At 55.9% G+C, this 57,671-nt stretch carries 48 protein-coding genes and 1 pseudogene (2 of these 49 only partly in view); 28 read left to right on the top strand and 21 right to left on the bottom strand.

Features of this window, described 5'->3' with window-relative positions:
• From ispG to ETG88_RS13490, 7 genes are all read left to right on the top strand, one after another.
• Positions 1-998 carry the 3' portion of a flavodoxin-dependent (E)-4-hydroxy-3-methylbut-2-enyl-diphosphate synthase gene (gene ispG, locus ETG88_RS13520; protein ID WP_100779322.1) on the top strand. It extends 121 nt beyond the left edge of the window, so the window shows 998 of its 1,119 coding nt (coding positions 122-1,119); its start codon lies off the left edge, out of view; its stop codon occupies positions 996-998.
• Between the two features lie 80 nt (positions 999-1,078).
• On the top strand, positions 1,079-2,353 hold the full coding sequence (gene hisS, locus ETG88_RS13515; RefSeq protein ID WP_102104975.1) for a histidine--tRNA ligase: 1,275 nt from the start codon (positions 1,079-1,081) through the stop codon (positions 2,351-2,353).
• Between the two features lie 13 nt (positions 2,354-2,366).
• Positions 2,367-2,987 carry a YfgM family protein gene (locus tag ETG88_RS13510; RefSeq protein ID WP_100779324.1) on the top strand — a complete coding sequence of 207 codons (621 nt, stop codon included), beginning with the start codon at positions 2,367-2,369 and terminating at the stop codon, positions 2,985-2,987.
• Positions 2,988-2,997: 10 nt separating this feature from the next.
• Positions 2,998-4,176: an outer membrane protein assembly factor BamB gene (gene bamB / locus ETG88_RS13505; protein ID WP_100779325.1), complete on the top strand. Its 1,179-nt coding sequence runs from the start codon at positions 2,998-3,000 to the stop codon at positions 4,174-4,176.
• A gap of 110 nt (positions 4,177-4,286) precedes the next feature.
• Positions 4,287-5,762: a ribosome biogenesis GTPase Der gene (der, locus tag ETG88_RS13500; RefSeq protein WP_100780837.1), complete on the top strand. Its 1,476-nt coding sequence runs from the start codon at positions 4,287-4,289 to the stop codon at positions 5,760-5,762.
• Between the two features lie 72 nt (positions 5,763-5,834).
• Complete coding sequence (locus tag ETG88_RS13495; RefSeq protein ID WP_129035573.1) at positions 5,835-6,926, top strand: Gfo/Idh/MocA family oxidoreductase; 1,092 nt, start codon at positions 5,835-5,837, stop codon at positions 6,924-6,926.
• Positions 6,927-6,970: 44 nt separating this feature from the next.
• A complete protein-coding gene (locus ETG88_RS13490; RefSeq protein WP_100779327.1) occupies positions 6,971-7,186 on the top strand; it encodes a zinc ribbon domain-containing protein in 216 nt (71 codons plus the stop codon).
• Here the strand turns inward: ETG88_RS13490 and xseA are convergent.
• Positions 7,183-8,556, bottom strand: coding sequence for an exodeoxyribonuclease VII large subunit (gene xseA / locus ETG88_RS13485; RefSeq protein ID WP_129035572.1), 1,374 nt, complete (start codon positions 8,554-8,556; stop codon positions 7,183-7,185). The genes ETG88_RS13490 and xseA overlap by 4 nt on opposite strands.
• A gap of 159 nt (positions 8,557-8,715) precedes the next feature.
• On the opposite strand from xseA, the gene guaB reads away from it, so the two are divergent.
• A complete protein-coding gene (gene guaB / locus ETG88_RS13480; RefSeq protein ID WP_100779329.1) occupies positions 8,716-10,182 on the top strand; it encodes an IMP dehydrogenase in 1,467 nt (488 codons plus the stop codon).
• A 62-nt stretch (positions 10,183-10,244) separates the two neighbouring features.
• Complete coding sequence (gene guaA, locus ETG88_RS13475; protein WP_100779330.1) at positions 10,245-11,822, top strand: glutamine-hydrolyzing GMP synthase; 1,578 nt, start codon at positions 10,245-10,247, stop codon at positions 11,820-11,822.
• A 10-nt stretch (positions 11,823-11,832) separates the two neighbouring features.
• Here the strand turns inward: guaA and ETG88_RS13470 are convergent, their stop codons facing one another.
• Positions 11,833-13,026 (bottom strand): MFS transporter, encoded by a 1,194-nt coding sequence (locus ETG88_RS13470; protein ID WP_129035571.1) that lies wholly within the window; start codon positions 13,024-13,026, stop codon positions 11,833-11,835.
• A 98-nt stretch (positions 13,027-13,124) separates the two neighbouring features.
• Between ETG88_RS13470 and ETG88_RS13465 the strand changes: the two genes are divergently transcribed.
• Positions 13,125-14,015 carry a LysR family transcriptional regulator gene (locus ETG88_RS13465; RefSeq protein WP_129035570.1) on the top strand — a complete coding sequence of 297 codons (891 nt, stop codon included), beginning with the start codon at positions 13,125-13,127 and terminating at the stop codon, positions 14,013-14,015.
• Here the strand turns inward: ETG88_RS13465 and ETG88_RS13460 are convergent.
• Positions 14,005-14,175: a YfgG family protein gene (locus tag ETG88_RS13460; RefSeq protein WP_100780838.1), complete on the bottom strand. Its 171-nt coding sequence runs from the start codon at positions 14,173-14,175 to the stop codon at positions 14,005-14,007. The genes ETG88_RS13465 and ETG88_RS13460 overlap by 11 nt on opposite strands.
• 365 nt (positions 14,176-14,540) lie before the next feature.
• On the opposite strand from ETG88_RS13460, the gene ETG88_RS13455 reads away from it, so the two are divergent.
• Positions 14,541-16,781: a sensor domain-containing phosphodiesterase gene (locus ETG88_RS13455; protein ID WP_129035569.1), complete on the top strand. Its 2,241-nt coding sequence runs from the start codon at positions 14,541-14,543 to the stop codon at positions 16,779-16,781.
• Positions 16,782-16,791: 10 nt separating this feature from the next.
• On the opposite strand, the gene ppx is transcribed toward ETG88_RS13455, so the two are convergent.
• From ppx to purM, 4 genes are all read right to left on the bottom strand, one after another.
• Positions 16,792-18,333, bottom strand: a complete 1,542-nt coding sequence (ppx, locus tag ETG88_RS13450; protein ID WP_129035568.1) for an exopolyphosphatase — start codon at positions 18,331-18,333, stop codon at positions 16,792-16,794.
• Positions 18,334-18,336: 3 nt separating this feature from the next.
• Positions 18,337-20,397, bottom strand: a complete 2,061-nt coding sequence (gene ppk1 / locus ETG88_RS13445; RefSeq protein WP_129035567.1) for a polyphosphate kinase 1 — start codon at positions 20,395-20,397, stop codon at positions 18,337-18,339.
• A gap of 229 nt (positions 20,398-20,626) precedes the next feature.
• Complete coding sequence (gene purN / locus ETG88_RS13440; protein WP_100779336.1) at positions 20,627-21,268, bottom strand: phosphoribosylglycinamide formyltransferase; 642 nt, start codon at positions 21,266-21,268, stop codon at positions 20,627-20,629.
• Complete coding sequence (gene purM, locus ETG88_RS13435) at positions 21,265-22,302, bottom strand: phosphoribosylformylglycinamidine cyclo-ligase (protein WP_100779337.1); 1,038 nt, start codon at positions 22,300-22,302, stop codon at positions 21,265-21,267. The genes purN and purM overlap by 4 nt, the downstream gene beginning before the upstream one ends.
• Before the next feature lie 276 nt (positions 22,303-22,578).
• Here purM and ETG88_RS13430 point away from each other — a divergent pair, with 276 nt between their 5' ends.
• The 4 genes from ETG88_RS13430 (at position 22,579) to ETG88_RS13415 (ending at position 27,007) form a co-directional block, all read left to right on the top strand.
• Complete coding sequence (locus ETG88_RS13430; protein WP_107703138.1) at positions 22,579-24,009, top strand: 6-phospho-beta-glucosidase; 1,431 nt, start codon at positions 22,579-22,581, stop codon at positions 24,007-24,009.
• Positions 24,010-24,205: 196 nt separating this feature from the next.
• A complete protein-coding gene (gene upp, locus ETG88_RS13425) occupies positions 24,206-24,832 on the top strand; it encodes a uracil phosphoribosyltransferase (RefSeq protein ID WP_023308769.1) in 627 nt (208 codons plus the stop codon).
• 87 nt (positions 24,833-24,919) lie between these two features.
• Positions 24,920-26,209, top strand: coding sequence for a uracil permease (gene uraA, locus ETG88_RS13420; protein ID WP_100779339.1), 1,290 nt, complete (start codon positions 24,920-24,922; stop codon positions 26,207-26,209).
• A gap of 96 nt (positions 26,210-26,305) precedes the next feature.
• Complete coding sequence (locus ETG88_RS13415; protein WP_213015986.1) at positions 26,306-27,007, top strand: DnaA inactivator Hda; 702 nt, start codon at positions 26,306-26,308, stop codon at positions 27,005-27,007.
• Positions 27,008-27,053: 46 nt separating this feature from the next.
• Here the strand turns inward: ETG88_RS13415 and ETG88_RS13410 are convergent, their stop codons facing one another.
• The 3 genes from ETG88_RS13410 to celB are packed head-to-tail and all read right to left on the bottom strand — an operon-like array spanning position 27,054 to position 30,760.
• Positions 27,054-28,481 (bottom strand): leucyl aminopeptidase family protein, encoded by a 1,428-nt coding sequence (locus ETG88_RS13410; RefSeq protein WP_129035566.1) that lies wholly within the window; start codon positions 28,479-28,481, stop codon positions 27,054-27,056.
• Positions 28,478-29,437, bottom strand: coding sequence for a glycosylasparaginase (locus ETG88_RS13405; RefSeq protein WP_129035565.1), 960 nt, complete (start codon positions 29,435-29,437; stop codon positions 28,478-28,480). The genes ETG88_RS13410 and ETG88_RS13405 overlap by 4 nt, the downstream gene beginning before the upstream one ends.
• Positions 29,438-29,440: 3 nt before the next feature.
• Positions 29,441-30,760 carry a PTS cellobiose transporter subunit IIC gene (gene celB / locus ETG88_RS13400; RefSeq protein WP_129035564.1) on the bottom strand — a complete coding sequence of 440 codons (1,320 nt, stop codon included), beginning with the start codon at positions 30,758-30,760 and terminating at the stop codon, positions 29,441-29,443.
• 158 nt (positions 30,761-30,918) lie between these two features.
• On the opposite strand from celB, the gene ETG88_RS13395 reads away from it, so the two are divergent.
• Positions 30,919-31,743: an XRE family transcriptional regulator gene (locus tag ETG88_RS13395; RefSeq protein WP_129035563.1), complete on the top strand. Its 825-nt coding sequence runs from the start codon at positions 30,919-30,921 to the stop codon at positions 31,741-31,743.
• Here the strand turns inward: ETG88_RS13395 and arsC are convergent.
• Entirely contained in the window at positions 31,740-32,099 is a 360-nt protein-coding gene (gene arsC, locus ETG88_RS13390; RefSeq protein WP_129035562.1) for an arsenate reductase (glutaredoxin), read from the bottom strand. The two genes, ETG88_RS13395 and arsC, sit on opposite strands and share 4 nt — an antisense overlap.
• Before the next feature lie 12 nt (positions 32,100-32,111).
• On the bottom strand, positions 32,112-33,575 hold the full coding sequence (gene bepA, locus ETG88_RS13385) for a beta-barrel assembly-enhancing protease (protein ID WP_100779345.1): 1,464 nt from the start codon (positions 33,573-33,575) through the stop codon (positions 32,112-32,114).
• 221 nt (positions 33,576-33,796) lie between these two features.
• Here bepA and ETG88_RS13380 point away from each other — a divergent pair, with 221 nt between their 5' ends.
• Positions 33,797-34,858, top strand: coding sequence for an AI-2E family transporter (locus tag ETG88_RS13380; RefSeq protein WP_100779346.1), 1,062 nt, complete (start codon positions 33,797-33,799; stop codon positions 34,856-34,858).
• 38 nt (positions 34,859-34,896) lie between these two features.
• Here ETG88_RS13380 and bcp read toward each other — a convergent pair whose 3' ends face one another.
• A complete protein-coding gene (gene bcp, locus ETG88_RS13375) occupies positions 34,897-35,367 on the bottom strand; it encodes a thioredoxin-dependent thiol peroxidase (RefSeq protein WP_129035561.1) in 471 nt (156 codons plus the stop codon).
• A complete protein-coding gene (locus tag ETG88_RS13370) occupies positions 35,367-35,927 on the bottom strand; it encodes a glycine cleavage system transcriptional repressor (RefSeq protein ID WP_100779348.1) in 561 nt (186 codons plus the stop codon). The genes bcp and ETG88_RS13370 overlap by 1 nt, the downstream gene beginning before the upstream one ends.
• Positions 35,928-36,072: 145 nt before the next feature.
• Between ETG88_RS13370 and dapA the strand changes: the two genes are divergently transcribed.
• The 6 genes from dapA (at position 36,073) to ypfH (ending at position 42,611) form a co-directional block, all read left to right on the top strand.
• A complete protein-coding gene (dapA, locus tag ETG88_RS13365; protein ID WP_100779349.1) occupies positions 36,073-36,951 on the top strand; it encodes a 4-hydroxy-tetrahydrodipicolinate synthase in 879 nt (292 codons plus the stop codon).
• 16 nt (positions 36,952-36,967) lie between these two features.
• Complete coding sequence (gene bamC / locus ETG88_RS13360) at positions 36,968-38,002, top strand: outer membrane protein assembly factor BamC (RefSeq protein WP_100779350.1); 1,035 nt, start codon at positions 36,968-36,970, stop codon at positions 38,000-38,002.
• Between the two features lie 109 nt (positions 38,003-38,111).
• Positions 38,112-38,825, top strand: a complete 714-nt coding sequence (gene purC / locus ETG88_RS13355; protein ID WP_095282862.1) for a phosphoribosylaminoimidazolesuccinocarboxamide synthase — start codon at positions 38,112-38,114, stop codon at positions 38,823-38,825.
• A 120-nt stretch (positions 38,826-38,945) separates the two neighbouring features.
• Positions 38,946-39,815, top strand: coding sequence for a KPN_02809 family neutral zinc metallopeptidase (ypfJ, locus tag ETG88_RS13350; RefSeq protein ID WP_100779351.1), 870 nt, complete (start codon positions 38,946-38,948; stop codon positions 39,813-39,815).
• Complete coding sequence (locus ETG88_RS13345) at positions 39,815-41,842, top strand: tRNA(Met) cytidine acetyltransferase TmcA (RefSeq protein WP_129035560.1); 2,028 nt, start codon at positions 39,815-39,817, stop codon at positions 41,840-41,842. The genes ypfJ and ETG88_RS13345 overlap by 1 nt, the downstream gene beginning before the upstream one ends.
• Positions 41,843-41,915: 73 nt before the next feature.
• Positions 41,916-42,611, top strand: coding sequence for an esterase (ypfH, locus tag ETG88_RS13340; RefSeq protein ID WP_129035559.1), 696 nt, complete (start codon positions 41,916-41,918; stop codon positions 42,609-42,611).
• Positions 42,612-42,649: 38 nt separating this feature from the next.
• Here ypfH and ETG88_RS13335 read toward each other — a convergent pair whose 3' ends face one another.
• The 3 genes from ETG88_RS13335 to ETG88_RS13325 are packed head-to-tail and all read right to left on the bottom strand — an operon-like array spanning position 42,650 to position 44,358.
• The gene (locus tag ETG88_RS13335) at positions 42,650-42,847 is read right to left on the bottom strand and encodes a YpfN family protein (RefSeq protein ID WP_059179411.1); all 198 of its coding nucleotides are present in this window, start codon (positions 42,845-42,847) and stop codon (positions 42,650-42,652) included.
• 25 nt (positions 42,848-42,872) lie between these two features.
• Entirely contained in the window at positions 42,873-44,000 is a 1,128-nt protein-coding gene (gene dapE, locus ETG88_RS13330; protein ID WP_129035558.1) for a succinyl-diaminopimelate desuccinylase, read from the bottom strand.
• A gap of 10 nt (positions 44,001-44,010) precedes the next feature.
• The gene (locus ETG88_RS13325) at positions 44,011-44,358 is read right to left on the bottom strand and encodes an ArsC family reductase (protein ID WP_129035557.1); all 348 of its coding nucleotides are present in this window, start codon (positions 44,356-44,358) and stop codon (positions 44,011-44,013) included.
• A 389-nt stretch (positions 44,359-44,747) separates the two neighbouring features.
• On the opposite strand from ETG88_RS13325, the gene ypfM reads away from it, so the two are divergent.
• Positions 44,748-44,840, top strand: coding sequence for a protein YpfM (gene ypfM, locus ETG88_RS22695; protein ID WP_164971800.1), 93 nt, complete (start codon positions 44,748-44,750; stop codon positions 44,838-44,840).
• Between the two features lie 80 nt (positions 44,841-44,920).
• On the opposite strand, the gene acrD is transcribed toward ypfM, so the two are convergent.
• Together acrD and narQ are read right to left on the bottom strand one after the other, a co-directional pair.
• A complete protein-coding gene (acrD, locus tag ETG88_RS13320; protein WP_100779356.1) occupies positions 44,921-48,034 on the bottom strand; it encodes a multidrug efflux RND transporter permease AcrD in 3,114 nt (1,037 codons plus the stop codon).
• Between the two features lie 199 nt (positions 48,035-48,233).
• The gene (gene narQ, locus ETG88_RS13315; protein ID WP_129035556.1) at positions 48,234-49,925 is read right to left on the bottom strand and encodes a nitrate/nitrite two-component system sensor histidine kinase NarQ; all 1,692 of its coding nucleotides are present in this window, start codon (positions 49,923-49,925) and stop codon (positions 48,234-48,236) included.
• A 178-nt stretch (positions 49,926-50,103) separates the two neighbouring features.
• Between narQ and aegA the strand changes: the two genes are divergently transcribed.
• From aegA to ETG88_RS13300, 3 genes are all read left to right on the top strand, one after another.
• Positions 50,104-52,080, top strand: a complete 1,977-nt coding sequence (aegA, locus tag ETG88_RS13310; protein ID WP_129035555.1) for a formate-dependent uric acid utilization protein AegA — start codon at positions 50,104-50,106, stop codon at positions 52,078-52,080.
• Between the two features lie 65 nt (positions 52,081-52,145).
• Entirely contained in the window at positions 52,146-52,718 is a 573-nt protein-coding gene (gene nudK, locus ETG88_RS13305) for a GDP-mannose pyrophosphatase NudK (RefSeq protein WP_129035554.1), read from the top strand.
• A gap of 124 nt (positions 52,719-52,842) precedes the next feature.
• Positions 52,843-53,886: a DUF1176 domain-containing protein gene (locus ETG88_RS13300; protein ID WP_102104953.1), complete on the top strand. Its 1,044-nt coding sequence runs from the start codon at positions 52,843-52,845 to the stop codon at positions 53,884-53,886.
• Between the two features lie 33 nt (positions 53,887-53,919).
• Here the strand turns inward: ETG88_RS13300 and tkt are convergent.
• A pseudogene (gene tkt / locus ETG88_RS13295) lies at positions 53,920-55,907 on the bottom strand (transketolase).
• A gap of 19 nt (positions 55,908-55,926) precedes the next feature.
• A complete protein-coding gene (tal, locus tag ETG88_RS13290) occupies positions 55,927-56,877 on the bottom strand; it encodes a transaldolase (protein WP_100779362.1) in 951 nt (316 codons plus the stop codon).
• A 292-nt stretch (positions 56,878-57,169) separates the two neighbouring features.
• On the opposite strand from tal, the gene maeB reads away from it, so the two are divergent.
• Positions 57,170-57,671 carry the beginning of an NADP-dependent oxaloacetate-decarboxylating malate dehydrogenase gene (gene maeB / locus ETG88_RS13280; RefSeq protein ID WP_102104951.1) on the top strand. 1,778 nt of this gene lie beyond the right edge of the window, so the window shows 502 of its 2,280 coding nt (coding positions 1-502); it begins with the start codon at positions 57,170-57,172; its stop codon lies beyond the right edge, outside the window.

Below are 57,671 nucleotides of genomic sequence, written 5' to 3'. Positions count from 1 at the left end.
TTGAGGCGACGGTCAATCAAATCAAAGCATTAGAGCGCGTAGGAGCGGATATTGTCCGCGTCTCCGTGCCGACCATGGATGCCGCCGAGGCATTCAAACTCATCAAGCAGCAGGTCAATGTTCCGCTGGTTGCCGATATCCACTTCGATTACCGAATCGCGCTTAAAGTCGCGGAATATGGTGTGGATTGTCTGCGTATCAACCCAGGTAACATCGGCAGCGAAGAGCGTATTCGTTCGGTCGTTGACTGCGCCCGCGATAAAAATATTCCTATCCGCATCGGCGTTAACGCCGGATCGCTGGAAAAAGATCTGCAGGAAAAATACGGCGAACCGACGCCGCAAGCGCTGCTGGAATCAGCCATGCGCCATGTGGATCATCTCGATCGCCTCAACTTCGATCAGTTCAAAGTCAGTGTGAAAGCGTCTGACGTTTTCCTGGCCGTTGAATCCTATCGCCTGCTGGCGAAGCAAATCGATCAGCCGCTGCACCTTGGGATCACCGAAGCCGGTGGCTTACGCAGTGGTTCTGTGAAATCCGCGATCGGCCTTGGGCTGCTGCTTTCCGAAGGGATCGGCGACACGCTGCGTGTATCGCTGGCAGCCGATCCGGTGGAAGAGATCAAAGTCGGTTTCGACATTCTGAAATCCCTGCGTATTCGTGCTCGCGGGATCAACTTCATTGCGTGCCCAACCTGTTCGCGTCAGGAATTTGACGTTATCGGTACGGTCAACGCGCTGGAGCAGCGTCTGGAAGATCTGATTACGCCGATGGATGTCTCTATTATCGGCTGCGTGGTGAACGGTCCTGGTGAAGCGCTGGTGTCAACGCTTGGCGTGACCGGCGGCAACAAGAAAAGCGGCCTCTATGAAGATGGGATCCGTAAAGACCGTCTGGACAACAACGACATGATCGATCAGCTGGAAGCCCGCATCCGCGCAAAAGCGACGATGCTGGACGAAGCCCAGCGCATCAGCATTCAGCAAGTTGAAAAATAACGTGATGGGAAGCGTCAGGCTTCCCATGTATGATTGAACCCATTCTTTGGGTTTTTTTTGTATATAGAAAGAGAATAAACGTGGCAAAAAACATTCAAGCCATCCGCGGCATGAACGATTATCTGCCTGGCGAAACCGCCATCTGGCAGCGCATTGAAGGCACTCTGAAACAGGTGCTCGGCAGCTACGGTTACAGCGAAATCCGTTTGCCGATTGTAGAGCAGACCCCGTTATTTAAACGCGCGATCGGCGAAGTGACCGACGTCGTTGAAAAAGAGATGTATACCTTTGAAGACCGCAACGGCGATAGCCTGACGCTGCGTCCGGAAGGTACGGCAGGTTGTGTACGCGCCGGCATCGAACATGGTCTCCTGTACAATCAGGAGCAGCGTCTGTGGTATATCGGCCCGATGTTCCGCCACGAACGCCCGCAAAAAGGCCGTTATCGTCAGTTTAATCAGCTGGGTGTGGAAGTCTTTGGCCTGCAAGGTCCGGATATCGACGCTGAGCTGATCATGCTGACGGCACGCTGGTGGCGTGAGCTGGGGATTTCTCAGCACGTTGCGCTGGAGCTGAACTCCATTGGCTCCCTGGAAGCGCGCGCGAACTACCGTGATGCGTTAGTTGCATTCCTGGAACAGCACAAAGATAAGCTGGATGAAGACTGCCAGCGTCGCATGTACAGCAATCCGCTGCGCGTTCTGGATTCCAAGAACCCGGAAGTGCAGGCGCTGCTGAACGATGCCCCGGCGCTGGGTGACTATCTGGACGACGATTCTCGCGAGCACTTCGCTGGCCTGTGCAAACTGCTAGAAGCGGCCGGTATTGCTTATACCGTGAACCAGCGTCTGGTGCGCGGTCTGGATTACTATAACCGCACGGTGTTTGAGTGGGTCACCACCAGCCTGGGTTCTCAGGGTACCGTGTGTGCAGGCGGTCGTTATGACGGTCTGGTGGAACAGCTGGGTGGCCGTGCTGCACCTGCAGTTGGTTTCGCAATGGGTCTTGAACGACTTGTTTTGCTGGTTCAGGCAGTTAATCCGGAATTTAAAGCAGATTCCGTTGTCGATATATACCTGGTGGCCTCAGGTGCGGATACGCAGTCTGCGGCAATGCAGTTTGCCGAACGTCTGCGCGATGCGCTGCCGGGCGTTAAGCTGATGACTAACCATGGTGGTGGCAACTTCAAAAAGCAGTTTGCCCGTGCCGATAAATGGGGCGCAAGTATCGCACTGGTGCTGGGCGAGTCCGAAGTGGCTGCTGGCGAAGTGGTGGTAAAAGACCTGCGCTCTGGTGAGCAAACAACCGTAACGCAGGATAGCGTTGCCGCGCACTTGCGCACTTTACTGGGCTAAGGGGAAGAACAGCGTGGAAATGTACGAGAACGAAAACGACCAGGTTGATGCGATTAAACGCTTCTTTGCCGAAAATGGCAAAGCCCTGGCCGTTGGGGTGATTTTGGGTGTGGGCGCGCTGATGGGTTGGCGTTACTGGAATAGCCATCAGGCTGATTCCGCGCGTGATGCTTCCCTGTCCTATGAAAATACCGTGAGCGCAATTCGTGCCGATCAGCCGCAAACGTTGGCTGCTGCGGAGAAATTTGCTGCTGACAACAAAAATACTTACGGTGCACTGGCATCGCTTGAAGTGGCTCAGCAGTTCGTTGATAAAAATGAACTGGATAAAGCCGCCGCGCAGCTGACTCAGGGTCTCGCAGCAGCCAGCGATGACAATCTGAAAGCGGTGATTAATCTGCGCCTGGCGCGTATTCAGGTACAGCAGAACAAAGCCGACGACGCGCTGAAAACCCTCGACACTGTCAAAGGTGAAGGTTTTGCAGCCATCGTTGCTGACCTGCGTGGTGAAGCTCTGCTGAGCAAAGGCGACAAACAAGGCGCGCGCAGCGCGTGGGAAGCGGGCGTGAAAAGTAACGCCTCACCTGCGCTGAGCGAAATGATGCAGATGAAAATAAATAATTTGTCCGTCTGAGAGGGACCCGATGCAATTGCGTAAATTACTTCTGCCAGGACTGCTTTCTGTTACGTTATTGAGTGGCTGTTCACTGTTCAGTGGCGAAGAAGATGTTGTAAAAATGTCCCCGCTGCCGACGGTTGAAAATCAGTTTACCCCGTCAACCGCGTGGAGCTCTTCCGTGGGTGATGGAATCGGTGATTTCTATTCCAACCTGCATCCGGCGTATGCCGATAGCGTTGTCTATGCGGCTGATCGCAAAGGCACCGTGCGCGCGTTCAACGCCGATGACGGGAAAGAAGTCTGGTCGGTCAATCTGGCCGAAAAAGACGGTTGGTTCTCCCGTACGCCGGCACTGCTCTCGGGCGGCGTGACCGTTTCCGGCGGTCATGTCTATATCGGTAGCGAAAAAGCGCAGGTCTATGCGCTGAACGCCAGCGACGGTTCTATTGCATGGCAAACTCGCGTAGCGGGTGAAGCCCTGTCTCGTCCGGTTGTGAGCGACGGCCTGGTGCTGATTCATACCAGCAACGGCCAGCTGCAGGCGCTGAACGAAGCTGACGGTGCCGTGAAATGGACTGTGAACCTGGACATGCCAGCCCTGTCTCTGCGCGGTGAATCTGCCCCTGCGACCGCGTTTGGTGCGGCTATCGTGGGCGGTGATAACGGTCGCGTCAGCGCCGTGCTGATGCAGCAGGGTCAGATGATCTGGCAGCAGCGTATCTCCCAGGCAACCGGTCCGACTGAAATTGACCGTTTGAGCGACGTCGATACCACGCCCGTTATCGTGGACAACGTGGTTTATGCGCTGGCTTACAACGGCAACCTGACGGCGCTGGATCTGCGCAGCGGCCAGGTTATGTGGAAACGTGAGCTGGGTTCAGTGAACGATTTCGTGGTCGAGGGCAACCGCATCTACCTGGTGGATCAGAACGACCGTCTGCTGGCGCTGAACACCGACGGCGGTGTCACGCTGTGGACGCAGAGCGATCTGCTGCACCGTCTGCTGACCGCACCTGCGCTGTACAATGGCAGCCTGGTCGTAGGCGATAGCGAAGGTTATATGCACTGGATTGATCCGGAAACGGGTCGCTTCGTGGCGCAGGAAAAAGTCGACAGCTCTGGTTTCCTGACCGATCCGGTTGTGGCTGACGGCAAACTGCTGATCCAGGCAAAAGACGGTACGCTCTACGCGATCACGCGTTAATCGTCTCGTTTGTAGTATAATAAACGGCTCCTGTTAACTCAGGGGCCGTTTTGACTTTTATAAAAACGCCGCAACTGCGACGTTTATTTGAATTTTATGAGGCTTCAAACATGGTACCTGTGGTCGCGCTTGTCGGGCGCCCGAACGTTGGAAAATCCACTCTTTTTAACCGTTTAACACGCACCCGTGATGCGCTGGTGGCGGATTTCCCGGGGCTGACTCGTGACCGTAAGTACGGTCGTGCTGAAGTGGAAGGTCGCGAGTTTATCTGTATCGATACGGGTGGTATCGACGGTACAGAAGACGGTGTGGAAACGCGCATGGCAGAGCAATCTCTGCTGGCGATTGAAGAAGCGGACATTGTTCTGTTCATGGTAGACGCACGTGCGGGCCTGATGCCTGCCGATACGGCTATCGCCAAACACCTGCGCTCTCGCGAAAAGCCAACCTTCCTGGTGGCGAACAAAACTGACGGTATTGATGCCGATCAGGCGGTAGCGGATTTCTGGGCCCTGGGCCTCGGTGAAATCTACCCGATTGCCGCGTCTCATGGCCGCGGTGTCACCAGCCTGCTCGAAACCGTTCTGCTGCCGTGGGTTGACGAAGTAAACCCGCCGGAAGAAGTGGACGAAGACGCTGAATACTGGGCGCAGTTCGAAGCCGATCAAGAGGGCGCAGAAGAAGAACCTGAGGATGATTTTAATCCGCAGGATCTGCCGATCAAACTCGCTATCGTCGGTCGTCCGAACGTAGGTAAGTCCACACTGACCAACCGTATTCTCGGCGAAGACCGCGTGGTGGTCTACGACATGCCGGGCACGACGCGTGACAGTATTTACATCCCGATGGAACGTGACGAGCGCGAATATGTGCTGATCGACACGGCGGGCGTGCGTAAGCGCGGGAAAATCACCGATGTAGTGGAAAAATTCTCCGTTATCAAAACGCTGCAGGCGATTGAAGATGCGAACGTGGTGATGCTGGTCATCGACGCGCGCGAAGGCATCTCCGATCAGGACCTGTCGCTGCTGGGCTTTATCCTCAATAGTGGGCGCTCACTTGTTATCGTCGTCAACAAATGGGACGGCCTGAGCAACGAAGTGCGTGAGCAAGTCAAAGAGATGCTGGACTTCCGTCTGGGCTTCATCGACTTTGCCCGTGTGCACTTCATCTCTGCGCTGCACGGCAGCGGCGTGGGCAACCTGTTCGAATCCGTTCGCGAAGCCTACGACAGTTCCACCCGTCGTGTAAGCACCGCCATGTTGACGCGCATCATGACCATGGCAGCGGAAGACCATCAGCCGCCGCTGGTGCGTGGCCGTCGCGTGAAGCTGAAATACGCCCACGCCGGTGGTTACAACCCGCCAATCGTGGTGATTCACGGTAATCAGGTGAAAGATCTGCCGGATTCCTACAAGCGTTATTTGATGAACTACTTCCGTAAATCGCTGGATGTGATGGGTACGCCTATCCGTATTCAGTTCAAGGAAGGGGATAACCCGTTTGCGAACAAACGCAACACGCTGACGCCGAACCAGATGCGTAAGCGTAAGCGCTTGATTAAACACATCAAGAAAGGCAAATAATTGCACACTAAAAACCCGACTGAGTCGGGTTTTTTGCCTTTTGTTCTCCACAATTCATGAACGGAGTGGAACATGCGGTTAGGGTTTATTGGGCTTGGCGCCGTGGTTGAGACGGCCTATTTACCGGCGTTGCGACAGATTTTCGATACTCCCTTACATTGCGTCGGTTTCGATCTTCGCCCCGAGCGCGAGCTTGCAGGCGTGGTGCGCTGCACGTCCCTGGAGCAACTGCTGGCCAGTCCGATAGACACCCTGTTTGTCACCACCTCTTCATTGCATCACCTCGATGCGCTTGAGCTGGCCTTATCCTCACCGATTCCGCGTATCGTGGTGGAAAAACCGGTTGTCGCGACGCTTTCCCAAATCGAAAGACTCAAAACGCTGCTCGCAAAAACTGAAGCCGCTGCTCGCGTGCTGGCGCTCGATCACTGGATGGCGCGAAGCGGTGCCATGCAACTCGCGTTGGGCATTCTGAACCCGGCCTGGCAGCCGGAACGGGAAAATCAGACCGCAGGCCGGGTGGTCAATTCACTTGATGAGATCGTCAAAATCGAAGGATTTCTTCAGGAGCCTAGCGGCTTCAACGTCGCGGGAGAACCTGTTGCGCTGAATTTTGCCACCGGTGAGCCTGATACCCGCCAGCTTCGCCACCCGGACGGTGTCATCATTGATATCGGTACCCATGTGCTGGCGATGATGCGAGAAACCGTGCGCGCGCTCGGCGGAAATCACGCACTGTCTTTGCAGGTGATAACCGCGACAGATCGTCTCGGCCGCCCGATTGCCACAGGTGATCTGCTCACCGCCGAAGGCGAAGCTCATCTTCAGGGTCATGTGAGCGGTATTCCGGTGGATATCTGGCTGAACAAATATGCCGGGCCTGCGGGTGGGCAAAAAGGGCTTCGGCTGCATCTACGCGACGGGCGCATTATCAGCCACGACCGACGCGGCACCGAGGATGTTCTCGAACTGGTTGACGGCGAAAACGTGGAGCGCTGGACGCTTCCGGGGGCCATCTACGCGCACTGTCTGGCAGAGCATATTCTTGGGGAAAAAAGCCTGTACGAGAGGGCGCCAGAAGAGGTGTCATTCACCACGCAGCGGCGGCTGGAAGAGGTCGAACTCCTGCTGAAATTACAGCAACAGCTGCGTGGCCCACACTGATCGCGGCGTGGTAAAATACCTCAAAACCTTTTTAAGGAGTCACGATGTCTATCATCTGTCCGGATTGCCATGCAGAGCTGGAACCCGTAAACGGAATGGCGCACTGCGAGAGCTGCGATAAAGATATCGCGCTTGAAGCGCTATGCCCTGATTGCCATCAGCCGCTTCAGGTGTTGAAAGCCTGCGGTGCGGTCGATTATTTTTGCCAGAACGGTCACGGCCTGATTTCGAAGAAACGCGTTGAATTCAAGCCGGTTTAAACCGGCTTTTTCTTGCGCGTCTTTTTCGCGGGAGTGATACCTTTCACTTCACTTTCTACCCAGCCGTCGGCCAGGCGGGTTGTCAGCACGTCACCGGCTTTCACCTGTTTGGTCAGTTTCAGTACCGTGCCGTCTGTCGCCGTGGTTACACTGTAGCCGCGCGCCAGCGTTGAAAGCGGGCTAACGGCTTCCAGATGCGTCACCGCATTACCAAAACGCTCACGGGTACTGCTCAGGCGTGCGCGGATGTTCTCACCCAGACGATATTCAAGCTGCTGCATGCGTGTCTGCGCGCGATAGATGCGCGGCTGCGGGTTTTGCTGATTCAGGCGCTGGGTTATCCGCTGCTGGCGCGAAACCGCGCGCTTGAGTTGATTATCCAGAGCAAAATTCATCCGCTGGCGCAGACGCTCAAGCACCGTTTGCTGACGTGCCAGACGCAGCTGCGGGTGCTGCTGCTGTAGCCGATGCTGCAACTGGGTAAAACGCCTGTTACGGTTGGCGAGGAAATAGTCCATCGCCATTTCCAGACGCTGCTGGCTGTTCTGCAACTGGCGCAATAGTTCCAGCTGGTTGCGGCTCACGATTTCGGCGGCGGCAGATGGCGTCGGCGCGCGCATGTCCGCGACAAAATCAGCGATCGTGACGTCAGTTTCGTGTCCGACCGCGCTGACAATGGGAATAACGCTGTCGAAAATCGCCCGCGCCACGCGCTCGTCGTTGAAACTCCACAGATCTTCCAGAGAGCCACCGCCGCGCCCGACGATTAACACGTCACACTCCTGGCGCGCGTTTGCCAGCGCAATGGCACGCACAATCTGGCCCGGGGCATCGTCACCCTGCACGGCAGTCGGATAAATCACAACGGGCAGCGACGGATCGCGACGCTTCAGCACGTGTAAAATATCGTGCAGCGCCGCACCGGTTTTAGAGGTAATCACCCCGACGCAATGGGCGGGAGAGGGCAGGGATTTCTTGAACTGCTGATCGAACAGGCCTTCCGCTGACAGTTTTGCTTTCAGCTGCTCGTATTTCTGTTGCAGTAAGCCTTCACCCGCCGGCTGCATGCTCTCGACGATGATCTGATAATCACCGCGCGGTTCATACAGCGTGATATTGGCGCGAACCAAAACCTGCTGGCCGTGCTGAGGGCGGAACGTCACCCGACGATTGCTGTTGCGGAACATGGCACAGCGCACCTGAGCGGTGTCGTCTTTCAGCGTAAAGTACCAGTGCCCGGATGACGGCTGCGTGAAATTAGAGATCTCTCCGCTGATCCAGACCTGTCCCATTTCCTGCTCAAGCAGCAAACGAACCGATTGATTAAGGCGGCTAACGGTAAAAATTGAGGGGCTTTGGGAGGATAACATGTGAGCGGGATCAAATTCTAAATCAGCAAGTTATTCAGTCGATAGTAACCTGCCCGGAGGCAATCGCAAGCATTTTTTATAAAAAAGTGTAGATGCAATCGGTTACGCTCTGTATAATGCCACGGCAATATTTAACCACCCAGGTCAGAGATATTGCCCATGCTACGTATCGCAAAAGAAGCACTGACGTTTGACGACGTCCTCCTCGTTCCCGCTCACTCCACCGTTCTGCCGAATACTGCCGATCTCAGCACGCAGTTGACCAAAACCATTCGCCTGAACATTCCTATGCTCTCTGCGGCTATGGACACCGTGACTGAAGCGCGCCTGGCAATTGCCCTGGCACAGGAAGGTGGCATCGGCTTTATTCACAAAAACATGTCTATCGAGCGTCAGGCGGATGAAGTTCGCCGCGTGAAAAAACATGAATCCGGCATTGTTTCCGATCCCCAAACCGTTCTGCCAACCACTACCCTGCACGAAGTGAAAGCGCTGACCGAGCGTAATGGCTTTGCGGGCTATCCGGTTGTGACTGAAGACAACGAACTGGTGGGTATCATTACTGGCCGTGACGTGCGCTTCGTGACCGACCTGAACCAGCCTGTCAGCGTCTACATGACGCCGAAAGAGCGTCTGGTGACCGTGCGTGAAGGCGAAACCCGTGAAGTCGTGCTGGCTAAAATGCACGAAAAACGCGTTGAAAAAGCGCTGGTTGTGGATAACAGCTTCCACCTGCGTGGCATGATCACCGTAAAAGATTTCCAGAAAGCAGAACGTAAACCCAACGCCTGTAAAGACGAGCGTGGCCGTCTGCGCGTAGGCGCTGCGGTGGGTGCAGGCGCTGGCAACGAAGAGCGCGTTGATGCGCTGGTCGCTGCGGGCGTTGACATTCTGCTGATCGACTCCTCTCACGGTCATTCCGAAGGCGTTCTGCAACGTATTCGCGATACCCGTGCAAAATACCCTGATCTGCAGATCATCGGCGGTAACGTCGCAACCGGCGCAGGTGCCCGTGCTCTGGCAGATGCCGGTTGCAGCGCTGTCAAAGTGGGTATCGGCCCTGGCTCCATCTGTACGACGCGTATCGTAACTGGCGTGGGCGTTCCGCAGATCACCGCCGTTTCTGACGCGGTAGAAGCGCTGGAAGGCACCGGTATCCCGGTTATCGCGGACGGCGGCATCCGCTTCTCTGGCGATATCGCGAAAGCCATCGCGGCAGGTGCAGCGGCGGTCATGGTTGGCTCTATGCTGGCCGGTACCGAAGAGTCTCCGGGCGAGATCGAACTGTTCCAGGGCCGTTCTTATAAATCTTACCGTGGTATGGGTTCCCTGGGCGCGATGTCCAAAGGTTCTTCAGACCGTTACTTCCAGACGGATAACGCAGCCGACAAACTGGTACCGGAAGGTATCGAAGGTCGCGTAGCCTATAAAGGCCGTCTGAAAGAGATTATCCACCAGCAGATGGGCGGCCTGCGTTCCTGTATGGGTCTGACCGGCTGTGGTACTATCGACCTGCTGCGTACTAAAGCGGAATTTGTACGTATCAGCGGTGCGGGTATCCAGGAAAGCCACGTTCACGACGTGACGATCACCAAAGAGTCCCCGAACTACCGTCTGGGCTCCTGATAAGTTTCCGCGCCCGGCTCAATGCCGGGCGCTTTGTTTCACTTGCCTCGGAATTAGCGTCAATGACGGAAAACATTCATAAACATCGCATTCTTATCCTGGATTTCGGTTCTCAGTACACTCAGCTGGTGGCACGTCGCGTGCGTGAACTTGGCGTTTACTGTGAGCTGTGGGCGTGGGATGTCACGGAAGCACAAATCCGTGAATTCAATCCAAGCGGCATCATCCTTTCCGGCGGCCCGGAAAGCACCACCGAACATAACAGCCCGCGCGCCCCGCAATACGTCTTTGAAGCCGGTGTTCCTGTCTTCGGCGTCTGCTACGGCATGCAGACCATGGCAATGCAACTGGGCGGCCACGTTGAATCTTCTAACGAGCGTGAGTTTGGCTACGCGCAGGTCGAAGTGCTGACCGACAGCGCCCTGGTTCGCGGTATCGAAGATTCCCTGACCGCTGAAGGCAAACCGCTGCTCGACGTCTGGATGAGCCACGGCGATAAAGTGACCGCGATTCCTTCCGATTTCGTAACCGTTGCCAGTACCGAAAGCTGTCCGTTTGCCATTATGGCGAACGAAGAAAAACGCTTCTACGGCGTGCAGTTCCACCCGGAAGTGACCCACACCCGTCAGGGGATGCGTATGCTGGACCGCTTCGTTCGCGATATCTGCCAGTGTGAAGCTCTCTGGACCCCAGCGAAAATCATCGACGACGCCGTTGAGCGTATCCGCAAACAGGTTGGCGACGATAAAGTGATCCTTGGCCTGTCCGGTGGCGTTGACTCGTCCGTGACCGCGATGCTGCTGCACCGTGCTATCGGCAAAAACCTGACCTGCGTCTTCGTGGACAATGGTCTGCTGCGCCTGAACGAAGCCCAGCAGGTGATGGACATGTTCGGCGACCATTTCGGTCTGAACATCGTTCACGTTGAAGGCGAAGAGCGCTTCCTGTCCGCACTGGCGGGCGAAAACGATCCGGAAGCCAAACGTAAAATCATTGGCCGCGTGTTTGTTGAAGTGTTCGACGAACAGGCGCTGCGTCTGGAAGACGTGAAATGGCTGGCGCAAGGCACCATCTACCCGGACGTGATCGAATCCGCTGCTTCCGCAACGGGTAAAGCACACGTCATCAAATCTCACCACAACGTGGGCGGCCTGCCGAAAGAGATGAAGATGGGTCTGGTTGAACCGCTGCGTGAGCTGTTCAAAGACGAAGTGCGTAAAATTGGTCTGGAGCTGGGCCTGCCGTACGACATGCTTTACCGTCACCCGTTCCCGGGCCCAGGTCTGGGCGTGCGCGTGCTGGGCGAAGTGAAGAAAGAGTACTGCGACCTGCTGCGTCGTGCGGATGCAATCTTCATCGAAGAGCTGCATAAAGCCGACCTGTACAACAAAGTGAGCCAGGCGTTCACCGTATTCCTGCCAGTACGCTCCGTCGGCGTCATGGGTGATGGCCGTAAGTACGACTGGGTTGTCTCCCTGCGTGCCGTCGAAACCATCGATTTCATGACCGCTCATTGGGCACACCTGCCGTATGACTTCCTTGGCCGTGTCTCTAACCGCATCATCAACGAAGTGAACGGGATTTCCCGTGTCGTTTATGACATCAGCGGTAAGCCACCGGCGACGATTGAGTGGGAGTAATTTTCCCCCTCTAGTCAAACAAAACCCTCTGCCTCGCCAGAGGGTTTTTATTGTGGCGCTGCACAACCACAAGCCCTACAGCCAGCCCCCCAATTATCACCGTCAATCCACATGACACCCACATTGCCCCTAACACACCCAGTTCCCTATTCAGCCATGCGTAAGCAAAGGGCGATACCGCTGCCATGACCTGCGCCGGAATGAGCAAGACGCCTGTGCGTCGCGCGTAATCCTCAGCAGGAAAAAGCAGTAACGGCAGCGAGGCTTTTACGATGGTCACTAGCCCGTTGATGGCACCATAGCCCAGCACAAATCCGGCAGCCGCCCAGATAAGGGTGCTGGCGCTGAGTCCGGTCAAAAAACAGAGGGGCATGGCGAGGGCAGTGATGAGCGTCAGTCGCAGCGGCGAGAGATGCGCCCCGGCGACCACCTCTGTAAATCGTGCGCCCGTCTGGCCAATGCCCCAGAGCATCCCCACGGTCGCCGGAAGCCCTACGCTTGCGATAAATTCCGGTAAGTGCGTGGATGTGCCGTTCGAAACAAAGGTTATGAGCGCAATGAAGGCGGCGTAGAGCAGGCCGTTGCGGCGATCCTGATGATTGGCGGGCGCTGTCGCTTTCCATGGAGTGGCGACCGGCACCCTGTGGCCTGGAAGTACGCGGATAAGCGCCGCACTCAGTAGGCCGGCCAGGGCGTAAATCAGCAGTGCTTCACGCCAGCTCATAAATGTAAGCAGTTTCGCGCCTAGCGGCCAGAACACGGCAGAGGCCAACCCGCCCGCCAGCGTGACGTGTGAAATCGTCCGTCGGGCACTCTGACCGTAGAGATTCACCAGCGAGGCGAACAGGGCATCGTACAGGGACAGGCGCATGCCGACCCCTGCCAGCAGCCACGCCGCGTACCAGCCAGGCAACGCGTGCACGCAGGCCATGACGGCACAACTCACGGCGATCATCAGCGTGCCGCTCATCACCACGAGCTGCCCGCCAAATCGGGCCAGCAGCCTGGCGACAAAAGGCGACACCGTCGCCATCACCAGCATGGCGAGGGTCAGGCCAAGAAAGATCTGTGGTGACGACCAGCGCATATCCGCTGCGATCGCATGGGCAAAGGTTCCTGGCATGTAAAAGGTAATTCCCCAGTTGATCAGCTGATTGCCTCCGGCAGCAACAGGAAGCAGGCGGGGGAGGGCAGGTGTTTTCATTATTTTTCATTCCGTCAGGCAGTTGTGATCACCATACTGCGCACGGTAAGGTGCTGGCAGGCCTCTGTGTTTATGACTCCTATAAGAGAAACTTTGCGATGACGACGCTGAATCTGGGCAATCTGGCGACCTTCCGGCTGGTGATCCAGCGCGGCAGCTTTTCGGCTGCGGCGGATATATTGGGCCTTTCTCAACCAGCGGTGAGCCTGCAGGTGCGCCAGCTTGAGCAATTTCTGCGAACGCGTCTGGTCGAACGTACCGGGCGTGGCATCAAAGCCACCGCTGCGGGGCTGGCGCTACTGGAGCATGGCAATCGTATTGAGCAGGTAGTGGAAGAGGCGATCCGGTCGGTGAGCGAGTTTAGCCATGAGATCAGTGGTACTATTACACTGGGCACGGGGGCCACGGCCTGTATTCACCTTTTGCCGCCGTTGCTACAGCAACTGCGTGAGGAGCATCCGCTATTACGCGTCGGCGTGACGACGGGAAACACGCTGGATGTGGTGCGCGCCGTGGAGGAGAACCGTCTGGATATCGGGCTGGTCACACTCCCGGCAAGCGGTCGTGCGCTGGAGGTTATGCCCATACTTGATGAAGAGTTTGTCCTGATAATTTCCCAGGCGCAGGACGAGGAGATAGCGCAGTTTACCCCGCAAATATTGCACGCACTGCCGCTGATAGCCTTCGAATCGGGGAGTGGTACGCGGGATTTAATCGATGGCTGGTTTAAGGCATGCGATCTGGAGGTCTGCCCTGTGATGCAGCTGGGCAGTATCGAAGCCATTAAGCGCATGGTTCGCGCAGGATTGGGATACAGCATTGTCTCGCGTATGGCGGTCGAAAACGTAGTGGATCGCGAAGGGCTGAGCGTGCGGTCGCTGAACCCGATTTTGCATCGTCAGTTAGGTATCGTCATGCGGCAAGACAAAATTCTCAGTAAGGGAATTTCCGAAGTGATTCGTTTATTGCGCGAGAAGACTAATGGTTAACGGAGTCCAGCGGCTGGCTGACTTGCTGAGACTGGATTTTGTCCTGATGGTGATACCAGGCGCCAATGGAGGAGTACACGAAGCGGCCGAAGAAAAACAGAAAGCTGATAAGCAAGATAATGCGGGTCATTCGAGTGTTAAATCGATGTCGTTTCTGCATACGCGTTGCCTGGCTCACTGTGTTTTCCTGGGTATACCCTTTTGGGCGATGGGACTATTAAGTCACAGCGGGAAGCAAGGGTCAATTCGGAGTGTGTAAAAAATCGTCAATGTAATGATTCGTTGATGTTATCGATATTAATTCAATAATTTAGCGGGCTGATAGAAAACAGAAAACCACCCGAGAAAATTGTAATAATTGGTTTTTTGAATTCATATTCTTGCGTTAGGTCAATTCTTGCGCGGCATTGATCACTAAAATCCTCCCTCCACGGTGTTTTCTCATGAAAATACTGTGCGTCAAAATGTCAGGTTGGATGCCTGTCTGAAATTACCCTATGGATGAAGGGGCTTAACCAGGCGCCTATGAACATTCTCTCTTATTTACAGCAAAACAAAGATCGCTGGTGGGCGCTCCCCCTTCTTTTGCCTGTTATTTTTCTGCCTCTGCTGAACGTTGCGAGCACCTATACCCAGTTAAACGGCGGAAGCATCGTACTCTATTACATGCCATTGTCGTTTCTGCTCTCCGCAATGCTATTTTTCGGCCTCGCAGCACTGCCTGGCATCATTCTGGCGCTGTTTTTACGTTACTACGACACGGTCAGCCTCTATGAAACCGTGGCGCTCATCTGCCATTTTATCGTTCCGCTCACCCTGAGCTGGGGCGGATATCGGGTATTTGCGCCCCGGCGAAATATGGTGGCATACGGCAATACAAAGCTGATGGCGCAACGTATTTTCTGGCAGGTTTTGTGCCCGTCGACGCTATTTTTAGTGCTGTTCCAGTTTGCCGTTTACCTCGGCGTCTATGAAACCCGACAGAGCGTGGCTGGGCTAAATCCGCTGACCATTCGCACCCTGATCAATTTTCAGGGGCTGCTGGTCGGCGGATTGACGGGAGTGCCGTTCAGCTATCTGGTGATTCGCGTGTTCCGACATCCGCGTTATCTCAAAGCGCTCATTTCACAAATCCGAACGCAGATTGATAAGAAAGTCACTGCGGCGGAGTTTGTTCTCTGGCTTGCCGCGCTGGCAGGCCTGCTTTCACTGCTGCTGGTGCCCATGAGCGATAACAGCTCAATTTTTAGCACTAACTACACGCTGTCGCTGATGATGCCGGTGATGCTGTGGGGCTCAATGCGGTTTGGCTATAAGCTGATGTCGATCATCTGGACGCCGGTGCTGATGGTCTCAATTCACTATTTTTACCACTATATTCCGCTCGGCCAGGGCTACGACATTCACCTGGCGATCACGTCGTCGAGTTATCTGGTCTTCTCTTTTGTGGTGATTTACATGGCGATGCTGGCTACGCGCCAGCGGGTGATCACGCGCCATGCCAGACGCCTGGCTTTTCTCGATCCGGTTGTGCACATGCCGAATCTGCGGGCGTTATCGCGTGCGTTGTCTAAATCACCCTGGTCAACGCTTTGTATGCTGCGCGTACCGGAACTTGAAGTTCTGAGCCGCAACTACGGTGTGCTGCTTCGAATTCAGTACAAACAGAAGCTGGCGGAGTGGCTTAAGAGTTTCCTGCAGCCCAATGAGTGCGTTTATCAGCTTTCCGGATGCGATCTGGCGATACGGCTGAACACTGAGTCACACGTGGCGCGCATTGAAGCGCTCGACGAACTCATTAAACAGTTCCGTTTTATCTGGGACGGGGTGCCGCTGCAACCGCAGGTGGGTATCAGCTATTGTTGTGTCCGTTCGCCGGTGACCCATCTCTATTTGCTGCTGGGCGAGCTGAGCATCATTGCGGATTTCTCGCTCTTCACCAACCATCCTGAGAACCTAAAACAGCGCGGCGCGGCTAATCTACAGCGTAGCCTGCGGGATAAAGTGGCGATGATGAACCGACTGCAGCGGGCGCTTGAGCACAATGAATTCCAGCTCATGGCGCAACGGGTGCAGGGCGTTCGCGGCGATCACTACCACGAAATCCTGTTACGCATGACCGATGAAAATGGCGTACTCATTACGCCGGATAAATTCCTGCCCGTGGCGCAGGAGTTTGGCTTGTCATCGCGCGTGGATCTCTGGGTGCTGGAAAGTACGCTGAAGTTTATGTCGGCGCATCGCGGCAGGCTACCCGGCAAGCGTTTCGCCATTAATCTCATGTCCTCAACCATCTGCCGATCGCAATTCCCCATTGAGGTTCACCGTTTGCTGGAGAAATACGGCATCGAAGCCTGGCAGCTGATCTTTGAAATTACCGAGTGCAGCGGATTTGGCAATGCGGATCTGGCGGATCAGATGGTCAAACAGCTGCAGAAGTTAGGGTGTCTGATTGCCATCGACGATTTTGGAACGGGCTACGCCAGCTATGCCCGGTTGAAAAGTGTTGATGCCGATATCCTGAAAATAGACGGCAGCTTTATTCGTAACATCGCTGACAACAGCCTGGACTATCAGATTGTGGCGTCGATTTGCCATCTGGCGCGGATGAAGAAAATGCTGGTGGTGGCCGAATATGTAGAAAGTGAAGCGATTCGCAGCGCACTGAGTGCGCTGGGGATAGATTTTCTGCAGGGATATTTAATCGGTAAACCTGAGCCGCTGGAACAGCTGCTTGATTCTCAGGCGTCACCACTGGACGCCTGAGAACACAGGGTTAGGCCGCCACGTCTGGCGACTGCTCTTCTTCGATTTTAAGCAACCAGCCAGTCACACCTTCCCAGTACTGCTGCTCTTTTTCCAGATCTAAAAGCACCAGCGCATTCTGGCTAAACCAGTCGTGCGGGAAACTCAGCGTCCAGTGATGGTCGTCGGTTTTCAGGGTTAGCGTTGGCGGCGTCGTCGTCGCCTGACGCTGGTTATTCAGCAAAACGCCTAAACGCAAAAGCTGAATGAGCGGAAGGAACTGCTTTTTCTTGAACAGCGTAAATCGCGGCAGATCGTCCAGTTTGATTGCCTTACGGTGATAGCGCACCAGCGTCGCCATCATCGTTTGTTGCTCCTGATTGAAGCCCGGCAGATCGCTGTTTTGCAGAATATAGGCCGAGTGGCGATGCATGCCGCTGTGGTTAATATTCAGCCCCACTTCGTGCAGCATCGTCGCCCATTTCAGCAGGGCAGCCAGCTGCGGATGCGCCAGCTTCGGGTTCTGCGCTTCCCACTGTTCGTAAATGTGGGTGGTGGTTTCCAGAACGCGCTTCGCCTGTTCACGGTCGATATTGTACTGATTCGCCAGACTTTGCGCGGTACGGCTGCGAATATCCTGATGACGGAAGCGACCTTCCATTTCGTAAAGCACGCCTTCACGCAACGCCCCGTCGGACAGGCGCAGCTCGCGGATCGCCAGCGCATCGAAGACACCGCACAGAATCGCCAGCCCAGGCACGAAGACCGCCTTACGTTCGTCGGACAAGCCCGGCAGGCTCAGGGAGTCAAAACTTTTGTGCTTGAGCACTTCTTCCCGGAGTTTTTCCAGCCGTTCCGGAGTGATAATCCCGTCTTTTTCACCCATCGCCAGCAGCACTTCGTGTGCCGCTTTGATGCTACCGGACGCGCCGAGGGCTACATTCCAGCCCTGAATACGATACTGCCAGGCAAGCGATTCCAGTTTCTGAACGGCCGCCATGCGCGCGCGCTGGAAATTTTCACGGCTAATAGCGCCGCCAGGGAAGTACATCTGCGCAAAGCTGACGCAGCCCATACGGCGGCTTTCAACCAGTTTGGGTTCGAAGTCTTCGCCGATGACCAGCTCAGTCGACCCGCCGCCGATATCGATTACCAGCTTGCGGCCTTTTTCCGGCTGGGTATGTTCCACGCCCATAAAAATCAGACGCGCTTCCTCGTTACCCGAAATGATTTCAATCGGGTAGGGGATCACTTTTTCCGCGCGTTTGAGAAACTCTGGCGCATTCAGCGCCTGGCGCAGCGTGTGCGTTCCTACAATACACACGCTCGATGCGGAAAACCCTTGCAGGCGTTCGGCGAACAGCGACAGGCAGGCTAAACCGCGCTCCATCGCCTCTTCGCTGAGCATGTTTTTGTCATCAAGACCATCGGCGAGATGGACGCGCTGCTTAAGGCGCCCGATGATCTGCATGGCGCCGTCGACCTCGCGGGCGATGACCATATGAAAGCTGTTAGAACCTAAATCGACCGCAGCAAATTCCTGCGGGCGTGGGGTCTTATCATTTATCGGCATAGGTTAATCAGGTTGCTCGAGTGATTTGATATAGTCGTAAATCGCCAGCTGTGAGCGCACTTTACGGCGATTGCCGCGCTGCACGTAGCGGTTACTCAGTTCTTTATCGATATAGCGAGCCTTAACGGTGTCACTCAGTTGCAGCTCAATAATATCGAGGATCCGCTGCTTCAGACGTGGGTCCAGCAGCGGCGTCGCGACTTCAATTCGGTAATCAATATTACGCGTCATCCAGTCCGCGGAAGAGAGATACACCTGTTTGTCGCCACCATTTTCAAAAATATAGATGCGATCATGTTCCAGATAACGGTCAACGATGCTGGTCACGCGAATATTTTCGCTGATGCCTTCCAGTTCTGGAATCAGCGAGCACATGCCGCGAATCAGTAGATTCACCGGTACACCGGTGCTGGAGGCCGCATACAGTCGATCCACCAGGCCTTTGTCGACCAGGTTATTGAGTTTGAGGGTAATGCCCGACGGCTCGCCTTTTTGCGCGGCGGCAATCTCTTTGTCGATCATCGCGTAGAGCAGGCGGCGCGAGTTCTGCGGGGAGACCAGCAGATAGTCGAAGCTCACCGGACGATACGGGTTCTCGATAAAGTTAAACACCCGGCGCACTTCGTTGGTGATGCGCGCGTCGGCGGTCAGCAGCGAGTAGTCCGTATACAGTCGCGCGGTTTTCTCGTTGAAGTTACCGGTCCCGATGTGGGCGTAGCGCACCACGTCATCACCTTCTTTACGGGAGATCAGGAACAGTTTGGCGTGAATTTTCAGCCCCGGCGCCGAGAAGATAACGTGCACACCGGCTTCCGTCAGACGACGCGCCCAGTGAATGTTTGCCTCTTCGTCGAAACGCGCCTGCAGCTCAACCACCACCGTCACTTTTTTACCGTTGTGCGCGGCGTGAATCATCGCATCGATAATGCGCGAGTCTTTTGCCACACGGTAGATGTTGATTTTAATCGCCAGCACGTTCGGATCGAACGATGCCTGACGCAGCAGTTCAAGTACGTGCTCAAAGGTGTGGTACTGATAGTAAAGCAGCACGTCGCGCTCGCGAATGGCGTCGAATCCGTTACGGAACTTATCGAACCAGAGATGGCGCAGGCGCGGCAGCGGTTTGTTGACCAGATTGGCTTTGCCGACGTTCGGGAAGCTAATAAAGTCTTTAAAGTTGTGATAGCGTCCGCCCGGTACGATGGAGTCGTAACGGGAGATAGTCAGCTTGTCGCGCAGCATTTCCACCATGGCGTCCGGCATGTCGCGCTGATAAACAAAGCGCACCGGCTCGGCCGTCAAACGTTGCTTCAGACTGGAGGACATCAGCTCCATGAGGCTGGCTTCCATCTCATGCACCAGATCGTACTCGGCATCACGGGTCATTTTCATGGAATAGGCGTTCAGCGCATCGTAATCGAAGAAGCCTTTGAAAATGTCGTCGAGGCAGTAGCGCAGGATGTTATCCAGCAGGATCATCGGCTTGCGTCTGCGCGGGGTTTCCGGCGGCAGGTTCACAAAGCGCGGCACTTTATCCGAGGGGATCTCCAGCAGCGCGTAGCGAATGGAGTCGCCGCGAATAATCTCAACCGCCAGATAGGTGTAATCATCCTTCAGGAACTGCACCAGATCCGTTTCGCGATTGATAAGAATAGGGGTGATGTGCTGGCGCAGATAATGTTTGAAGTAGTGGCGCAGCCAGGTCTGTTGGTTGGCGGAGAGCTGACGTTCGTTAATCAGGAAGATTTGGTTACGCGCCATCTCCAGCAGCAGCTCGTTATACAAGCCGTCAAATTCCTGGTCGGCTTTCAGAACACGAGCCTGGATTTTACCCAGCAGATGGCGTGAATGGGAGTTCAGGCCTTGCTCTTCGCTGATGATGATCCGCCGCTTCAGTTCGGCAAAACGGACCTTATAAAATTCATCCAGGTTATTGGAATAAATACCCAGAAAACGCATCCGCTCAATCAGCGGATTACTTTTATCAGCCGCTTCCTGAAGCACGCGTTCGTTGAATGCTAACCAGCTTAGTTCTTTTTCGATGTATAACTTTTCCTGACCCATTACAACTTACACTCCGTTTCAATCACGGGACGCAGCAAATCCGTCTCGATTCTATTATGGCGAGCTTTGACACGAGATGTCCAACTGTGCCAGAAAAGTATGACAGTTAATTTTTTTTCTGGGGGATTTTAAGGGGTTGGTGCGGATGAAGATGTGTCGGGCGGCGCGGCGCGTACCCGACTGGCAAAATCGTCGGCTCTGCAAGCGCAGCGCCGCCGGGAAAAACAGATTACTCGTCGGCCGCATAGCCCTGAGCGGGCAGCTTAACGCCATCCAGCCAGGCGGCGTTGTCGCGCATCTCAAGACGCCCATCGACAAACCAGCTCACCACTAACGGGTAAATGGCGTGCTCCTGCGACTGAACGCGTTCGGTGATGTCGTCTTCATCGTCGCCGTCAAACACCGGGATTTTTGCCTGCAGAATGACCGGCCCGCCGTCCAGCTCGTCGGTGACGAAATGCACGGAAGTCCCATGCTCCTCATCGCCATTTTCCAGCACCTGACGGTGGGTATGCAGGCCCGGATATTTCGGCAGAAGAGAAGGGTGGATGTTCAGCAGACGGCCGGAATAGTGGGAAACAAACCCCGGGCTGAGGATACGCATATAGCCGGCCAGCACCACGACATCCGGCGCGTAGGCGTCGATCTCCTGCACCAGCTCCCGGTCGAAGGCTTCTCGACTGGCAAACTGAGAGGCTTCCAGCGCGTGCGCCGGGATATGGGCATCCCGCGCACGCTCAAGGCCGAACGCATCGGCCTTGTTGCTGAATACTGCGCGAATGGTGCCATTGATCTGTTTCTGTTTGCAGGCGTCGATAATGGCCTGCAAATTACTTCCGTTACCGGAAATGAGCACCACAATATTTTTCATTCAATGACCACGCGCTGTTCGGAATCAGAAGCTTTGATGATACCGATTTTCCACGCGTTTTCACCTTTCGCCTTCATCAGCTCAATGGCTTTGTCTGCTTCGCTGGCTGGCAGAGCAATCAGCATGCCGACGCCGCAGTTGAAGGTGCGATACATTTCGTGCTGGCTGACGTTACCTGCAGTTTGCAGCCAGTTGAACACGGCTGGCCACTGCCAGGAGGACGCGTCGATCACCGCCTGAGTATTGTCAGGCAGAACGCGTGGGATGTTTTCCCAGAAGCCGCCGCCGGTCAGGTGTGCAATGGCGTGCACGTCAACGTTCTCAATCAGCTCAAGAATGTTTTTCACGTAGATGCGGGTCGGTGCCAGCAGGTGATCGGCCAGCGGTTTGCCGTCGAGTTCCGTTGTTTCTGGATCGCAGCCGCTCACTTCGAGGATCTTACGCACCAGGGAATAACCGTTGGAGTGCGGGCCGCTGGAGCCAAGTGCAATCAGCACATCGCCATCGGTCACTTTGCTGCCGTCGATAATTTCTGATTTTTCTACCACGCCGACGCAGAAGCCTGCGACATCGTAATCTTCACCGTGATACATCCCCGGCATTTCTGCCGTTTCGCCGCCGACCAGCGCACAGCCGGACTGCAGACAGCCTTCAGCGATACCGGTAATCACGCTGGATGCGGTATCCACGTCCAGTTTGCCGGTCGCGTAATAATCGAGGAAGAAGAGGGGTTCAGCACCCTGCACCACAAGGTCGTTCACGCACATGGCCACCAGGTCGATGCCGATGGTGTCGTGGCGTTTGAGATCCATCGCCAGACGCAGTTTTGTTCCCACGCCGTCAGTGCCAGAAACCAGAACAGGCTCACGATATTTTTGCGGCAGTGCGCACAGTGCGCCAAATCCACCCAGACCACCCATCACTTCAGGGCGGCGAGTCTTTTTGACCACACCTTTGATTCGGTCAACCAGCGCATTACCTGCGTCAATATCAACACCGGCATCTTTATAGCTGAGAGAAGTTTTGTTGGTCACGGCTTAAGTCCCCACGCGATTGCATTGCATAGTAAGAAAAATCGGCGCAATTCTAACAGTCCAGGCAAACGTTTGCGAGCCTATTCTGCGGTCATAAAAAGTCGCTGAAAATTTACACATTTATACATCGGGTCGCGACAAACTTGATACCGTTCACGAAAATGAAACCGGTTTCGGTAATGTGCTTGCAACCGCCAGGAGCATTGCACATGATTTCACTGAAACCGGTTTCTGTAATTGTTTTTGCAGAAAATAACGCAGAATGAGGGAAAAGGCATGCCAGGATTCAAAGAAGGTTTTCTGTGGGGCGGCGCGGTGGCGGCGCATCAGCTGGAAGGTGGCTGGAAAGAGGGCGGTAAAGGAATCAGCGTTGCGGACGTAATGACGGTCGGCGCGCACGGCGTCCCGCGTGAAATCACCCAGGGCGTCATTCAGGGTAAAAACTATCCGAACCACGAAGCCATCGACTTCTACCATCGCTACAAAGAAGACATCAAACTTTTCGCCGAACTGGGCTTTAAATGCTTCCGCACGTCGATTGCCTGGACGCGTATTTTCCCTAAAGGCGATGAGCTGGAGCCGAACGAAGCCGGTCTGAAATTCTACGACGACCTGTTCGACGAGTGCCTGAAATACGGCATTGAGCCGGTGATTACTCTTTCGCACTTCGAAATGCCTTTCCATCTGGTGACCGAATACGGCGGCTGGCGCAATCGCAAGCTGATCGACATGTTTGTGCGTTTCGCGACCGTGGTATTCAAGCGTTACCAGCACAAAGTGAAGTACTGGATGACCTTCAACGAGATCAACAACCAGGCTAACTTCCACGAAGATTTTGCGCCATTTACCAACTCCGGCCTGAAGTACGAGCCGGGCGAAGATCGCGAGCCGGTGATGTTCCAGGCCGCGCACTATGAGCTGGTGGCCAGCGCCCTGGCGGTGAAAGCCGGGCGTGAGATCAATCCGTCCCTGCAAATTGGCTGCATGATTGCCATGTGCCCAATCTATCCGCTGAGCTGCGCGCCAAACGACATCATGATGGCGATGAACGCCATGCATCGTCGCTACTGGTTCACCGACGTGCACGTGCGCGGGAAATATCCGCAGCATCTGCTCAACTACTTTGAGCGTCGCGGTTTTGAACTGGATATTACCGAAGAAGATATTGCGGCACTGAAGCAGGGCTGTGTTGATTACATCGGTTTCAGCTATTACATGTCTTTCGCCACCAAAGCGACGCCGGACAACCCGCAGCTGGATTATGACGAAAGTAAAAGCCTGGTCTCCAACCCGTACGTTCAGAAATCCGACTGGGGCTGGCAGATTGACCCGGTGGGCCTGCGTTACTCCCTGAACTGGTTCTGGGATCACTATCAGCTGCCACTGTTTATCGTCGAGAACGGCTTTGGCGCCATCGACGTGCAGGAGAGCGACGGCACGGTGAACGACCAGTACCGCATCGATTATCTCGACGCGCACATCCGCGAGATGAAAAAAGCGGTCGTTGAAGATGGCGTGGATCTGATGGGTTACACCCCGTGGGGCTGTATCGATCTGGTGTCGGCGGGCACGGGCGAAATGAAAAAACGCTACGGGTTTATCTTTGTCGATAAAGATAACGAAGGTAATGGCACCCTGAACCGCAGCAAGAAAAAATCATTCGACTGGTATCAGAAGGTTATCGCCACTAACGGCGCAGACCTGTAAGCGCAGCACCGCACGTCAACTATCCCCCGAAAAAGCCGGACTCCCCTCCGGCTTTTTTTTCCTGTTTTATACTCTCTAACGCTCCCTAATCCACTTTGATTGATCAACGTCAAGCAAGATGGGTATGGCGAACCTGGAAAAAAGCGGTATAATCCGGCGATTTTTTTTGCGGTAGCCACCTCAGAGGAGAATGAGAATGAAGATTGTGGAAGTGAAACACCCACTCGTTAAACACAAGCTGGGCCTGATGCGTGAGCATGACATCAGCACGAAGCGTTTTCGCGAACTGGCCTCTGAAGTTGGAAGCTTACTGACTTACGAAGCAACGTCTGACCTGGAAACTGAAAAAGTGACCATCGAAGGCTGGAACGGCCCGGTCCAGGTTGAGCAGATCAAAGGCAAAAAAATTACCGTGGTGCCAATCCTGCGCGCAGGTCTGGGCATGATGGAAGGCGTGCTGGAGCACGTACCGAGCGCGCGTATCAGCGTTGTCGGTATCTACCGTAATGAAGAGACTCTCGAGCCGGTTCCGTATTTCCAGAAGCTGGTTTCCAATATCGACGAACGTATGGCGCTGGTCGTTGACCCGATGCTCGCCACCGGCGGTTCGATGATCGCCACTATCGACCTGCTGAAAAACGCCGGCTGTAACAGCATTAAAGTGCTGGTGCTGGTTGCGGCACCGGAAGGTATCGCGGCGCTGGAAAAAGCGCATCCGGACGTTGAGCTGTATACCGCATCCATCGACCAGGGGCTGAACGAGCACGGGTACATCATCCCGGGGCTGGGCGATGCCGGCGATAAGATTTTTGGTACGAAATAATCGAATAACGAAAAAGAAGCCGACTTTGATAGTCGGCTTTTTTTTGAATAAAACACAAACAACTCACAATACTTAGAGGAAAACACTATGACGCGCCGTACTATCGGGGTGAGTGAAAGACCGCCGCTTTTGCAGACGATCCCGCTTAGTTTGCAGCATCTGTTTGCCATGTTTGGTGCGACCGTGCTGGTGCCAATCCTGTTTCACATTAACCCGGCTACCGTGCTGCTGTTCAACGGTGTCGGTACGCTGCTTTACCTTTTCATCTGTAAAGGCAAAATCCCGGCGTATCTGGGTTCCAGCTTTGCGTTTATCTCCCCGGTCCTGTTGCTGCTGCCATTAGGCTACGAAGTGGCTCTGGGCGGTTTTATTATGTGCGGTGCGCTGTTCTGCCTGGTGGCCTTCATTGTGAAGAAAGCCGGGACAGGCTGGCTGGATGTGATGTTCCCGCCTGCGGCAATGGGCGCAATCGTTGCCGTCATCGGTCTGGAGCTGGCGGGTGTGGCGGCCAATATGGCCGGGCTGCTGCCTGCGGACGGACAATCGCCTGAGTCCAAAACCATTATTATTTCGCTGGTAACCCTGGGCGTGACGGTGTTCGGCTCGGTGCTGTTCCGTGGTTTCCTGGCGATTATCCCGATTCTGATCGGGGTGCTGGCGGGCTATGCGCTCTCCTTCGCGATGGGTGTGGTGGATACCACTCCGATTGCCCAGGCGCACTGGTTTGCACTGCCAACCTTCTACACGCCGCGCTTTGAGTGGTTTGCGATCTTCACCATTTTGCCAGCGGCGCTGGTGGTGATTGCCGAGCACGTTGGGCACCTGGTGGTAACGGCGAATATCGTCAAAAAAGATCTGATCCGCGACCCAGGTCTGCACCGTTCGATGTTTGCTAACGGCCTGTCGACCATGATTTCCGGCTTTTTCGGCTCCACGCCAAACACCACTTACGGCGAGAACATCGGCGTAATGGCGATTACTCGCGTCTACAGCACCTGGGTGATCGGCGGGGCGGCGATCTTTGCAATTCTGCTCTCCTGCGTGGGTAAACTGGCGGCGGCGATCCAGATTATCCCGGTCCCGGTCATCGGCGGTGTCTCATTGCTGCTCTACGGCGTGATCGGCGCATCCGGTATTCGCGTGCTGATTGAATCCAAAGTGGATTACAACAAAACGCAGAATCTGATCCTGACCTCGGTGATCCTGATTATCGGTGTGAGCGGCGCGAAAGTGCACATCGGTGCCGCTGAGCTGAAAGGCATGGCGCTGGCCACCATCGTCGGCGTAGGCCTGAGCCTGATCTTCAAACTGATCTCTGTACTGCGCCCGGAAGAAGAAGTTCTCGACGCTGCTGATAGCGAAAAAGCGTCACATTGATCGTTAAACCGGGCGGACGATCCGCCCGGTTCTCTCATTGCAGGTTCCGTGATAAACTCCCTCCCGATTTTATGTGAGACCTTGATCGAGGTATTTCTGAACGGACCGGCACAGCTCTCTCTGCCACTTTATCTTCCTGACGACGAAACTTTCGCGAGTTTCTGGCCGGGTGATAACCCCTCTTTACTGGCTGCACTGCAAAACGTGTTGCGCCAGGAGCACAGCGGATACATTTATATCTGGTCACGCGAAGGCGCGGGACGCAGCCATCTGCTGCACGCCGCCTGTGCGGAGCTTTCCCAGCGTGGTGACGCGGTAGGCTACGTGCCGCTGGATAAACGCACCTGGTTTGTCCCGGAAGTGCTCGACGGCATGGAACATCTTTCACTGGTTTGCATCGACAATATTGAATGCATTGCCGGAGATGAGCCGTGGGAAATGGCGATGTTTAATCTCTACAACCGCATTCTGGAATCGGGGAAAACCCGGTTGCTGATCACCGGCGATCGTCCTCCTCGCCAGCTGAATCTGGGGTTGCCGGATCTGGCGTCTCGTCTCGACTGGGGACAAATCTACAAGCTGCAACCCTTGTCTGATGAAGACAAACTTCAGGCGCTGCAGTTACGCTCGCGGTTACGTGGGTTTGAGCTGCCGGAAGACGTGGGTCGTTTCCTGTTAAAGCGACTGGATCGGGAAATGCGCACTCTGTTTGATACGCTGGATCAGCTCGATCATGCGTCCATAACTGCCCAGCGCAAACTGACCATTCCGTTTGTGAAAGAGACGCTGAAACTCTAATTCGCCACCAGGCCTTCTGGCCCGGCGGCGCGCCGCGTGTATGGGCTTACAGTTCTATATCTGCTAATAAATGCTCCACCAATAACGGAATCGGTCTTCCCGACGCCACGCTCCTTCCGCCTTCACGCCATAACGCCGTTCCGCTGATATCCAGATGCGCCCACGGAATCATTGGCGGGCAAAAATGGTGTAATAGCCATGCGGCTGACGCACTGATCGCCGCGTTATTGGTCGGCGTATTGCACAGATCGGCAATCGTGCTTTCGGTCTGTTTTTTCAGCCGCGCATCCAGCGGCAGAGACCACACCTCATCGCCGCTCCTGATCCCGGCGCGGGTCAACTGCTCCCGCAGCGTTTCGTTTTGCGTCATCAATCCGCTCAGCTCATACCCCAGCGCTTTAACCACCGCACCCGTCAGCGTCGCCATATCGATAATATAATGCGCCTGCGGATGACGCTGACTCGCCCAGGCGATAGCATCGGCCAGCACCAGACGTCCTTCGGCGTCGGTATTATTGATCTCCACCGCCAGGCCGTTACAGGCCCGCGCTACCGTCCCCGGCTGCATTGCGTCCGGGCCGATGGCGTTTTCCGCCAGCGCCAGCACGCCCATGATCCGCACGGGCAGGTTCAGCTCAGCCACCGTTAGCATCAGGCCCAGCACGTTGGCCGCGCCGCACATGTCGTACTTCATGGTGTACATGCCCGCGCCTTCCTTCAGCCACAGACCGCCCGTGTCAAAGGTAATGCCTTTGCCCACATAGCAGCGAACCGGACCGTCGCTGATGCCGTCGTAATGAATCGCCAGCAGGCGTGGCGGGCAGGTGGCGCCTTTTCCTACGGCATGGAGCAGCCCAAGACCTTGCCCGACGATCTGTTGTTCATCAAGCACCTCGCAGCGCAGGGCAGGGAAGGCGGCACACAGGGTCTGCGCCTCGTCGACCACGTACTGTGGCGTGCAGCGGTCGGATGGCGTGTCTGCCAGACGCCGTGCAGCGATCATCCCGTTGGCAACCGCCTGCTGTTGTTCGATGATGCTGGCTAACCGCTCTCGTTGCTCGGGCAGGCACAGGGCGGCAATGTGGCGAATCCGCACGGCGGAGCCGTCCGTTTTCTTGAGCTGCAAATCACTAAGGTTATGCGCCTGATTGAACAGGAAACGCAGCAACTGGCCCAGAACGGTGTCGTGAATATCGCAGAGATCAATCACCAGGCTTTCGCTGACGGGCGCGGCAAAAAGCGGGCGTAGCGCGGTCACTAAACCGTCGGTCAGGGAATCCTGCCACAGCGCTTCTGGCAGCAGAGTGATACGGGCAAAAGGGGCACAGCCGAAGCGTGTGTCCGCTACGCCTGTCTGTGCACGCATCTCATTGATAAGCGCCGTCTCCGGCAACTGCGCGCAGGCGTGGCGCGCCAGAAGATGGCTGTGTGGGCGGGCTTCGGCAAGGGAGGTAATCAGCTGGCAGTTAATCATGGTTGTTCCTCAATCGGCGCGCGAATGCGGGTGGCATAGGCCTGCATCCAGTCGTCATCCACGGCCTGATAGTGGGTTTTCTCTCGCAGGCGTTCGGTGCGAAAAACGGTCAGGGGCTGCCGGGCGGTGGCGACCACAAAAGAGAACGTCTTGATGTTGGTCGCCGCGCCAAATTCGCCTCGGTTATTCATGCACACCACGGAAAGATCGCCCACGCGGCCAAAGCGTGACATCAGCTTGTCTTCGAGTTCAAAGACGACGGAATCTGCCGCCTGCTGGGGCGTCATGCCCAGCGCCATGCGGCGCACGATTTCGTAGCTGGTGCAGCCTTTCATCAGGTCCTCGCCCACGCCCGTGGCGGTGGCGGCCCCCGTTTCGCTGTCGCAATAAAAACCGGAACCGATAATCGGCGAATCCCCGATGCGCCCGCGTTTTTTCATAAACAGGCCGCTGGTGGAGGTCGCGACGCTCATGGAGCCTTGCTTATCTAGCCCGATAATGCCGACAGTATCGTGGCCGTTGTACGGGCTGAGCCCCTTATCCAGCGTTTCACGACAGCGCTTGCGGTAATGTTGCATTGCCCGGTCGGTGAGCATGGTTTTGTCACTAAAGCCCTGACTTAACGCCCACTCGCGCGCCCCCTGACCGACCAGCAGGCTGTTATAGCGCTGACGGCTCAAGGCCTGAGCCACCCGCACCGGGTTGGCGATATCCACCAGATTGCCCACTGCGCCAAAGGCCAGCGTGTCGCCGTCCATATAGGCGGCGTCGAGTTCCACTTCGCCATTCTCCGTGGGCAGCCCGCCGTAGCCGACAGACTTGTAATACGGAAAGTCTTCAACGGCTGCAACGGCATCCACGACTGCCGATGCGACAGGTTTCCCCGCAGCCAGCGCAGACGCAGACTCCGTCACACCTTCCAGCGCCATTCGCCAGGTTGCGATAATTCCCCACATGGTTTACTCCTGTTTTGCCAGCGTGGTTTCGGTTGGCGTCGCGGTAGCGATTTCCGCAGCGCGGTACTGTTTGTCCAGAATGCGCATAAACGGCAGATAGAGCATCGCGCCGATCAGCAGGTTGAGCAGCTGCATCACGCTGCCGCTAAGATGCCCGGTGACGATAAAGCCGCTGATGACCGGCGGCAGCGTCCAGGGAATAAACACCCCGGTGGTCACGGCGACCGCGCCGATTTTCATGGCCGCGTACTGCACGGTGACTAACACCAGCGGCACCAGGTTGAAGGGAATCAGCATGATCGGGTTCATGATCACCGGCAGTCCGAACAGAATCGGTTCGTTGATGTTGAACACCGACGCGCCCGCGCCGAGCCGCGCCACTTCCCGCATATTTTTACTGCGGGCAAAAATCAGCATCGCGATGACCAGCGACAGCGTGGCACCCGCGCCGCCCATCCAGATCATGTCGAAAAACTGCTCGGTAATAATGTGCGGCGGCGTCACGCCCGCCTGAATGGCGGCGATATTGTCGGTCTGATTCTCCATCCACAGCGGACGGATAATGCCGTTAATCATCGAACCGGAGTTAATGCCCACTGACCACAAAATGGTGATACTGAACACCGTCATCAGCGCGCCGAAATAGGAGGTGCCGTAGTGACGCACCGGCGTTGCGACCACGTCATAGATGAACTGATGGATGGTGTGATAGTGCGTGTTTTCAAACCCAATGCGGATCACCAGCACCAGAATCATCACCACCAGGGCGGGGATCAGCGCGGCGAACGACTCCTGCACTGCAGGCGGAACGCCCTCCGGCATTTTGATCACCAGATTTTTACGCTTCAGCCAGCAGAACAGCTCCGTCCATAACAGCGAGCCAATCATCGCCACGAACAGCCCTTTACTGCCAATCCACTCCACCGGTATCACGGTAATTCCGCCGTTTTCCGCCACTTTGATAAACGGCGTGAGGATCAGGAAACTGACCAGCGCCAGGATCCCACACGAGATGCGGTCCTCGTCGTAGTGCTCCGCCAGACGGAAGGCGACCAGGAAGCTGATAAACAGAGACATCGTCGAGAAAACAGCGTTAAACGGGATCTCGATAATCGCGCTCCAGCTTTCGCCAAAGGCCGACGACATAAACTGCTGATAGGTTTGATTCGGGAACGAGGAGATAACCAGCAGGATCGAGCCGACGATAATAAACGGCATGAATGAAACGTATGCACCACGAATGGCACCCAGATGACGCTGCTGAGCCGTTTTGGCTGCCAGCGGCATCAATTTTGCTTCCATAAATCCCAGAACATTGTTCATTGTGAACTCCGTACAAGATCGCGTGACGTTGTTTATGCTATGTCTGAGGATTATCAGTGAAGCGTTGCGACCGAAAGGTGAATCAGGTCACAATGTAATCGCTTTGTTAACATAAATCTCACAAGATTGGTTATAAGAAATTTGACTGAGGCCTCGCGATGGAAATCAAACTGCACGCCAATGCCACCACGACACCGCGCACCCGTCGCTATCTTCAGCAGTCGGATAAGAGCGACAGAGAGCTGGCCCTGGAGCTGGGAATTTCAGTCACCACCGTCCGGCGCTGGCGCAAGCGTGAGCAGATATCCGACAACCACACGACGCCTACAGTGATACACAAAGCGATGAGACAAGAGCAGGTTTCATTGATTAACGCCCTGCGTGACGCCACCGGTGCGCCGCTGGACGAACTGTTGCTGCTGGTGAATGAAGGGCTGGGGATTAGCGTTTCGCGGGCGACGCTGAATCGCTATCTGAAACCTGCTGCATCCTCGCGTCAGGGCGCGCCACTGCAGGGCAAAAAAGCGCTGAAAGCCGGTCTCTTACCGCAGCGGCTTGAACTGCACCATCTGCCGCTCTCATTGCATATGGACGACGGTGGGGAACAGCATCTGCTGTGGGCGCGGGAGCCGGTCAGCGGCTGGTGTTTTGCCAGGCTTTATGCGGGGATTTCACCGCAGCTGGTGGCAAACTGGGCAAGAGAGCTGCTGGAAGCCTGTCCGGCTGATATTCAATCTGTTGAGACTTTCGGGTTTTCTGCGTCGTTGAGCCTTGAGGGGATGGCAATAAAACACAGCCCGGCACAGCACTGCGCCGTACAGGTGGCGATCCCGCTGGGTGAAATCATTCCCAGAGTGAATGTGGAACCGGCAGGGGAGTTATTGATGCGAATCTGTGAATTCTATAATCAGGGCAAAGCGCAGAAAAAGCTGGGGGACAGTACGCCGCAGGCCTTTCTTGAAGCACTGCGGCGCACCCTTTAGTTGAGGATTTCGAGCACATCTTCCGGTGGGCGACCAATGCGCGCTTCACCGTTAGCGACCACAATCGGGCGCTCAATCAGCTTTGGATTTTCAACCATCGCCTGAATCAGCGCATCTTCCGTGAGGTGGCTATCGTCCAGGTTTAAGGATTTATAGAGATCTTCTTTCCGGCGCATCAACTCACGTGCGCTCGCCATGCCCAGCATGCTCAGAAGCTGGTGAAGAGTGGCGGCGTCCGGCGGCGTCTCCAGATAGAGCACCACGTCGGGATCAATGCCGTTCGCTTTCAGCAGGCTCAGCGTGTCGCGACTCTTGGAGCAGCGAGGGTTGTGATAAATTTTAACCTTGTCTGACATGACTTCTCCTTATTACATCTTTTCGTACGGCTTGAACCGTTGCTGCAGCGCGCGCAGCTGATCGATTCGGGCGTCGTAACGCGCCTGCTGCAGACTGCCCAGTTTGACCTGCGAACTGGCGCTGCTTAACAGGGAAATCGACTGGTCCAGGCGCCCAACCAGGGCAAAGCCCTCGGCGCGCGCGGCTAACTCCTGGTCGCGGTTACCAAGCTGTCCCTCGGTTTGCGCCAGTAAATCCCAGCCGTTTTGATCGTCTTTATGGTCAAAGGTATAGCGATTCAGAATCGTTGCCGCCTCTTTCGGCTGACCGCCCTGTAAGTAAGCATTCGCCAGGTTGAGCTGCAACACCGGATTGGTGCGCAAATCTTTGGCGTTTTTCAGGCGATTAATCGCATCGGCAGTTTTCTTCTGGCCTAAATCGATGTCGGTTGAGAGATCCAGATACCACGCATTGTTAGGATCGGCGGCCAGCAGCGGCTGGAGCGCTTTGCGCGCCTCATCGTATTTGCTGGCCTCCATCGCCTGCAGCGCACGACCGTACTGGGCTGCATTCTGCTCACGCACATTGCCTTTCGTCAGCGTATCGAGCAGGTCGCTCGTCAGCTGGTTGCGGCCAGAATTATACATGCCGAGGGTTCTGACCTTCGCCATGTAGAAATCCTGCGACGACTGAACGACGACCGGACGCATCTGATTGGCACGGTTACGCGCATCTGAAAGACGGCTTTCTGGCAGGGGGTGAGTCAGCAAAATTTCCGGCGGGCGAGTGGAGTAGCGCGCCTGATCGAGCAATTTTTCGAGGAAGGTCGGCATCGCCTGCGGATCAAAACCAGAGCGCTGGAGCACCTGAATGCCGATGCGGTCTGCTTCCTGTTCGTTCTGCTGGGTAAAGCTGATCATCCCCTGACGCGTCCCGGCGAGCGTCCCGGTCAGGGCGGCCATCCCGGCCTGCGGGCTGGCCATCGCCAGCAGGATCGAACCTAACGCGCCGACCCAGGTCAGCGGCGCATTTTTTTTCTGATCTTCCATGGCACGCGCCAGATGGCGCTGAGTGACGTGGGAGATTTCGTGCGCCATTACCGACGCAAGCTGGCTTTCGTTGTCGGAATAACGGAATAACGCCGAATGCAGCACCACGTTACCGCCAAAGAAGGCGAAGGCGTTGATTTCGTCGTTATTAATTAAATAGAAGTGGAAGGGGGTTTTGACGGAGTCGGCGTGGGCCACAAGGCGCATGCCGAGACCGTTGATATATTGCACCAGCAGCGGGTCATTAATCAGCGGCGCGCTGCCGCGAAGCTGACGCACGTAGTAATCACCCATCTGCATTTCTTGTCCGATGGAGAGCGTGCTTCCTGCTGAGGTACCCATATCCGGCAATGTATCGGACGTGTCAGCGAAAGCTGGCACCATTTGACCGACAGTCAGCGCGGCAATAAGCGTTGCAACCAGAGTTTTTTTCAACTGCCTGAACATAACCTCTGCCCTGTATTTTGGATGTACCCATTTGACCGAAGAACGTGCATATCGTTCACCTTCTGCTGCTCTGCGAGTGTAGCCGTGTTACGGCCTGAAGAAAATCCCAAACGCCCGCCTTTTGCGTTTCGTGACGCAGCGTCAGAAATGGAAAGTCTTTTGTGTGACAGTTAGATACAATTCGCCTCTCGCTCCAGCCATCAGATTCAGGGAAGGGTTGTATGCTCGAAATGTTAATGCAGTGGTATCGGCGCCGTTTCAGCGACCCCGAAGCTATTGCTTTGCTGGTTATTCTGGTCGCCGGGTTCGGTATTTTGTTCTTCTTCAGCGGCCTGCTGGCGCCGCTGCTCGTTGCCCTGGTACTGGCCTATCTTCTCGAATGGCCGACAGTGCGCCTTGAAAAAATTGGCTGCTCCCGCCGCTGGGCAACCAGCATTGTGCTGATCCTGTTCGTCGGCATTCTGTTGCTGATGTCGTTTGTGGTGATGCCGGTTGCCTGGCAGCAGGGGATCTACCTGATCCGCGATATGCCGGGGATGCTCAATAAACTTTCCGATTTTGCCGCCACGCTGCCACGCCGTTATCCGGCGCTGATGGATGCGGGCATTATTGATGCGATGGCGGAAAATATGCGCGCCCGCATCATGACGATGGGCGATTCGGTGGTTAAATATTCCCTCGCCTCGCTGGTGGGCCTGCTGACGCTGGCGGTCTATCTGGTGCTGGTGCCGCTGATGGTCTTCTTCCTCGTGAAGGACAAAGAGCAGATGCTCAACGCCGTGCGCCGTATTTTGCCGCGCAATCGCGGGCTGGCGGGGCAGGTGTGGAAAGAGATGAACCAGCAGATCACCAACTACATCCGCGGCAAAGTGCTGGAGATGATTGTAGTCGGCGTCGCAACCTGGATTGGGTTTGTGATCTTTGGTCTGAATTATTCGCTGCTGCTGGCGGTGCTGGTGGGCTTCTCGGTGCTGATTCCCTATATCGGCGCATTCGTGGTGACGATTCCGGTGGTCGGTGTGGCCCTGTTCCAGTTTGGTCTGGGTACAGAATTCTGGAGCTGTTTCGCAGTCTACCTGATTATTCAGGGGCTGGACGGCAACCTGCTGGTGCCGGTGTTGTTCTCGGAGGCGGTGAATTTGCACCCGCTGGTGATCATCCTGTCGGTAGTGATTTTTGGGGGGCTGTGGGGCTTCTGGGGGGTGTTCTTTGCCATCCCGCTGGCGACGCTGATTAAAGCGGTCGTGCATGCGTGGCCGGATGTGCCTGCGGTGGAAGAATAAAAAAATCCCGGTTCAATGAACCGGGATTTTTCGTTTAATCAGGCGTTCGCTTTCAGCCAGTCGAGCACCACGTCGTGGTGGTTGCTGGTTTTGAAATCATCAAACACATGTTCAACTTTGCCATCGGCATCAATCAGGAAGCTGATGCGATGAATGCCGTCGTAGGTTTTGCCCATAAAGGTCTTTTCACCCCAGACGCCAAATTGCTCGCAAACATGATGGTCTTCATCGGAGAGCAGCGTAAAGTTCAGCAGCTCTTTTTCAGCGAAGCGTGACAGTTTTTCTGACTTATCGGTGCTGATTCCCAGCACGTCTACGCCGGCCTTTTTCAAATCATCCATGTTATCGCGTAAACCGCACGCCTGTACGGTACACCCTGGCGTCATGGCTTTCGGGTAGAAATAGACCAGAACACGCTGTCCCTGGAAGTCGGTCAAATTTACTTGCTCGCCGTCTTGATCGGGCAGGCTAAATTTCGGTGCGATGTCACCGGCTTTCAGTGGATTCATTACTCAACTCCATCCTGTTCGTGCTGCGAATAATTGACGACGTTTATACTGCCTTGTGCATTGAGTTCTGTACAGAGTGCTTTGAACGCTTGCTCAATATTTGACGCATCGTGCGAGGCAGGGCTGTGTGCCGTAATCTGAATAAATAATTTTGGCAGCGGTCCGGGCTGTGTGCGGGACACAAGCTCAGCGATGTTCATCTGGTGGCTGTCAAACAGTGCGGTGAAACGTTCGATTAAGTGCGGGGAATCGGTGACTTCAACCTGCACCCAGACGGTCGCCGGCATGGCCGGGCGCGGGCGCGCAGTTGTGCGTTTCATCACGATCAGCAAATCCAGCTCCGCGCCTTTCAGCGGCAACGTGGATTCAATGAGCGTAATCGCGTTCCATGTCCCGGACAACAGCATGATAAACGTGAACTCGTCACCCAGCATCGCAAGGCGGCTGTCTTCGATATTACAGCCGCAACTGCTGACGTGGCGGGTGATGGTGTTCACAATACCGGCTCTGTCGGCACCTAGCGCAGTGATAACCAGGTAATGTTGTGATGAGGTTGTCAAACCTGTTCTTCCTTTGCGTGGTTAAGTCATCCTAAGGAAAGCATAAAAAAAACATGCATACAACAGCCTGGACGCCTTACGTCGCTTGCTTTTATTACAGTTCCAAACGTACCATTGAGAATCTTGTTTGCACAGAGGATGGCCCATGTTCACGGGAAGTATTGTTGCGCTTGTTACGCCGATGGATGAGAAAGGTAATGTCTGCCGGTCAAGCCTGAAAAAACTGATTGATTACCATGTCGCCAACGGGACGTCGGCGATCGTTTCCGTAGGGACTACCGGTGAATCTGCCACCCTGAGCCATGAAGAACACGGCGATGTGGTGATGATGACCGTCGAACTGGCTGACGGGCGTATCCCGGTTATCGCCGGAACGGGTGCAAATGCAACCGCCGAGGCCATCAGCCTGACCCAGCGTTTTAACAACAGCGGCATTGTCGGCTGCCTGACGGTGACCCCGTACTACAACCGCCCAACGCAGGAAGGTCTGTTCCAGCATTTCAAAGCCATCGCTGAACATACTGACTTGCCACAAATTCTGTATAATGTGCCGTCGCGTACTGGCTGCGATATGCTGCCGGAAACCGTAGGCCGTCTCTCGAAAGTTAAAAATATTATCGCAATTAAAGAGGCGACCGGGAACTTAAGCCGCGTTCACCAGATCAAAGAGCTGGTTTCAGACGACTTTATCCTGCTCAGTGGTGATGACGCGACCGCGCTGGACTTCATGCAGCTCGGTGGTCATGGCGTGATTTCCGTGACGTCTAACGTAGCCGCGCGCGATATGGCCGAAATGTGCAAACTGGCTGCGGCGGGTCATTTCGACGAAGCTCGCTTGATTAACCAGCGTCTGATGCCGCTGCACACAAAATTATTTGTCGAACCCAATCCGATCCCAGTGAAATGGGCATGTAAGGAGTTGGGACTTGTAGCGACCGACACGCTGCGTCTGCCGATGACCCCCATTACCGACCACGGTCGCGAAGTGGTCACCGGGGCGCTGAAGCATGCCGGTTTGCTGTAGAGTTTAGGGAGATTTGATGGCTTACTCAGTACAGAAGTCGCGCCTGGCGAAGGTTGCGGGTGTTTCGCTTGTTATGCTCCTCGCAGCCTGTAGTTCAGACTCGCGTTACAAGCGCCAGGTGAGCGGTGATGAATCCTATCTGGATGCAACGCCGCTTGCTGAACTTCATGCGCCAGCGGGTATGATCCTGCCGATTCAAAACGGCGATTACAACATTCCTGTCACTAACAGCAGTGGCGCAGTAGGCAAAGCGCTGGACATTCGTCCACCGGCACAGCCACTGGCGCTGGTGAGCGGTGCCCGCACCCAGTTTACGGGTGACACAGCTACGCTTCTGGTCGAAAACGGTCGTGGCAACACCCTGTGGCCGCAGGTGGTCAGCGTGATTCAGTCGAAGAACTACGCGATTGATAAGCGTGACGACGCCAGTCAGAGTCTGACGACCGACTGGATCGAATGGAACCGTCTGGATGAAGATCAGCAGTACCGTGGTCGTTATCAAGTCTCTGTCAAACCGCAGGGTTATCAGCAGGCCGTCACGGTCAAACTGCTGAACCTGGAGCAGGCTGGCAAGCCAGTGGCGGATGCGGCCTCGCTGCAGCGCTACAGCACTGAAATGCTGAACGTGATTGCTTCTGGTCTCGATAAAAACGCGACCGATGCAGCGAACTCCGCGCAGAGCCGCAATGGCGTGACCTTCGATGTGCAGAGCGCAGCGGATGACACCGGTCTGCCAATGCTGGTAGTGCGTGCACCGTTCCAGCAAACCTGGCAGCGTCTGCCAGCCGTGCTTGAAAAAGCCGGTATGAAAGTGACCGACAGCACCCGTTCAACGGGCAGCATCACGGCCACTTACAAACCGCTTTCCGATAGCGCATGGCAGGAACTGGGTGCCAGCGATCCTGGCCTCGCGTCCGGCGATTACAAAATTCAGGTCGGTGACCTCGATAACCGCAGCAGCTTGCAGTTCATCGATCCGAAAGGTCACACGCTGACCCAGTCGCAGAACGATGCGCTGGTCGCGGTCTTCCAGGCTGCATTCAGCAAATAAAAAACAGGGCTGGTTAATCCAGCCCTTTTAATTTTCGTGCTACGCAAACGTGTGCGTGGCATAATATCCCGAGATTTTTGTACATATCATCACACCAGGAGTAATGAAGATGCAGAAGCAAGCTGAGTTGTATCGTGGCAAAGCGAAGACCGTATACAGCACCGAAAACCCGGATCTGTTGGTGCTCGAGTTCCGCAATGATACGTCAGCAGGGGATGGCGCACGCATTGAGCAGTTCGATCGTAAGGGCATGGTAAACAACAAGTTCAACCATTTCATTATGAGCAAACTCGCCGAAGCCGGTATCCCGACTCAGATGGAAGCGTTGCTGTCCGATACGGAGTGTCTGGTGAAAAAACTGGATATGGTCCCGGTCGAATGTGTGGTGCGTAACCGCGCGGCAGGCTCCCTGGTGAAACGTCTGGGTATTGAAGAAGGCATCGAACTGAACCCGCCGTTGTTCGACCTGTTCCTGAAAAATGACGAAATGCACGATCCCATGGTCAACGAATCCTACTGCGAAACCTTCGGTTGGGTGAGCAAAGAGAACCTGGCGCGCATGCAGGAGCTGACCTACAAAGCGAACGACGTGCTGAAAAAGCTGTTTGATGACGCGGGCCTGATCCTGGTCGACTTCAAACTGGAGTTCGGTCTGTACAAAGGTGAAGTGGTGCTGGGTGATGAGTTCTCCCCGGACGGCAGCCGTCTGTGGGACAAAGAGACCCTGGATAAAATGGACAAAGACCGTTTCCGTCAGAGCCTGGGTGGCCTGATTGAAGCGTACGAAGCCGTCGCGCATCGTCTGGGCGTTAAACTCGATTAATTCCCTTGCGGGCCAAAGGGTGGAAACATCCTTTGGCTTGTTACCATTGTTTCCTATGGTAATCCGTCCGTTAACCGCCTACGATCACTCTATTCATATTGAGAAAGTTTCGAGGTGGTTATGCGCTGGCAAGGGCGTCGTGAAAGTGACAATGTAGAAGACAGGCGCAGCAGTGGCGGCATGGGGCCGTCGATGGGCGGTGGCGGGATGCGACTTCCCGGCGGTAAAGGTGGCATTGTTCTGCTGATTATCGTGCTGGTGGCGGGCTACTACGGTGTCGATTTGACCGGTTTAATGACCGGAGAACCGGTTCCACAACAACAGCAATCTCAGCGCTCCATCAGTCCGAACGAAGATGAAGCCGCAAAATTCACCTCTGTCATTCTGGCGACCACTGAAGATACGTGGAGCCAGCAGTTTGAAAAAATGGGCCGCACCTACCAGCAGCCAAAACTGGTGATGTACCGTGGCGCGACGCGCACGGGATGCGGCACCGGGCAGTCTGTAATGGGGCCGTTCTATTGCCCGGCAGACAGCACCGTCTATATCGATCTCTCCTTCTATGACGACATGAAACGCAAACTTGGCGCTGACGGCGATTTTGCCCAGGGCTACGTGATTGCGCATGAAGTCGGTCACCACGTACAAAAACTGCTCGGCATCGAACCGAAAGTGCGTCAGCTGCAGCAAAACGCCTCCCAGACTGAAATCAACCGCTTGTCCGTGCGTATGGAACTGCAGGCCGACTGCTTCGCAGGCGTCTGGGGCCATAGCATGCAGCAGCAGGGCGTGCTGGAGTCGGGCGATCTGGAAGAGGCACTCAACGCCGCACAGGCTATCGGCGACGACCGTCTGCAACAGCAAAGTCAGGGGCGCGTGGTGCCAGACAGCTTCACCCACGGCACTTCCGAAGAGCGCTACACCTGGTTTAAACGTGGTTTTGCGAGTGGCGATCCGGCTCAGTGCAATACCTTTGGTAAAGCCATGTGATGTCGCGCGGCAGGGAAGAGGCGGTCTCCTGGTTTGAACCACTGGCCGCACAGTTACAGCAGGAAGGTCATCGCCGGTTGCTGGTGCTCAGCGGTAGCGACACGTGGTCGCAGACACACGCATTGACGCTTCGCGACGCGCTTTCCGGCGACTGGCTGTGGGTCGGAAACGACGCGCCCGTTGAGCCGCACTGCGCGCCGCAGGCGCTAAAAAATCTGCTCGGACGCGAGTATCGTCACGCGATTTTCGATGCCCGTTGCGGTTTTGATGTCGCAGCCTTTGCGGCGCTAAGCGGCACATTACGCGCGGGCAGCCTGCTGGTGTTACTCACGCCTCCTTTTGCCGTCTGGCCCGGTCAAACCGACAGTGATTCGCTTCGCTGGAGCGACAGCGATACCCCCATCGCGACGCCGCATTTTGTTCACCATTTTTGTCGGGTGGTGAGCGCCGATCCCGATGCGTTGATCTGGCAAGAACACCAGCCCTTACCTGATTTTCCCTTGCCTTCGGCACCCGACTGGCAGCCTGCCAGCGGCGAGCCGCAGCGCGAACAGGCTGATATTCTGGCGGCACTAACTGAGATGGAAACCGGCGTAGCGGTGGTGACGGCACCGCGCGGGCGGGGGAAATCCGCGCTCGCAGGGATGCTGTTACGCCGCATTTCGGGGCGGGCTATCGTCACTGCGCCTGCGAAAGGGGCGACAGACGTCATCGCCCGCTTCGCGGAAAATCACTATCACTTTATGGCCCCGGATGCGTTGCTCGCCTCGGACCAGCAGGCCGACTGGCTGGTGGTTGATGAAGCCGCCGCCATTCCCGGGCCGCTGCTGGAACAGTTGGTGTCGCGTTTCCCGCGTGTATTACTCACGACGACCGTGCAGGGTTACGAAGGTACGGGGCGCGGCTTTTTACTCAAATTCTGCGCGCGTTTCAGTGGCCTGCACTCTTTCACGCTCTCGGCCCCTATTCGCTGGGCGGCTGGCTGCCCCCTTGAGCGCGTGATAGCGGATGCGTTGTTATTTGATGACGACGTTGTGGGCGCGATACCCGGCGGCGCACCCGAGATCATCTCCCTTGAACAAAACGCCTGGGAGAGCCAGCCGCAGCTTGCCGCTGATATCTACCGGCTCTTGTGCTCAGCGCACTACCGCACCTCACCTCTGGATTTGCGCCGGATGATGGACGCACCGGGCCAGCATTTTGCCGTCGCCCGCGCCGGGAAAGCGCTGGCAGGGGCGCTGTGGCTGGTAGACGAGGGTGGGTTAACGCCGGCGTTGAGCCAGGCGGTGTGGGCAGGCTACCGACGTCCGCGCGGCAATCTGGTGGCGCAATCTCTTGCCGCACACGGCGGATCACCTCTGGCGGCGACACTTCTCGGGCGGCGCGTCACCCGCGTAGCGGTGCATCCTGCGCGTCAGCGCGAGGGCGTCGGCCAGGCGCTAACGGGCAGCGCAGGTGCGCACCGACAGCAGGATTATCTCTCCGTCAGCTTTGGCTATACCGAGGAGCTGTGGCGCTTCTGGCAGCGCTGCGGCTTTGTGCTGGTGCGTATGGGCAGTCATCGCGAGGCCAGCAGCGGCTGCTACACGGCGATGGCGCTGCGGCCCATCAGCGAGGCGGGGCAGGCGCTGTGCGCACAGGAACATCAGCGCCTGTGCCGCGATGCGCGGATTATTGAACGCTGGAACGGCGAAAAGATCCCGGTAGACGATCGCTGGGAGGCTACCCTTAATGATGATGACTGGCTGGAGTTAAGTGGTTTCGCCTTTGCCCATCGTCCTCTCTCGACGTCTGCAGCAGCGCTCACGCGCCTGTTGCTGGCGGTATCTTTACCGCTGGAGGCCCTGCGAGGCAGGCTGGAAGAGGGCAAAGAGGACGCGCAGCTGTGCACCGACCTGGCACTTCACGGACGTAAGTCGTTACTCATACGACAGCGTCAGGAGGCCGCGCAGGCCCTTGAATTACTTGATCGCTGCCGCTGCGAGCGGCTCAAAAGTGACGTTTTGCAATGGCAATTTTTTCAATGACTTCTTCAATGAAGTGGCATGGTCATTACCCCGCAGAGGCGTAAAATCCTGACTATCAATTAAGGAGACTGCCATGAAACATGACCATTTTGTTGTCCAAAGCCCTTCTGCCCCAGCGCAACAACTGCTGCTGCTGTTTCATGGCGTCGGTGATAATGCAGTGAATATGGGGCAAATCGGCAGCTGGTTTGCGCCGGTTTTCCCCGACGCACTCATCGTCAGCATTGGCGGCGTAGAGCCTTGCGGCCCACAGGGGCGTCAGTGGTTTTCCGTGCAGGGCGTGACGGAAGAGAACCGTCAGGCACGCATCGATGCCATTATGCCGACCTTTATCGACACCGTACGCTACTGGCAACAGCAGAGCGGTGTAAGTGCCGGAGCAACCGCGCTGATTGGGTTCTCGCAGGGGGCGATTATGTCGCTGGAGAGCGTGAAAGCACAGCCGGGGCTGGTCTCGCGTGTGATTGCCTTTAACGGCCGCTTTGCGACTCTGCCACAGAGTGCCACGACAGCAACCACCATCCACCTGATTCACGGCGGTGAAGACCGCGTGATTGAGTTATCCCATGCGGTGGCCGCTCAGGAAGCGCTGATTCGTGAAGGGGGAGATGTGACGCTGGATATTGTTGATGAACTGGGTCACGCCATTGACGATCGCAGCATGCAGTTCGCGCTGGATCACCTGCGCTTTACCGTGCCGAAGCACTATTTCGACGAAGCGTTAAGCGGCAGCAAGCCAAACGACGACGATATTGTCGAGTTTATGTAAGTTCAAACCCCTCTCCCGTGGGAGAGGGGTTTTTGAAACTATTTCTTCTGGTCTTTCTTCGGCCAGTTGTCGTCATCGTCCCACTTATCGTTAAAATCACGATGCGGGGGAAGCTCAGGTTTGTTGGCGAGGAACTTCTTATGGTCTACGCGCTTCAGATCTTTGATCACGTTCAGCAGCACGCCTACCAGAAACACCAACACCAGAATCCACCAATATTTAGCCAGCCAGTCCATTCGCTATTCCTTCTCAGAGCAGTCGTCAGGCGACGAGTTGCTCCATAATACGTTGATACATACGAGCCAGTAGCTGCAAATCAGCCGCGTTCACGCATTCATTGATTTTATGAATGGTGGCGTTTACTGGGCCCAGTTCGACAACCTGCGCACCCATGCGGGCGATAAAGCGTCCGTCTGAAGTGCCACCGGTCGTCAGGAGCTGCGGTTTGATCTCATTATAGTGCGCGATAGCGTTTACCACCGCATCCACCAGCTTGCCGCGCTGGGTCAGGAACGGCTGGCCGGAAAGCCACCAGTCCAGGGTGTAGCGCAGTTCGTATTTATCCAGCAGAGCAATCACGCGGGATTTGATCATCTCGTCGGTCAGTTCCGTGCTAAAGCGGAAGTTGAACTGCACGAAAAGATCGCCCGGAATAACGTTGTTGCTGCCGGTGCCCGCCTGAACGTTGGCGATCTGCATGCTGGTCGGCGGGAAGAATTCATTGCCTTTATCCCACTCGATCCCCACCAGCTCGCTCAGCATTGGCGCCGCGCGATGTACCGGGTTATCAGCGAGATGCGGATAGGCCACGTGGCCCTGCACGCCGTGGATGGTCAGGTTGCAGGTCAGTGAGCCGCGACGGCCATTTTTCACCACGTCACCGACCACTTCCGTGCTCGACGGCTCGCCCACCAGGCAATAATCCAGGCGTTCGCGGCGTTCCATCAGCGCTTCGACCACTTTCACCGTGCCATTTTTGGCGCTGGCTTCTTCGTCGGAGGTGATCAAAAACGCGATGCGATTTTTGTGGTTCGGGTGCTGGGCGACAAAGCGTTCGGCGGCCACCACCATCGCAGCCAGCGAGCCTTTCATGTCAGCAGCACCGCGGCCAAACAGCATGCCATCGCGGATGGTGGGTTCGAAAGGAGGATTGATCCAGCGATCGGCGTCACCCGCAGGGACGATATCGGTGTGTCCGGCAAAAGCCAGCGTTTCGCCCTGGCCGCGCCATGCCCAGAAGTTCTGGGTGTCGCCAAAATCCATACGCTCAACGGTAAAACCAATGGCACGCAGGCGCTCAATCATTAATGCCTGACAACCTGCATCGTCCGGGCTAAGGGAGGGACGGCGAATAAGCTGCTGAGTCAGCTCAATGACCGGGCATGACATAGACTACACCTCAAATATAAGTCTGATAACTGGATTCACTAAAACCCAGCAGCATAGGCTGCCCAGGCGCACAGAGCAATGGGCGTTTGATGATCGCAGGCATTTCGAGCATTAATTTCGCTGCGCTGTCGGCGTCAGTGATGGTATTGCGTACTGATTCATCGAGTTTTCGCCAGGTGGTCCCGCGGGTATTCAGCAGCGCTTCCCAGCCCAGTTCTGCGATGGCGCTATGCAGAAATTCCGCATCCAGGCCATCTGCGCGATAGTCATGAAAGCGATAATCAACGTGGTTTGTCTCAAGGAAGCGGCGTGCTTTTTTGATGGTGTCGCAATTTTTAATGCCGTACATCACAATCATCGTGAATCCTTTTGTCTTTATTAATAACAAACGTTCAATTTTTTCGACTTTAAATTGTTCAGAGAAATATAACACATTCAGCTTATCGTTAATTCTGCTATGCCGATTAATTCAACGTACAACTGTTCGCTGAATAGTGTTTCATTTTTTACGCATAAAAGTCCAGCCGCGTAAAATTTCTTTTAAAGTCAGTCCAGAATAAGATTATCACCCGCTCGTATGGTTGTTTCTAAATATTGCTATTGGTCACATAAAATTAAAGGTAATCGCGCCATATTTGTCTCAGGGCCAGCACAGGAGCGGGGGACACAATCGTAACCATTGATTAAATTATCTTCACAATGACGATATATTCTCATAGAATACGCATAATAATAAGAGAGGTTGTTATGATTGAACGTGAACTGGGGAACTGGAAAGATTTTATCGAAGACATGCTTCGTAATGATCTTCAGGAAGAACTGCAAGAGCACTTAATTTAGTTATAAAAATGATGTGATAGGTACCAAACAAATCACACGTTAAAAAGGCGGCTATCAAAGCCGCCTTTTTTATTGCCTGATTATTCCGGCTTTTCTTTTAATGGGAAGCGCTGGCGCACCAGCACAAAGAACAGCGGTACGAAGTAAATGGCGAGAATGGTCGCGGAGATCATGCCCCCCATTACGCCGGTCCCGACCGCGTGCTGGCTGCTCGAACCTGCGCCAGAACTGGTGGCCATCGGCAGGACGCCAAACACGAACGCCAGCGAGGTCATCAGGATTGGGCGCAGACGCTGACGGCAGGCGTGCAGCGTGGACGACAGCAGATCGTGGCCCTTCGAATTCATCTCATTGGCAAACTCAACGATCAGAATGGCGTTCTTCGCCGACAACCCGATCACCGTCAACAGCCCCACCTGGAAGTAGACATCGTTCTCAAGTCCTCGCATCCAGGTGGCGAGCAGCGCGCCAATCACACCCAGCGGTACCACCAGCATCACCGAGAACGGCACCGACCAGCTCTCATACAGGGCGGCCAGACACAGGAAGACGACCAGCAGTGAGACGGCATACAGGGCAGGGGCCTGTGCGCCAGACAGCCGTTCCTGATAGGACATGGCCGTCCACTCCAGGCCAAAACCGGCCGGTAGCTGCTGCACCAGTTTTTCCATGGTGTCCATGGCGGTACCGGTACTGACGCCCGGCGCGGCTTCGCCGACGATTTCGAGCGCCGAATAGCCGTTGTAACGCTCCAGTCGTGGAGAGCCGCTCTCCCAGTGGGAGGTGGCAAAGGCGGAGAAGGGCACCATGCCGCCGGAATTGTTACGCACGTACCAGAGATTAATATCGTCCGGCAGCATACGATAGGGCGCGGCGGCCTGAACGTAGACCTTCTTCACGCGGCCCCGGTCCATAAAGTCGTTCACATAGCTGGAGCCCCACGCGGTTTGCAGCGTGTCGTTGATATCATCAATAGACACGCCCAGCGCCTGCGCCTTGCGCTGATCGATATCAATCTGCAGCTGCGGGCTGTCATCCAGACCGTTGTGACGCACGCGGGTAAGCGATTTATCTTTCCCCGCCAGTTCGAGCAGCTGGTCGCGCGCGGCCATCAGCGCATCGTGTCCGACTCCGGCATGATCCTGTAATTCCATATCAAAGCCAGCCGAACTGCCGAGGCCGCTGATCGCCGCCGGGCTGCTGGCGAAAACGCGCGCCTCTTTGATGTGGCTAAAGGCTTTGGTGGCACGCTCGATAATGGCGAAAGAGGAGCCGGTCGTGCTGTCGCGCTCATCCCAGTTTTTCAGGCGCACGAACATACGGGCGACGTTCTGCCCGTTCCCGCCGGGGCCGGAACCGACCGTGGAGAACACCGACACAATATTGTCTTTCTCTTTGGTGAAGAAATAGGATTCGACGTTCTCAACCACCTTCAGCGTCTGCTGCTGGGTGGCCCCGCTTGGGAGCTGCACGGAGGTGATAAACATTCCCCGATCTTCCAGCGGCAGGAACGAAGTTGGGAGGCGCAGGAATAAGAAGACCATCCCGCCGAGCAGCAGAACGTAAATCAGCATCCAGCGCAGGCTGCGGTGCAGGATTTTCCCCACGCCCGCTTCGTATCGCGCTGCATTGCGGTTGAACATCCGGTTAAACCAGCCGAAGAACCCTTTTTGCCCATGCTGTTCCCCCTTGTGTAACGGCTTGAGCAAGGTTGCGCAGAGGGCAGGGGTCAGGATCATCGCCACCAGAACCGACAGCACCATCGCCGAGACGATTGTTATCGAGAACTGGCGGTAAATTGCGCCGGTGGTGCCGCCAAAGAAGGCCATCGGCACAAACACAGCGGAGAGCACCATCGCGATGCCGACCAGTGCCCCCTGAATTTGTCCCATCGATTTGCGCGTCGCTTCCCGCGGCGACAGCCCCTCTTCGCTCATGATGCGCTCGACGTTCTCCACCACCACGATGGCATCGTCCACCAGCAGGCCGATCGCCAGCACCATCGCAAACATGGTCAGGGTGTTGATGCTGTAGCCAAAGGCATAGAGCACGGCAAAGGTGCCGAGCAGTACGACGGGAACGGCGATGGTCGGAATGAGCGTGGCGCGGAAGTTTTGCAGGAACAGGTACATCACGAGGAACACCAGCGCGATGGCCTCGAGCAGCGTTTTCACCACGTCCTCAATCGAGGCTTTAACGAAGGAGGTGGTTTCATAGGCAACTTTGTATTCCAGCCCATGCGGGAAATACTGGGACAGCTCATCCAGACGGTCGATGACCAGCTTCGCGGTCGCCATTTCGTTCGCGCCGGAGGCCAGTTTCACCCCGATACCCGACGCCTGATTGCCGTTAAACCGGCTCAGGTAGTCGTACTTTTCGGCACCCATTTCGACGGTGGCGACGTCGCCGAGCCGCACTTCGGAACCGTCCTGATTCACGCGCAGGGTGATATCGCGGAACTGCTGCGGCGTCTGGAGCAGAGATTGCGAGTTGATGGTGGCGTTCAGCGCCTGTTTATCCACCGACGGTGTACCGCCCAGTTGCCCGACGGCGATTTGCGCGTTCTGGGATTTGATGGCGTTAGTCACATCGGTGGCGGTCATCTGCACGCTGTTCAGCTTGGCCGGGTCCAGCCAGATGCGCATGGAATACTGTGAGCCATAGGCGTCGATATCGCCGACGCCGTTAATACGGCTTAAGGGGTCCTGAATATTACTGGCAACGTAGTCCGAGATATCCTGCTTATCCATCGAGCCGTCGGTCGAGACGAAGGCGATGGTCAGGATGTTGGAATCCCCGGTTTTACGCACCGTCACGCCCTGGTTCTGCACCGCCTGCGGCAGCTTACGCATCGCCGACTGCAGCTGGTTTTGCACCTGCTGCACCGCTTCATCGGGATCGGAACCGGCGGTAAAGCTTAACGTCACCGTCGCCTGGCCAGTCGCGCTGCTCTGGGACGACATGTACATCAGGTTATCCAGCCCGGTCATGTTCTGTTCAATCACCTGAGTGACCGTATTTTCCAGCGTTTGCGCCGATGCGCCCGGGTAGTTCGCGGTAATACGCACGTTCGGCGGTGCCAGGTCGGGGTATTGCTCCACAGGTAAAGACAAAATAGCGAGAGTGCCCGTCAGACATAAAATAATTGCCAGCACCCAGGCAAAAATGGGGCGATCAATGAAAAAATTCGCCATTAAAGTAAGACCTCGTAAGCTTGCATCGTTATTGTTTATTGCCCGCTTAACTCTAGCGGCAAGGCGGATGCCAAACGTGGAGAAAAAAAGGAGATAGTGTAAATTATCATGCGCATTTACAGCGCCTTGTTAACTTTCCGCCCTGTCGATTATTACCTGGTGGCGTCGCATCGGCATGACGGTTTCCGGCAATTTACCGTTATTTACCCGCTTCAGGTTCCGGCGTGCGAAAACGAATGCACACCTGCGTCCCGCCGTTTTGCGGCTGCGAAAAGCCGAGCGTGCCGCCCAGTCGCTCCGCACGTTCGCGCATAATGTTCAGACCGTAGTGTCCTGGCGGTTCGCTGGCGTCGCCGATCCCAATGCCATTATCCCGAATATAGACCGTGTGCTCGCCATCCGGTGCGGTCACGCAACTGACCGTTATCACCGTCGCGTTGGCGTGTTTAATGGCGTTCAGTACCGCTTCACGCACGATCTGCAGCAGATGAACCTGCTTTTGCGCATCCAGCGCCAGGGACGAGAGACGACAGTCCAGCTCCAGTTTCGCACTGGTCTGGCTTTGTAGCCCTTCGAGTGCCTCCTGCAAAGCCGCGGGAAGATTGGAGTGGTTCAGCGTCAGGCGGAAAGTGGTCAACAGCTCGCGGAGCTGGCGCCAGGCGTTGTTCAGCTCGCGTGAGAAGTCGGTGATGATGGTCTGCGCCGGGACGTTATCGTCCGGTACCGCACGCTTGAGCAGCGCCAGCTGAATGCGCAGGTAGGAGAGCACCTGCGCCAGTGAGTCGTGCAGTTCGCGGGCAATGGTGGCGCGCTCTTCCATCAGCAGCAACTGCTGGAAATGCTTTTGCGCCTGATTGAAATAGAGCCCGCGCCCAAGCATCGTCGCCACGTTTTTCATCAGCGGCTCCGGCACGATGTTCTCGCTCTGCCAGCGCAGCTCACCGAAGCGCGTCTCCTGCATAACCACCGGCAGGGTGAAGGTCTGCTGTTCCGCTTTTTTCACCCCTTCACACAGCTGCCAGTTGTCGCTGGCCTGCAGTTCCAGATAGCTCATTCCCGTATATTCCTGAACCATCTGGATGATATGGCGGAAACTATGGGGGTCTATCTGGCTGGTATTCAGCGCCTGAGAGCACTTGAACAGCATTTCGAGCTGCTGGTGGGCTTCGTTCAGGTGACGGGTCTTCTCTTCGACGGTAATTTCCAGCGAGCGATAGTGTTTATGTAGCTCGGCGGACATATGGTTGAAGGTGCGCGAGAGCAGCCCCAGCTCGTTGGGCAGGTGCGTGTCCTCGGCCTGAATGTCGAAATTCCCCTGTTCCATTTTCTGGCTGGCAAACACCAGATGATTGAGCGGTGCGACCACCTCCCGGCGGATCCCGCGCAGGGTCATAACCACCAGCAGCAAAATCCCCACGCCGCCCGCCAGGGAAATGGCGACCACCAGCTGCATTTTATGTTCTGCATAGTGCTGAAGAGCCAGCACGAAGGTGTCTATACGCTCCACATACTGCTGAATATGGTCTTGATACCAGGTTTTATCTCCCGCTTCGAGATGGTTGTCCATCTCGGCCCACGCCAGCTGCAGCTGCTGATATCCCGTTTTCACTGACGCCGGTACATACCAGCGATCGAGTTCTTGCAGGACGGGCAAGTTCAGGGTGTTTTGCCAGTGGAGACGGTGGGCGGAAAAATCAGCGCTGTTGCGCTCCAGATCGTAGCCGAGCCGGTAACTCTGCATGCGTAAAGAGCCTGCAATATTAATGGCTTCGGCATCGCGCAGACTGCTGGCAAGCGTCATCAACGCAATGCCGCTGGTCAGAACGGAGAGCAAAATAATGGAGATGAAAGCCCGGGCCAGGCTTCCTGATACAGGACGTTTAACGATCACAACTCGGCTTCCTGAATGTAACTGAAACGCAATTTCACCTGCGATGAAATAAATTGATCTGCCGCAGGGATGTCGTCATTAGTCCCATAACTTGGGCAAATGACCATTGCCTGGGACTATCGGGGTCGTCAATATTCTTATAAAAAATAGGGTTAATGCTACCAGAACAGGTGCCTTTATGAATCGTTTTATTATGGCCGATAACCTGCAATGTATTGGCTGTCACGCCTGCGAAGTCGCCTGCGTGATGGCGCACAATCATGAACAACATGTTTTAAGCCAGCGCCAGTTTATCCCGCGCATTACGGTGCTGAAAGAGGGTAAACGGCGCAGCGCGGTCACTTGTCATCACTGCGAAAACGCCCCCTGCGCGCAAAGCTGCCCCAATGGGGCGATTGCTAAAAGCCACGACAGCGTACAGGTGAATCAGCAAAAATGCATTGGTTGCAAAGCCTGTGTGGTCGCCTGTCCGTTTGGCACGATGGAGATCGTAGTGACGCCCGTGTCCGATGGACAGGTTAAAGCCACGGCGCACAAATGCGATTTATGCCACGACAGGCCGCAGGGGCCGGCATGCGTGGAGAATTGTCCGGCAGATGCCCTGACGCTGGTGACGCCAGACGTGCTGCATCGTCTGGCGAAAGCCCGCCGTTTGCGCGCTGCCTGCCAGGAAGCTCAGCCGTGGCACAGCGAGGCAACGCCGGTTGCGTCACCGCACACCAAAATCCAGCAAATGCAGGCCATGACGGCGCGCGGCGAGCCGGATAAGCTCAGCCCGCAGGCGCGTGCAGACAATTTCGATGAAATCTATCTGCCGTTTCGTGCAGAGCAGGCGCACCGCGAGGCGGCACGCTGCCTGAAATGCGGAGAGCATTCCATCTGCGAATGGACCTGTCCGCTGCACAACCACATTCCGCAGTGGATCGAGCGCGTAAAAGCCGGGGATATCGACGCGGCGGTGGAACTGTCCCATCAGACCAACTGTTTGCCGGAAATCACCGGACGCGTCTGTCCACAGGACCGGTTGTGCGAAGGGGCCTGCACGGTACGCGATGAATCGGGCGCGGTAACCATTGGCAATATCGAACGCTATATCTCTGACCAGGCGCTGGCGGCAGGCTGGCGGCCCGATTTGACCGGCGTCGCGCCTGTCGATAAGCGTATTGCGATTGTTGGCGCAGGCCCGGCGGGGCTGGCCTGTGCCGACGTGCTGATCCGCCACGGCGTGAGCGTCACGGTCTACGATAGGCACCCGGAGATCGGCGGATTACTCACCTTTGGCATTCCGGCGTTCAAACTGGATAAATCCCTGCTGGCACGGCGACGGGAGATTTTCACCGCCATGGGAATACAGTTCGAACTCAACTGTGAAGTGGGTAAAGACCTGCCGATGTCTCAGCTGCTCGGCGAATACGACGCGGTGTTTATCGGTGTGGGAACCTATCGCTCGATGAAAGCGGGCATTCCGCATGAAGATGCTCCGGGAGTGTACGACGCTTTACCTTTCCTGGTGGCGAATACCCGCCATCTGATGGGGCTTGCGGCCTCAGCGTCCGAACCCTTTATCGATGTCGCCGGATTAAACGTGGTGGTACTCGGCGGCGGGGATACGGCGATGGACTGCGTGCGCACCGCGCTGCGCCATCAGGCGGCAAAAGTGACCTGCGCCTATCGTCGGGATGAGGCCAACATGCCTGGCTCGAAAAAAGAGGTCAAGAACGCCAAAGAGGAGGGGGCGCACTTTGAATTCAACGTGCAGCCCGTCGAACTGGTTCTGGATGCGTCGGGCAAGGTGAACGGCATTCGCCTGCTGCGCACCCGGCTTGGTGAACCGGATGCGCAGGGGCGGCGGCGTCCAGTGCCTGTCGAGGGCAGTGAGTTTGTGATGCCTGCTGATGCGGTGATCATGGCGTTTGGCTTTAACCCGCACTCGATGCCGTGGCTACAGGCGCAGGGGGTGAATGTCGATGACTGGGGCCGTATCGTGGCGAGCGTGGACAGTCCCTATCGCTACCAGACCAGCCATCCGCAGATTTTTGCCGGCGGTGACGCGGTGCGCGGTGCTGATCTGGTGGTTACGGCGATGGCCGAAGGGCGTCACGCCGCACAAGGGATGATGGACTGGCTGCAAATAAAACGGCCAAACTCCCACTAATCAGCGGGGCGACAAAGCGGGCTTCTCGGCGTACTATGAATCACTCATTACGTCCTGGAGCCCGTATGAGCCTGAAAATTGAGATCATCAAAGATAAAATCCTCTCTGAAAATTATTTTGTCCTGCGCAACATTACCTACGATTTAACTCACCACGGTGAAGTGGTCCGCCACAAGCGCGAAGTCTACGATCGCGGCAACGGTGCCACCATCCTGTTATACAGTCGTGAAAAGCAAACTGTCGTGCTGATCCGCCAGTTCCGCATCGCGACCTGGGTGAATGGCAACCCGGATGGACGCCTGATCGAAACCTGCGCCGGGCTGCTGGATAACGACGAACCTGAAGTCTGTATCCGCAAGGAAGCCATCGAAGAGACGGGCTTTGAAGTGGGAGACGTCACGAAGCTGTTTGAGCTGTACATGTCCCCCGGCGGCGTGACGGAGCTTATCCACTTCTTTATCGCCGAATACACCGACGCACAGCGCAGCAACGCGGGCGGCGGCGTTGAGGACGAAGCCATCGATGTGCTGGAAATTCCTTATACTCAGGCGCTGGAAATGGTAAAAACCGGTGAAATCCGTGATGGTAAGGCGTTGATACTGCTCCAGTATTTACAGCTGTCTGGCCTAATGTCTTGATTAATAAACTATCGCTAAATCATAATCCAGATAAATCTATCCGATAAATCCGATTGAGCAACCCCGGACAGAACACGAAGATACAGCCAGTTTTCGAGTTTCTGCTTCCGGGATTGTGCCTTCCATGCGTCACAGCATTCTTCTTTTTTTACTCCTCAGCATACTGCCTCTGCCACTGGTTTGGGCGGCGCCTGCACAGCAGTCGTTTTCTGACTGGCAGGTCACCTGCAACAACCAGAACTTTTGCGTTGCGCGCAATACCGGTGAACATCAGGGGCTGGTGATGACGCTAAGCCGCAGCGCGGGGGCCAAAACGGATGCCAATTTGCGGATTGATCTGGGTGGGCTGGAAACGTCGCCGGTGAAAGAGGCGCCCATCGCGCCGCGTCTGCTGCTGGACGGTGCGCCGCTGTCGCTGGATGCGCAGCGCTGGAAGCTGTCGCCGTGGCATCTGGTGACCGATGATACTGCGACTATTGCCGCGTTTCTGAAAACCATTCAGGAGGGGGAGGCGCTGACGCTCAAAGGCGGAAAACAGATTGTCTCTCTGGCCGGGCTGAAGGCGGCATTACTGTTTATTGATTCCCAGCAAAAGCGTGTGGGAAGCGAAACCGCGTGGATTAAAAAGGGCGACGAACCGCCGCTGAGCGTGCCACCGGCTCCGGCGCTGAAAGAGGTCGCGGTGGTCAATCCAACGCCGACGCCCCTGACGCATGAAGAGCTGAACGATCTGCTGGATTACGGCAGCTGGCGCATGAACAACAGCCAGTGTTCGCTCGACCCTAACCGTCGCGAAGTGCGGGTGATGGCCTTAACGGATGACAAAGCGTTGCTGATGATAAGCTGCGAAGCAGGGGCCTACAACACGGTGGATCTGGCGTGGCTGGTGTCGCGTAAAAAGCCGTTTGCCGCCCGAACCGTGCGGCTGCGTCTGCCGTTTGTCTCGTCGAGCGAGAGCAGCGAGATGGAGCTGATGAATGCCCGCTTTGATGAAAAAACGCGTGAACTGACGACCCTGGCGTTAGGGCGTGGCATGGGCGACTGCGGTATCCAGACCCGCTGGCGTTTTGACGGCCAGCGTTTTCGTCTGGTGCGGTATGCCGAAGAGCCGAGCTGCGATAACTGGCATGGGCCAGATGCCTGGCCCACGTTGTGGATTACGCGCTAACCTGCTCGGTACGATCACGCACTTAAGCGCGAACTACAGCACGCCGAGCGCCTTCTCGACCACGTTCTCAACCGTAAAGCCAAAGTACGGGAACAGCTTATCCGCTGGAGCCGATTCACCGTACCCCGTCATCCCGACGATAGCCCCTTTCAGGCCGACATATTTGTACCAGTAGTCGGCAATCCCCGCCTCCACGGCCACGCGCGCGGCGACGTTTGAAGGGAGCACGGATTCCCGGTAGGCCTCATCCTGCGCATCAAAAATATCCGTCGAAGGCAGAGACACCACGCGAACGGCGTGTCCTTCGGCGGTCAGCTTCTCTGCCGCTTTCACGGTGATTTCAATTTCCGAACCTGTCGCAATCAAAATCACATCCGGCTTACCGCCGCTGTCTTTCAGGATGTAACCCCCACGGGCGATATTTTTTACCTGCTCCGGCGTGCGCTCGATCTGCGCCAGATTCTGACGCGACAGGATCAGCGCTGTCGGCCCAGTGTGGCGCTCAACCGCCAGCTTCCAGCCGACAGCCGCTTCGACCTGATCGCAAGGCCGCCAGGTGCTGAAGTTTGGCGTCAGGCGCAGGCTGGCGAGCTGTTCAACCGCCTGGTGCGTCGGGCCGTCTTCCCCCAGACCGATAGAGTCGTGGGTGTAGACCATAATCTGCCGCGCTTTCATCAGCGCCGCCATACGCGCCGCATTACGGGCATACTCAACAAACATCAGGAAGGTGGCGGTGTAAGGGACAAATCCGCCGTGATGGGCGATACCATTCGCGATGGCCGTCATCCCGAACTCGCGCACGCCGTAGTGGATATAGTTTCCGGAGATATCCTCTTTCAGGGAGGTCGAGCCGGACCAGATCGTCAGGTTACTTGGGGCCAAGTCCGCCGAGCCGCCCAGCAGCTCCGGCAGGATCGGACCGATGACATTAAGGGTATTTTGCGACGCTTTACGGGTGGCGATTTTCGCCGGATTGGCCTGGAGATCGTCAATCAGCGCCTGAGTTTTCGCTTCCCACTCGTCCGGCAGGCCGCCGCTCATGCGTCGTGAGAACTCAGCCGCCAAATCAGGATGCGCCTTTTTGTAAGCGCTGAATTTTTCATTCCACGCCTGCTGGGCTTTTTCGCCGTCCTCGCGTGCGTCCCAGGCTTTGTAAATCTCTTTCGGGATCTCAAAGGCCGGGTACTTCCAGCCCAGTTTCTGCCGCGTCAGCGCCACTTCCTCTTCACCCAGCGCCGCGCCGTGCGCCTCCTCTTTGCCCGCTTTGTTAGGCGAACCGAAGCCAATCACCGTACGGCAGATAATCAGCGACGGTTTATCCTTCACGCTCTGGGCTTCGAGAATCGCTTTCTTGATCGCTTCCGGGTCGTGGCCGTCAATTTCATGCACCACATGCCAGTGATAGGCCTCGAAGCGTTTTGCCGTATCGTCGGTGAACCAGCCTTCGGTCTCCCCGTCGATGGAAATGCCGTTGTGATCGTAAAAACCGATCAGTTTGCCAAGCCCAAGCGTCCCCGCCAGCGAGCAGACCTCGTGGGAAATCCCCTCCATCAGACAGCCGTCGCCCATAAATACGTAGGTGAAGTGATCGACAATCTCATGATCCGGCTGGTTGAACTGCGCGCCCAGCGTACGTTCGGCAATCGCCAGCCCGACGGCGTTCGCCAGCCCCTGGCCGAGGGGACCGGTGGTGGTTTCCACGCCCGGCGTATAGCCCAGCTCCGGGTGGCCCGGCGTTTTAGAGTGCAGCTGACGGAAGTTTTTCAGCTCTTCGAGCGGCAGGTCGTAGCCGGAAAGGTGCAGCAGGCTATACAACAGCATCGAGGCGTGACCGTTAGAGAGAATAAAGCGGTCGCGGTCATACCAGGTTGGGTCCGTCGGGTTGTGTTTCAGGAAGTCATTCCACAGCACTTCGGCGATATCGGCCATGCCCATCGGCGCGCGGGGTGGCCAGAATTGGCTTTTTGTACCGCATCCATGCTGAGGGCGCGAATGGCATTGGCTAGCTCTTTACGGGACATAATTCACTCCATGGCATGATTAAAGTTTGGCGGCGAGAAGATCTTCCAGTTTGCGCTGGTCAACGGCGAAAAGGCGGATGCCTTCGGCCAGTTTATCCACGGCCATCGCGTCCTGATTATGTTCCCAGCGGAACTCGGCTTCGGTGAGCGGCTTCGGTTTTGGCAGGACGGTCGAGGTCGGGATGAGCTTACGCACCACCGGTTCTTCTTTTTCCTGCAGATCTTTCAGCAGATTAGGGGAGATGGTAAGACGGTCGCAGCCTGCCAGCGCCAGGATCTGCTCGGTGCGGCGGAAGCTGGCCCCCATCACGATGGTTTCATAGCGGTGCTGTTTGAAGTAATCGTAGATATTACGCACCGATTTCACGCCCGGATCTTCTTCCACCACGTACGGGTCCATTGGCTGTTTCGCCTGATACCAGTCGTATATACGGCCAACAAACGGCGAGACGAGGAACACGCCCGCTTCGGCGCAGGCACGTGCCTGGGCAAAAGAGAACAGCAGCGTCAGGTTGCAGTTAATCCCCTCTTTTTCCAGCACTTCGGCGGCGCGAATGCCCTCCCAGGTGGAGGCGAGTTTAATCAGAATGCGCGATTTATCGATATCCTGCTCCTGGTACAGCTCCACCAGGCGGCGCGCTTTGGCGATGCTCTTTTCTTTGTCGAACGACAGGCGTGCGTCCACTTCCGTCGAGACGCGTCCAGGGATGCTTTTCAGAATTTCCGCACCGATATTGACCGCCAGTTTGTCGCTGGCCTCCGCCACTTTCTGCTCCTGAGTTTTGCCGCGCTGTTTGCCGTAGTCGATGGCGTCATCGATCAGGTGGCTGAAGTGCGCAAGGCCGGCCGCCTTCAGCAGCAGTGACGGGTTGGTGGTCGCATCTTCCGGTTGATAGTGGCGGATGGACTCAATATCGCCGCTGTCGGCGACAACCGTGGTGAATTGTTTGATGCCGTCTAATTGATTCATGGAAATGACTCCTTAGAAATAACAGAGTTAAGCGAGTGCGTTCGTTCACACTTCTGCGAAATACATGACGTACTTAACAAAAAAGCATAGCAGACGGGGGAGGCATTGCTTTCGGGAGTGGGTAACATGGTTGTTATAAATTGATAACAAATTTTGCCCTGCGATGGTGAGAGTTTGGCTGCCTTCAAAGTTTGAACCGTCCGCAGGGGCGATACTATGCGCCACTCCAGGGTGAGCATCAGGAACGTGAGTACGCCACCCTTTTTGATCGATACGTGAAAGGAACAATAAGATGGATGATCAGTTAAGACAGAGTGCCCTCGATTTTCATCAATTCCCTGTACCGGGCAAAATCCAGGTTTCCCCCACTAAGCCACTCGCCACGCAGCGCGATCTGGCGCTGGCCTATTCACCCGGCGTTGCCGCGCCTTGCCTTGAGATCGAAAAAGATCCGTTAGCGGCCTACAAATACACCGCTCGCGGCAACCTGGTGGCGGTCATTTCCAACGGCACCGCGGTGCTCGGGCTTGGCAATATCGGGGCGCTGGCCGGTAAGCCGGTGATGGAAGGGAAGGGCGTACTGTTCAAGAAATTCGCCGGTATCGACGTGTTTGATATTGAAGTGGATGAGCTGGACCCGGACAAATTTATTAACGTTGTGGCCGCGCTGGAGCCAACCTTTGGCGGCATCAACCTTGAAGACATCAAAGCGCCGGAATGTTTCTACATTGAGCAGAAACTGCGTGAACGTATGAACATTCCCGTGTTCCACGATGACCAGCACGGCACGGCGA

The organism is Lelliottia nimipressuralis (genome assembly GCF_004115925.1).
GTDB lineage: Bacteria > Pseudomonadota > Gammaproteobacteria > Enterobacterales > Enterobacteriaceae > Enterobacter > Enterobacter nimipressuralis.
Note: the sequence above shows the minus strand (reverse complement) of the source record. Positions and strands in the feature narration are given on the sequence as shown.

What these genes read in the sequence shown, in the direction of transcription:
- bamB (WP_100779325.1), top strand. Translation starts at nt 2,998, where the DNA reads ATGCAATTGCGTAAATTACTTCTGCCAGGACTGCTTTCTGTTACGTTA.
- der (WP_100780837.1), top strand. Translation starts at nt 4,287, where the DNA reads ATGGTACCTGTGGTCGCGCTTGTCGGGCGCCCGAACGTTGGAAAATCC.
- ETG88_RS13495 (WP_129035573.1), top strand. Translation starts at nt 5,835, where the DNA reads ATGCGGTTAGGGTTTATTGGGCTTGGCGCCGTGGTTGAGACGGCCTAT.
- ETG88_RS13490 (WP_100779327.1), top strand. Translation starts at nt 6,971, where the DNA reads ATGTCTATCATCTGTCCGGATTGCCATGCAGAGCTGGAACCCGTAAAC.
- xseA (WP_129035572.1), bottom strand. Translation starts at nt 8,556, where the DNA reads ATGTTATCCTCCCAAAGCCCCTCAATTTTTACCGTTAGCCGCCTTAAT.
- guaB (WP_100779329.1), top strand. Translation starts at nt 8,716, where the DNA reads ATGCTACGTATCGCAAAAGAAGCACTGACGTTTGACGACGTCCTCCTC.
- guaA (WP_100779330.1), top strand. Translation starts at nt 10,245, where the DNA reads ATGACGGAAAACATTCATAAACATCGCATTCTTATCCTGGATTTCGGT.
- ETG88_RS13470 (WP_129035571.1), bottom strand. Translation starts at nt 13,026, where the DNA reads ATGAAAACACCTGCCCTCCCCCGCCTGCTTCCTGTTGCTGCCGGAGGC.
- ETG88_RS13465 (WP_129035570.1), top strand. Translation starts at nt 13,125, where the DNA reads ATGACGACGCTGAATCTGGGCAATCTGGCGACCTTCCGGCTGGTGATC.
- ETG88_RS13460 (WP_100780838.1), bottom strand. Translation starts at nt 14,175, where the DNA reads ATGCAGAAACGACATCGATTTAACACTCGAATGACCCGCATTATCTTG.
- ETG88_RS13455 (WP_129035569.1), top strand. Translation starts at nt 14,541, where the DNA reads ATGAACATTCTCTCTTATTTACAGCAAAACAAAGATCGCTGGTGGGCG.
- ppx (WP_129035568.1), bottom strand. Translation starts at nt 18,333, where the DNA reads ATGCCGATAAATGATAAGACCCCACGCCCGCAGGAATTTGCTGCGGTC.
- ppk1 (WP_129035567.1), bottom strand. Translation starts at nt 20,397, where the DNA reads ATGGGTCAGGAAAAGTTATACATCGAAAAAGAACTAAGCTGGTTAGCA.
- purN (WP_100779336.1), bottom strand. Translation starts at nt 21,268, where the DNA reads ATGAAAAATATTGTGGTGCTCATTTCCGGTAACGGAAGTAATTTGCAG.
- ETG88_RS13430 (WP_107703138.1), top strand. Translation starts at nt 22,579, where the DNA reads ATGCCAGGATTCAAAGAAGGTTTTCTGTGGGGCGGCGCGGTGGCGGCG.
- upp (WP_023308769.1), top strand. Translation starts at nt 24,206, where the DNA reads ATGAAGATTGTGGAAGTGAAACACCCACTCGTTAAACACAAGCTGGGC.
- uraA (WP_100779339.1), top strand. Translation starts at nt 24,920, where the DNA reads ATGACGCGCCGTACTATCGGGGTGAGTGAAAGACCGCCGCTTTTGCAG.
- ETG88_RS13410 (WP_129035566.1), bottom strand. Translation starts at nt 28,481, where the DNA reads ATGATTAACTGCCAGCTGATTACCTCCCTTGCCGAAGCCCGCCCACAC.
- ETG88_RS13405 (WP_129035565.1), bottom strand. Translation starts at nt 29,437, where the DNA reads ATGTGGGGAATTATCGCAACCTGGCGAATGGCGCTGGAAGGTGTGACG.
- celB (WP_129035564.1), bottom strand. Translation starts at nt 30,760, where the DNA reads ATGAACAATGTTCTGGGATTTATGGAAGCAAAATTGATGCCGCTGGCA.
- ETG88_RS13395 (WP_129035563.1), top strand. Translation starts at nt 30,919, where the DNA reads ATGGAAATCAAACTGCACGCCAATGCCACCACGACACCGCGCACCCGT.
- arsC (WP_129035562.1), bottom strand. Translation starts at nt 32,099, where the DNA reads ATGTCAGACAAGGTTAAAATTTATCACAACCCTCGCTGCTCCAAGAGT.
- bepA (WP_100779345.1), bottom strand. Translation starts at nt 33,575, where the DNA reads ATGTTCAGGCAGTTGAAAAAAACTCTGGTTGCAACGCTTATTGCCGCG.
- ETG88_RS13380 (WP_100779346.1), top strand. Translation starts at nt 33,797, where the DNA reads ATGCTCGAAATGTTAATGCAGTGGTATCGGCGCCGTTTCAGCGACCCC.
- bcp (WP_129035561.1), bottom strand. Translation starts at nt 35,367, where the DNA reads ATGAATCCACTGAAAGCCGGTGACATCGCACCGAAATTTAGCCTGCCC.
- dapA (WP_100779349.1), top strand. Translation starts at nt 36,073, where the DNA reads ATGTTCACGGGAAGTATTGTTGCGCTTGTTACGCCGATGGATGAGAAA.
- bamC (WP_100779350.1), top strand. Translation starts at nt 36,968, where the DNA reads ATGGCTTACTCAGTACAGAAGTCGCGCCTGGCGAAGGTTGCGGGTGTT.
- purC (WP_095282862.1), top strand. Translation starts at nt 38,112, where the DNA reads ATGCAGAAGCAAGCTGAGTTGTATCGTGGCAAAGCGAAGACCGTATAC.
- ypfJ (WP_100779351.1), top strand. Translation starts at nt 38,946, where the DNA reads ATGCGCTGGCAAGGGCGTCGTGAAAGTGACAATGTAGAAGACAGGCGC.
- ETG88_RS13345 (WP_129035560.1), top strand. Translation starts at nt 39,815, where the DNA reads ATGTCGCGCGGCAGGGAAGAGGCGGTCTCCTGGTTTGAACCACTGGCC.
- ypfH (WP_129035559.1), top strand. Translation starts at nt 41,916, where the DNA reads ATGAAACATGACCATTTTGTTGTCCAAAGCCCTTCTGCCCCAGCGCAA.
- ETG88_RS13335 (WP_059179411.1), bottom strand. Translation starts at nt 42,847, where the DNA reads ATGGACTGGCTGGCTAAATATTGGTGGATTCTGGTGTTGGTGTTTCTG.
- dapE (WP_129035558.1), bottom strand. Translation starts at nt 44,000, where the DNA reads ATGTCATGCCCGGTCATTGAGCTGACTCAGCAGCTTATTCGCCGTCCC.
- ETG88_RS13325 (WP_129035557.1), bottom strand. Translation starts at nt 44,358, where the DNA reads ATGATTGTGATGTACGGCATTAAAAATTGCGACACCATCAAAAAAGCA.
- ypfM (WP_164971800.1), top strand. Translation starts at nt 44,748, where the DNA reads ATGATTGAACGTGAACTGGGGAACTGGAAAGATTTTATCGAAGACATG.
- acrD (WP_100779356.1), bottom strand. Translation starts at nt 48,034, where the DNA reads ATGGCGAATTTTTTCATTGATCGCCCCATTTTTGCCTGGGTGCTGGCA.
- aegA (WP_129035555.1), top strand. Translation starts at nt 50,104, where the DNA reads ATGAATCGTTTTATTATGGCCGATAACCTGCAATGTATTGGCTGTCAC.
- nudK (WP_129035554.1), top strand. Translation starts at nt 52,146, where the DNA reads ATGAGCCTGAAAATTGAGATCATCAAAGATAAAATCCTCTCTGAAAAT.
- ETG88_RS13300 (WP_102104953.1), top strand. Translation starts at nt 52,843, where the DNA reads ATGCGTCACAGCATTCTTCTTTTTTTACTCCTCAGCATACTGCCTCTG.
- tal (WP_100779362.1), bottom strand. Translation starts at nt 56,877, where the DNA reads ATGAATCAATTAGACGGCATCAAACAATTCACCACGGTTGTCGCCGAC.